Genomic DNA, 57671 nt, shown 5'->3' on the forward strand with positions numbered 1-57671 from the left:
AAGTGGCTAAACGCGGCGGACTGTAAATCCGCTCCCTCAGGGTTCGGCAGTTCGAATCTGCCCCCCTCCACCATTTTTGGGCTATAGCCAAGCGGTAAGGCAACGGACTTTGACTCCGTCATGCGTTGGTTCGAATCCAGCTAGCCCAGTCTCAGACACCTTTTGCATAAAGGTGTCTTTTTTTTATCAGCAGTTTGTTTCGATTTTTGATTGTTCATCAGATATACTATTTTTAAGCTGCTGTTAAGGCAGTATATTCTGTATTTTCCATCTACACCCTGCCTGAAATTTGGTAAAATAAATGTAATAAAAAAATGAAACCTTTTAAAACAATCAACGTATAGATACAGACCGGTGAAGGGCAGAGGTAAGATAAAACATGGAAAACCTGATTAAAAAAAGAATCAAGCAAGTCAAAAAAGGCGATCAAAATGCGTTTGCAGAAATCGTTGACCTTTATAAAGATAAGATTTACCAGCTTTGCTACCGCATGCTCGGCAATGTGCACGAAGCGGAAGATATTGCGCAGGAAGCTTTTATCAGAGCGTATGTCAATATCGACAGTTTCGATATCAACAGAAAGTTTTCAACGTGGCTTTACAGAATTGCGACCAACCTGACCATTGACCGCATCCGCAAGAAAAAGCCTGATTACTATCTGGACGCAGAAGTAGCGGGAGCAGAAGGGCTGACGATGTATTCGCAGATCGCCGCGGACGGGGTTCTCCCTGAAGACGCCGTATTGTCATTGGAGCTGTCGGACACAATTCAGAAAAAGATTTTAAAGCTGCCGGACAAGTACAGAACAGTTATTGTATTAAAGTATATTGACGAACTCTCTTTAATTGAAATCGGGGAGATTCTGAATATCCCTGTCGGCACCGTCAAGACAAGGATACACAGAGGCAGAGAGGCTCTTAGAAAACAATTGAGGGATCTTTAAGTGGGGTGATGAAATGAGCTGTCCTGAACAGATTGTGCAGCTTATGCATAAGCATCTTGATGGAGATATCCTTCCTGAAGATGAAAACGTATTAAAACAACATTTGCAGTCATGCGGGAATTGCAAACGGCATTTTCATGAAATGGAGAAATCCGTAGCACTCGTCCGAAGCACATCGCATGTCACGGCCCCTGCTGATTTTACTGCCAAAGTTATGGCGAATCTTCCAAAAGAGAAAAAACGCGCTTCTGTAAAACGATGGATCAAAACTCATCCGATGATTGCAGCCGCAGCGGTTTTTGTGATTTTAATGGGCGGCGGTTTTTTCAACAGCTGGCATAATGACCACAATTTCAGTGTGTCCAAACAGCCGAACCTTATCGTGCAGAATCACACGGTCACCGTCCCTGAAGGCGAGACCGTAAAGGGCGATGTCACAGTAAAAAACGGCAAGCTGTTCATTGAAGGAAAAGTCGACGGCAATGTGACCGTCGTCAACGGAGAAAAATACATGGCCTCAGCCGGACAAGTCACCGGGCAGATTGAAGAGATTAACCAATTGTTTGACTGGGTCTGGTACGAACTGAAATCGGCGGGCCAGGGCGTCGTGAGCGCTTTGGACCCGAATGAAGATGAGTAAAGCGTATAATCGCTTTACTCTTTTTTTATGCATCGCCGTGCCGGTCCATTTCACTTGAGAAATCAAAATGTGGTATAATGAGCACGCTATATGATGTACATATTGCTCATGCAGCACAATTCATAACGGAAAAAACGAAATGACTGAATTCTTGGAGGACGAGGAAATGGCTTTTGAGGACATCCCATTTTTGCAATACCTCGGCAATGCCGTTGATATTCTCCTTGTTTGGTATGTGATATATAAATTAATCATGGTCATACGCGGAACGAAGGCGGTTCAGCTTTTAAAAGGAATCGTCGTCATCGTATTGGTCCGGATGGCCAGTTCATATTTGGGACTCAGCACGCTTCAGTGGCTGATGGACCAAGCGATAACATGGGGATTTTTAGCGATCATCATTATATTCCAGCCTGAGCTGAGACGGGCGCTTGAACAGCTCGGACGGGGCCGGTTCTTTTCCAGGAGCGGAACCCCCGTGGAGGAAGCGCAGCATAAGACAATTGAAGCGATTACAAAATCGATCAGCTACATGGCGAAACGCCGCATCGGCGCACTCATCGCCATTGAGCGCGATACGGGAATGGGCGATTATATTGAGACGGGCATCCCGCTTAATGCGCAGGTCAGCTCGGAGCTTTTGATTAATATCTTCATCCCGAATACACCGCTGCATGATGGAGCGGTCATTATGAAAAATAACGAGATTGCGGCGGCGGCCTGTTATCTGCCGCTTTCTGAAAGCCCGTTTATTTCAAAGGAGCTGGGGACGCGTCACAGAGCGGCTGTCGGCATCAGTGAAGTGACGGACAGCTTAACCATTATTGTATCTGAAGAGACGGGCGCCATCAGTGTGGCCAAAAACGGAGACCTTCACAGAGAATTGACGGAAGAAGCACTGAAAGAAATGCTTGAAGCCGAGTTTAAGAAGAACGCCAGAGATACTTCTTCTAACCGCTGGTACTGGAGGGGCAAGAAAAATGGATAAATTCTTAAACAACCGCTGGGCTGTAAAGATCATTGCATTGCTCTTGGCGCTGCTGCTTTACGTTGCGGTTAACAACAACCAGGCGCCGACTCCGAAAAAGCCGGGGGAATCCTTTTTTCCGACATCAACGACTGACGAGGCTACGCTTACTGATATTCCTGTAAAAGCATACTATGATGAAGCGAACTATGTCGTCACCGGTGTGCCCCAGACCGTAAATGTCACGATTAAAGGCTCGACAAGCGCGGTGAAAAAGGCGAGACAGACGAAGAATTTTGAGATATACGCCGATATGAATAAGCTGAAGACCGGGACTCATAAGGTCGAATTGAAGGCGAAAAACGTATCGGACGGACTGACGGTCTCCATTAACCCGTCAGTCACGACGGTTACGATTCAGGAAAAAACGGCTGAGAGTTTTCCCGTGGAAGTTGAATACTACAATAAAAGCAAAATGAAAAAGGGATATACCCCCCAGCAGCCGATTATCAGCCCGAAAAACGTGCAGATTACAGGGTCGAAAAATGTGATTGATAACATTTCGCTTGTCAAAGCATCCGTGAACCTTGAAAATGCAAATGAGACCATTGAAAAGGAAGTGAAGGTGACCGTCTATGACAAAGACGGCAACGCACTTCCTGTTGATGTTGAACCGTCAGTCATTAAAGTGACGGTTCCCGTAGCCAGTCCGAGCAAAAAGCTTCCTTTCAAAATCGAAAGGAAGGGAAGTCTTCCGGACGGGGTGAGCGTTGCGAGCATTGACTCGAATCCGAGTGAGGTGACGGTTTACGGCCCGCAGGATGTGCTGGATTCACTGGAATTTATTGACGGCGTATCTCTTGATTTAGGCAAAATTGATAAAGATACCGATATCAATGCCGATATCCCGCTTCCTAAGGGCGTCACTAAGGTATCACCGGAAAAAATCACGCTTCATGTTAAAGTGGACAGTGAAGACAAAAAGGATTTTGACAATGTCGCAATCAAGACGGTCGGACTGGGAGGCTCACAGCAGATTGAGTTTCTCGATCCTGAATCGCAGGCGATAAATATTACGGCCAAAGGCTCTCCCGCCAACATTAAGGCGCTGAAAAAGTCGGACATTGAACTGTATGCCAATGTCTCGGACTTGGATGACGGAGAGCACTCTGTAAAGCTTGAAGTAAACGGCCCGCAAAACGTCACATGGTCCCTGTCAAAAGACACGGTTAAGATCAAGCTGACTTCTAAGAAAAACACAAGTTCAAATAAAAATGACGGCGGCTCCGCTGATTCCGGCAATAATAACGGCACAAGCGGAGACGCAGACAAAGACAAGAGCAAGAACCGGGAAGACGACACTGACAGCGATCAGAATAAAAGTCAAAACCAGGATCAAAATCAAGACCAGGATGAAGACGGATCAAGCGCTGATTCTTCTTCAACAGAATGAAAAAGGAGCGATACAAAATGGGCAAGTATTTTGGAACAGATGGTGTAAGAGGTGTTGCCAACAGCGAGCTTACGCCAGAGCTGGCCTTTAAAGTGGGGCGTTTTGGCGGTTATGTCCTGACCAAAGATAAGCAGCGCCCGAAAGTGCTGATCGGCCGTGATACACGTATCTCCGGACATATGCTGGAGGGAGCCCTTGTCGCCGGACTTTTATCGATCGGAGCTGAAGTGATGCGCCTCGGCGTTATTTCTACGCCGGGGGTATCCTATTTAACGAAAGCCATGGATGCTGAGGCGGGCGTCATGATCTCCGCTTCTCACAACCCCGTACAGGATAACGGAATTAAATTTTTCGGAGGGGACGGCTTTAAGCTTTCTGATGAGCAGGAGGCCGAGATTGAACGTCTCATGGATGAACCGGAAGATAAGCTGCCGAGACCGACAGGCGCGGACCTCGGGCTTGTGAACGATTATTTTGAAGGCGTTCAAAAGTATCTGCAATTTTTAAAGCAGACGGCGGACGAAGATTTTACGGGCATTCATGTAGCGCTTGACTGCGCCCATGGTGCGACATCTTCCATTGCGACGCACCTTTTTGCCGATCTCGATGCTGACGTATCTACAATGGGGACGTCTCCGAACGGATTAAACATTAATGATGGCGTCGGCTCTACACACCCGGAAGCGCTGAGTGCTTTCGTCAAAGAAAAAAACGCCGATATCGGCCTTGCGTTTGACGGAGACGGCGACCGCCTCATTGCCGTTGATGAAAAAGGAAACATCGTCGACGGCGATCAGATCATGTACATATGCGCGAAGTATTTGAAATCAGAAGGCCGTCTGAAGGATGATACCGTCGTATCGACCGTGATGAGCAACCTCGGTTTCTACAAAGCGCTTGAAAAAGAAGAAATCAAAAGCGTTCAAACGGCAGTTGGCGACCGCTATGTCGTAGAAGCGATGAAAAAAGACGGCTATAATGTCGGCGGCGAGCAGTCAGGGCACCTTATTTTCCTTGATTACAACACTACCGGCGACGGTCTCTTGTCCGCGATCATGCTTGTGAATACGCTGAAGGCGTCCGGCAAAACCCTTTCAGAACTTGCGGATGAAATGAAAAAATTCCCGCAGCTCTTAGTGAACGTGAAAGTGACGGATAAATATAAGGTAGAAGAAAACGCTAAGGTGAAGGCCGTTATTTCTGAAGTGGAAAAAGAAATGAACGGAGACGGCCGGATTTTAGTGCGCCCGTCAGGCACCGAACCGCTCGTTCGCGTGATGGCGGAAGCGAGAACAAAAGAGCTTTGTGACGAATATGTCACAAAAATCGTGGATGTCGTGCGGACAGAAATGGGAGCGGAGTAGCGAAGTTTATAAGCAGAGAGCGAACAAGACAAGTGCGATCAGCATAAAATGATAGTAGACATGATGCCGGGGCGGCAAAAAATAATTGACCGTCCTTGGCACATGCTGTAAAATCAAGCTTGTTCAGCCTTTGTTTTTCACTTGCAGGAAAGGCGGGATTGTTTGCATCTTTTATAATTACAGCGCCCGAACTAAGCGCCCGAAAAACGGCTTAGTTGACGAGGATGGAGGTTATCGAATTTTCGGCGGATGCCTCCCGGCTGATTCATTTAGATCACAGCCGTAAGGATTTCTTCAAACCGGAGGGGCGACTCTCCGAACAAAGAGAAATCACATGATCTTCCAAAAAAACATGTGGGAGGGGACGATTGAAAGTCCCCTTGTAATTTGACTTTCTTCGTCTCCTTTTACACCTTTAGGAGGAAGAAAATATGTGTGGAATTGTAGGTTACATCGGTCAGCTTGATGCGAAAGAGATTTTGTTAAAAGGATTAGAGAAGCTGGAGTACCGCGGCTATGACTCTGCCGGTATCGCTGTGGCGAATGAGCAGGGCGTGCATGTGTACAAAGAAAAAGGCCGCATCGCCGACCTTCGTGAAGTGGTGGATCACACGGTTGAATCTCAAGCGGGAATCGGCCATACACGCTGGGCGACTCACGGCGAACCAAGCTTCCTGAACGCTCACCCGCATCAAAGCGCACTCGGCCGCTTTACACTTGTTCATAACGGTGTGATCGAGAACTATGTTCAGCTGAAGCGCGAGTATCTTGAAAACGTTGAACTGAAAAGCGACACGGACACTGAAGTAGTCGTTCAAATGATCGAGCAATTTGTGGCGGGAGGACTCAGCACAGAAGAAGCGTTCCGTAAAACACTGACTCTGTTAAAAGGCTCTTACGCAATTGCATTATTTGACGGTGAAAACACAGACACCATTTACGTTGCAAAAAACAAAAGCCCTCTGTTAATCGGTCTTGGAGATACGTTTAACGTCGTGGCATCTGACGCGATGGCTATGCTTCAAGTAACGAATGAATACGTTGAGCTTTTGGACAAAGAAATGGTGATCGTGACAAAAGACGAAGCCGTGATTAAAAACCTTGACGGTGAAGTCATGACACGTGCGTCTTATATCGCTGAGCTTGACGCCAGTGATATCGAAAAAGGCACATACCCTCACTACATGTTAAAAGAAACGGATGAGCAGCCGCTTGTTATGCGCAAAATCATCCAAACGTATCAGGACGAAAACGGCAGACTGGCCGTGGCGGGCGATGTCGCTGACGCCGTGGCGGAAGCGGACCGCATTTATATCGTGGCTTGCGGAACGAGCTACCACGCCGGTCTTGTCGGGAAACAATATATTGAAATGTGGGCAAACGTACCGGTTGAAGTGCATGTAGCGAGTGAATTCTCTTACAACATGCCGCTTCTGTCTAAGAAGCCGCTCTTTATCTTCCTTTCCCAAAGCGGAGAAACAGCGGACAGCCGCGCCGTGCTTGTTCAAGTCAAAGCGCTGGGTCACAAAGCGCTGACGATTACAAACGTTCCGGGATCAACGCTTTCCCGTGAAGCGGATTACACATTGCTTCTGCACGCAGGCCCTGAGATCGCCGTGGCATCAACAAAAGCGTATACGGCTCAGATTGCCGTCCTCGCGATCGTTGCATCAGTTGCGGCAGAACGCAACGGCGTTGATATCGGCTTTGATTTAGTCAAAGAATTAGGTATCGCGGCAAATGCCATGGAAGCTCTCTGCGACCAGAAGGACGAAATGGAAATGATCGCGCGTGAGTACCTGACTGTTTCAAGAAACGCTTTCTTCATCGGCCGCGGCCTTGACTACTTCGTATGTGTCGAAGGCGCCCTGAAGCTGAAAGAGATTTCTTACATTCAGGCAGAAGGCTTCGCCGGCGGCGAGCTGAAGCACGGAACAATCGCCCTGATCGAAGAAGGAACACCGGTCTTTGCACTTGCGACACAAGAACACGTCAACCTGAGCATCCGCGGAAACGTGAAGGAAGTCGCAGCCCGCGGCGCCAACACTTGCATCATCTCGCTGAAAGGCTTAGAAGACGCAGACGACAGATTCATCCTGCCGGAAGTCAACCCTGCGCTTGCTCCGCTGGTATCTGTTGTGCCATTGCAGCTGATCGCTTACTACGCTGCACTGCATCGCGGGTGTGACGTTGATAAACCGCGCAACCTTGCGAAGAGTGTGACTGTGGAATAGGAATAAATAATTCACGGTAAACTTAAAATATAGTCGGAAAGTTTGACCCCTCTGGTTTTAGATAAACCAGAGGGGTTTTTAGTATGAAAATAAGAAGTGTTCGCCTGTTGATAAACTGAAGAATTTTATATTTATAAAGAAATCCCCATATATATATTGAAAAGAAGTAACGCCTATTTTATAATATAAATATATTCCAGTTTAAACCCATAAATGTAACCATTAGTAAAGAATGGTAGCGATCAATTATTGGTTTTTGAATAAGTATTTGTTTGGTGTTTTATTCCCATGTCTGATTACTTTTTAGGACATACTTCACTCTTGAACGGGCTACTCAATTAGACAATAAATCTGTTATCTGATGAGACTACATATATAGATTATAGAATACACATTTTCTTTTCCAGCATGTAAGTCACCTCCAGCAGTTTTCATCATGAATATCCCATTATATAAACCTAATCAATCGATTACACTTCCAAATTATGATTAAAAAAGACTTTAAAATCCCTTTTGTATTTACCGACTCCTGATCCATTATGAATACCTAGACTAGATATGAAAATCACAACATTTTTGCAATAATCCGGTTCAATTCTTAAAAAAGTCCTGACAACAATGATAGGAGTGGAATGATGTCAAACCTTTTAGAAATCAGAAACATCAGCAAATCTTTTGGTCATAAAGCTGTTTTAAAGGATGTTACATTCAATGTGCCTGCTGGATCAATTGTCGGTTTTATCGGTGATAACGGCGCAGGCAAGTCAACAACATTTAAAACGATATTAGGATTAATCTCTCAAGATAGAGGTAAAGTGAAAATCTTTGGTAAAGAGAATCTGGATAAACATATAAAGTTCAAAGAAGATATTGGTGTCGTATTTGATGCGATGAATCTTCCTGCGCACCTTACGATAAAGCAGCTGAACCATGTATTTAAGAAACTATTCGACGCTTGGGACCAAGACCATTTTTACCGGTTGGTTCATTCTTTCTCTTTACCTATGGACAAAAAAGTGAATACATTCTCGCGCGGCATGTCAATGAAGTTATCTGTAGCTGTTGCTTTGTCGCATAATGCAAAATTATTACTCCTGGATGAAGCAACGGGAGGGCTTGATCCTTCTTCAAGAGATGATCTGTTAAATGAATTAAAAAGCTTTGTGAGTAAAAACAACGGCGGTATTTTACTTTCATCGCACATTATGACTGATGTCGAGAAGATAGCCAGCCATATCATTATGATGAAAGATGGCGAAATTTTATTAAATGAAGAGAAAGATAAGGTTCTTGAAAGCTATACCGTTATAGATGTTGATGAAGGCCAATTGGCTGAGCTTGACGAAGATATCGTTCTAGCAAAAAGGAATCATGGATCTTATTGGAGTGTGCTTGTATCGGATCAACAGAAGTTGCCGAATGGCGTAACGGCCAACACCATTTCCATAGAAGAAATCAGCGTCTTTTTAACGAGGAGTGAAAACATTGAGAGGTCTATTACTGACTAACTACTACTTGGTTTATCGGAGTTTCTTTGCATACACAGGGTTGGCCATATTGGTATCAGCAGTCATTTTTTATTTTGGGGATGCTTCAATGCATCGTTTTGTTGCTATGCTGATTATATTGTTTGTCGTTATGCCCGCACTTGAGGTTATAAAGTATGAGAGCAAGTCTGGCTATGACAGGTATGTCCTGACTTTACCGGTCAGCAGAACAAATATTGTTCAAAGTCACTATTTCTTTTATCTTTTGATTGTTGTGATCGGAGCCGTAATATCTTATGGTATTTTCGTTGTATACAGCCTGGGTTCTGATGAACCAATTGACGGCATATTTAATATTGTCTCTTTTGGAACGTTCATCGTTCTCTTTGCCGGTGCAATCGTTTATCCTCTTCTCTACATGATAGGTCCGGAAAAATCCGATGCTATCGTGATTGGAGGGGCAATGGGGGGACTTTTTGCTACCTTTGGATTGCAAAGTGTCGTTGGGTATGTAGCAGAACAAGTACCGCTGTCATTTTTGCACATAAATCCTTCTTTATATGTCCCGATTATATATCTCATGATCGGCGTTATCTTATATATCATTTCATTTTTCATTGCCTCAGCTATATATCATAAAAAAGAATTTTAGCAGCGTGTGTATTGATTTTATGCTGATCAAGTTATAACAGGATAAGGTGTTGTCTTTGCATATAAAGAACTTTGTGACCTTGAGGGTTAATATTTAGCATATAAAAATGGGGGGGCTTTTATGGAAGGCAACATGCTATATCATCAATATCTGAAGGCAAATTCCGAGTATTTCGGGAAACAAGAGATGACACTGAATACATATGAAGTGAATGACATCCCTGATACCTATACTGTTATCTCAGATAGCAACTCAGTATGGAAATATTATCATGTTAAGGGTGTATCGTTACCAGAGCAGGGGTGGAAAATTCATTTAACTTCATTGTTAGAGGACGCACAAAGTGTATTGGATAGGGTTGCCCGCTTTTGTATGGGTAAGAAAATTGAATTTAAACACCTAAAGGATATGCATAGTTTTATTAACATGAATTCAAAAAATGCAAATCGAGCTTCTTCCGGCAAATTTATAACGGTGTACCCGGCTAATGAAGAAATCTTTGTTGAATTGTTGCAAGACTTATCTGAAATAACAAAGGATTTCAAAAAAGGCCCCTATATACTCAGTGATAAGAGGTGGAAAAATACTAATGTATTTTACAGATATGGCGGATTTAAGCTTATTTTTAATGAACATGGTGAGCACTGTATTAGGGATGAAAGTGGTAATTTAATTAAGGATCAAAGAACACCCTTTTATCAGACCCCTGATTTTGTAAAAGACTTTGATGATTATCTTAATACGATCAATCATTCTGACGACTCAGAACAACAGGGGGAAAGCCATTTAGCGAAGTATGATATCATTACTGCACTGAGCTACAGTAACGCAGGGGGGGTATATCTTGCGACTCGAAAGAAAGATAACTTGAAAGTTATTCTTAAAGAAGCCAGACCAAATGCTGGTTTAGATGGAGGACCCAGAGATGCGTTAGAAAGGCAAAAAATTGAATATGATACTTTAAAAAAGCTTAAGAACATACATGGCGTGGTCAATCTAATTGAGTACTTCCAAGAATGGGAACATTACTTTTTAGTAGAGGAATTCATTGAAGGAAGAGATTTGAGACAATGGATTGCACAAGAGTATCCATTCTTTAGAGATGAAGATGGCGATAGTATATGTAATCATGCTAAGAATATAAAAAAAATATTGTTACAACTCTTTGCTCTGATAGATCAAATGCATAATAACGGAGTTGCTATGGGTGATTTGCAGCCAGCAAATGTGATGGTAACTGAAGATTTAACCGTTAAGATAATAGATTTTGAGACTGCAATGCCCGTAGAGTCTGAAGAAAAACCTAGTATGGCAACAATCGGGTTTGTTTCTCAAGAAATGAAGGCAGGTGGTTCTAGAGACTGGTTTGGGTTAAAGAGATTAGTAAGATATTTAGCACTGCCAGTGCTCTCATCAGACGATATGGATGGGTATCTGCAAGATAACCATTTATACTGGATAAAGATGAATTATGGAGAATCATTTTATCATTTCATTTTAGAGTTGCAAAAAAAATGTGATGATAAAATAAAAGGTTATCACAAATATCTTCCCAGAGAGATTAACCTTTATAACAAGAAAAGGGATATCAACTTATATTCCATGATTAATAAGTTGATAAAGGGTCTAGAAAACAATTTAATAGATGATGACAGGCTCGTAAACGGTGATATTCGTCAGTTTGAAATGAACGGAGGAAAATTCAACTTTCTCACTGGGGGGAGTGGCGCTGCCTATATTCTTACCAGATGTAACTCGAAGTCTGAGAATGTAGATAATTGGATTCAAAGTTTTTTGGTGGATAACCTATCGACTGGCGATGATAATGGTTTATTAACTGGAAAAACAGGAATGCTGGCTCTGCTTTATGAGAAGGGGTACAAGGAAACTGTTTTAAATGAATTGAATGTTCTGAGAAGTAATGTAAATGAAACAACCAACATTTCTTTACGATCAGGTCTTTCAGGAATAGGCCTGTTCTTAATCAGTTTATATTTTGAGACGGAAAGTAAAGAATACTTGGAGTTTGCGAAAGAGATAGAAAAATTGATTGACCTAAATAAGGTTAAAGACGAGTCATTAAAAGTTAATGACTGGATGGCGGTAGGTATAGGTTTAATTGATGGGTTATCTGGCGTATCTCTGTTTTATTCAGCGCTTTATTCAGCAACCAATAATAAAAGATATTTAGAGGAAGCTGAGTTATTTTTAAAGAAAGACTTGGAAAAGACAAAAAAAGATGATGTAACCGGTGTATTACAGACTTTGGATGATAGAAACCGATTATTGCCATATCTCTCTGGAGGGTCTATTGGAGTTGCTGCGTCAATTTGGTTTTTAAACCATGTAAGTGGACAAGATCTATTTAAAGAAGAATTTAGAGCCATTTTAAATCTATCAAAGATACGCTGCACAATCAGTGGAGGTTTATTTGATGGCGCAGGTAGCTTCCTTTTAATCCCTTCTATGGTTGATAATAGAAAATTACGGAAGGGAATTCTTATGGAAGTAATGGATCTGCTTAATATCTTTTTAATTGAGAAAAATGATTATTATGTTTATCCGGGGCAATTTTCTTATAGATTATCTGATGATGTTTATACAGGCAGCTCAGGTATAGTGTTAGCACTAATGGGAATTGTTAAAAGCAATCCACTTTATTGGTTACCATTGGTCAACACAGATAAATTTTTAGCGGAAACAAAAATGAAAGATATTCCAGTTGGAATAAATTAATAATATTATCCCCAATAGATGATAAATGAATGTCTGTTAACACTCGAAAGGAGGTGAGAAAGATGAATGATGTTTTGGAATTGCAAAAGTTAGAGAAAGAGACAGATGGTAAAGGTATAGCTGTGGATGCGACAATTACAACGACATGGACAGTAACAACAACTAGCGGTTTTGTTTCTTCAGTAAGTAATCATTGTTAAAACAATCTTGCTTCATTGAATATTAATGAAGTATAAATGATGAACACTGTATTGGACTGTCGGAGAAGCCTCAAGTTTATCATTTCTTGGGTGCTTGTACTTAAAATCAGCACCCAAGAGTTCTTAATTATCATTAACAAATCATGAAAAAACTATAGAAGGTGACAACAATTAAAAAGTTATTAGAATTGGCAAAAAACCCTGAACCATTTGAAGAAGGTACACAAGAGGTATGGCTTGATCCAGATAGAGCTGAACTTGTTTTGAAATCACATTTTGATGAGAATATACCCGGAGGCAGCAAAGGGAGCTCATTTGTTGATGAGACTGTGGATTTTATTACAAAAATAGCACCAGTAGAATGTAATAATAAAATTATTGACTTAGGATGTGGCCCGGGGCTCTATTCTCAAAATTTAGCATTAAAAGGCTATAACGTGACTGGTGTAGATTATAATAAAAAATCAATCGATTATGCTATTAGTGAAGCGGATAAAATGAATTTGCAAATAGATTATAAGATTGAAGATATTACGAATCTCGAAATCGAAAGTGAATTTGATGTAGCTCTGCTCATTTATCAAATCTATGGTGTTTTTAGTCCGACCAACAGAAGAAAAATACTTAACAACATCTATCGCGGTTTAAAACCTGGAGGATTAGTTCTATTAGATGTCTTATCAGAGAAGAGTTATGAAAAATTTGAAGAGAATTTAATGTGGTTCCTATCAAAAAAGGACAGTCTGATATCGGATAAGGAACATTTGACCTTATACGCTGCAATTAAATATCCTGATAATGTTACTTTGGCAAAAAATGTTTTGGTTTTTGATGATGGGAAATTAGTGAATTATAATTATTGGAACCAGCATTTTAGCATTGAAAATTTAGAAAAAGAAGTGAATGAAGCAGGGTTTAACCTTGAAAAAGTCTATGCAGATGTCAATGGCGAGGAATATAAAAATAACGGAGAGTTTTTTGCAGCCGTCTTAAAGAAAAAATAAGGACTAAACGTATCTATAAATAGCCGAGTTGAGTACTTAAAATAAATATTCCATTTAGGATTCAGTGTTAGCCATAATAGATGAAAGGTGTACTCCTTATGGCTCTAACACTGAGTGTTAAAATTGATAGGCCTTTAAGCCATATTGAAATCGTACATTGTGTTTGTTAGCGAGAACCAGATAAAGATTCAGAAAAAAGCTGACGAATGATGCCGTCAGCTTTTCTTTATGTGTTTTCTTAAAACTCCTCATACTCCGCCGGATCTTGGCCGTTTATGCGTCCGTCGGGGCGGGTAAGCGAGTCGATGATGTTCATGTCGTTTTCATCAAGGGAGAAATCAAAAACAGAGATGTTTTCAAGCTGGCGCTCGGGCGATGCTGATTTTGGAATCGGGATGGCGCCCAGCTGGATATGCCAGCGCAAAATGACTTGAGAAATGGTTTTGCCGTATTTGTCCGCAATCCGTCCGAGTTTTTGATCGTTTAATACTTCGCCGGCGCGGGATAACGGGCTCCATGATTCTGTCACGATGCCCTGTTCTTCGTGCCATTGGCGCTGCTGCTGCTGATTAAAAGCGGGATGCAGTTCAATTTGGTTGATGCCTGGCTTTACACCGGTTTCCCGTTCGAGCCGTTCGATATGCTCAGGCAGGAAATTGCAGACGCCGATGGATCGGATCAGGCCCCATTTTTTCGCATCAATCAGTGCCTGCCATGCTTCCGTGTAGCGGTCTTGTTTCGGATTCGGCCAATGGACGAGATACAGGTCATAGTAGTCCAGACCGGCGCGGTATAAAGATTCTTGGATGGTTTGTACAGCTTTGTCATAGTCATGGTAGCGCCCGGGCAGCTTGGACGTCACGTATAGCTGTTCTCTCGGAACAGAGCTTCTCTTGATGGCTTCTCCGACCGTCCCTTCATTTTCATAGTTATAAGCGGTATCAATCAGACGGTAGCCGATATCAATGGCGCTGGTAATGGCATGAACGCCATTGTTTCCATTAAGAGCGTATGTACCGAAGCCGATCGCGGGAATGCTTGTCCCATCCAGCAGTTTCTTTTGCGGAATTGTCCCAGTCATCATTAAATCCCTCCTTGTTTTCTACTTTACCATTATTCTTACAAATGAAACATAATAATGGAAGGAAATGAAGTGATCCGCACATGAAAAAAGCTGACGGAGAACCGCCGGCTTTAAATTTGAAACATCCATGCTACAACGGGGCCGAAGACCGACCCTAACACGGCGCAGAGCGTCATGGAAACAGAACTCATGGAGACCGTTAATTCTCCGTACTCCATTGCTTTTGAGGTGCCGAGTGCATGGGAGGCGCTCCCGAATGCAATTCCTTTCCCGAGTGAGCTGCGGATGCGGATCCACTTGAGAAGCAGCGGTCCTAAGATAACGCCGGAAAACCCTGCGATCATGACGAATACGACTGTCATGGAAGGGACACCGCCGATACCGGACGCAATCTGTATGGCGACAGGCGTCGTAATTGATTTTGGGATAATTGACAAAATCAAACTCCGGCTGATGCCGAACAGCTCTGCAAATAGCAGGCCGCTGACCATTCCGGAGAATAAACCGGCCAACACGCCGCCTATGATCGGAAACATATACTTGATTAACACCCGGCGCTGCTTATAAAGCGGGTATGCCAAAGCCACCACGGCGGGTCCGAGCAGTGAATTGATCCATTGTCCGCCGATCATATAGTCTTTATACGAAATATGAAAAACAAGCAGCACGGCGATAATGAAAATCGTAGTCGTCAAAACCGGTATGAGAAAGGGATATGGAAAGCGCACATATAATCTCACCATAGCCAGATAGGCGGCGGCCGTGAACAAAATTATAACGATTGCGATACATGCTTGCTGCACTTCTTTTTCTCCTTTCTCTGATTGGCTTTATGCTCTAACAGCTGGCTCGCGTACCCTGCGGCGATCATTGTGACGATGGTGCTCAGCACGATGATCAGAAACAGAGCAGCCCCGCTGGCGGAAAACAGTGACGGGTAATTGATGACGCCCGTCATGGCCGGAATGAATAAGAGCGGAAGAAAAGACAGCAAAAATCCGGCTCCGTCTTCAATCATTTTGACGGGAATGATCTTAACCGATAAACATATGATCAGCAGGATCAAACCGATGATGCTTCCGGGAATAGGCAGGTGAAAGAACTGCTGAACGGCTCCCCCGATAAAGGAAAATGCGAATAAAATAATGATTTGCAAGATGATGCGTATGACTTTCACGACAATGCTGTTCTTTGGAGAAGAGCAGCTTCCCCCTTTCTTGATGTTTCTATAAGTTTCTTTACTTTTGGCACATATATTTGTACTATACAAATATATGTATGCAAAATCTTTCTATATGTTTTCTGAGTAAATGTGCATATGTTTGTATTATACAACTAATGTTGCTGTTGTCAATGTAAGGAGTGAGGCTGTTTGTCAAAACAAGATCCGATTGAATTAATTGAATATGAGCTCACCACTTTTATCAGGAGAGCTGTTTATCTTGATAACTCCGACCGTAAAATCGGACATCTGGAAAGGGCTGCGTATTTGTTATTACGGCAGCTGGATGAATTCGGGCCTGCGCGTGTGAAGGAATTGGCCGAATCATTTAAGCTGGATATTTCCACATTGTCACGCCAGGCAGCGGCCTTGGAGTCGAAAGAGCTGATCCAGCGTTTTTCCGATCCTTCTGACGGGCGGGTCAGTCTGTTTGCGATTACGAAGCTTGGCAAACAGAGGTTAAAAGCTGATAAAAAGATGCGTCTTGAGCGGTATCATCGTATGCTTGACGATTGGTCCGGCGATGAAAAAGAAATGTTCGGCCGGCTTTTGCTGCGGCTGAATGAGGCATTTATCGATTAATGCATGATTTTTGCCGGGTTAAGCAGGATTATGGCGTATACAAGGGAGAATGGAAGAGAGTAAGGCTTTACGCCATTCTGCTTAGCAAAAATAATATTGAATAGGGGGCGGAAAACGTTTCTCCTGGGAAATAATGTTTCTCGGAGGCTGCGGCATTTATTATCTCAATATTCATAATTCAATGAAAATGAAAGCGCTTTATTTTTACTCCGTTGGTTCAGAGTGTAAGGTGTTTGCCTGAAAAAAACAATTGTATTTTCCACGAAAATTTATTATGATGGAATAAGGAAATTGGAGATTATATAACGATAGGAAGATAGAATATTTCTAATATTGCGGGAAATGAAGATTGAGTTAGGTTCAACAGGTGCACCTTCTGCTTCATTATTTCACATATATCAGAGCTGTTAAGAGGAGGAAGCGAAGTGGCAAACAAAGAATTAAAGAGAGGCTTAGGCGCGCGTCATATACAGATGATTGCGCTGGGCGGCACGATCGGTGTCGGTTTATTCATGGGGTCATCCAGCACGATCGGATGGACCGGGCCGTCTGTCCTGCTGGCTTATGCGATCTCAGGTATCTTTATCTTTTTTATCATGCGTGCGATGGGCGAAATGCTCTATGTAGAGCCGAGTACAGGGTCGTTTGCGACATTCGGCCATAAGTATATACATCCGTTAGCCGGCTATATGACGGCGTGGAGCAACTGGTTTCAATGGGTGATCGTCGGGATGTCTGAAATTATCGCCGTCGGTTCGTATATGAAATATTGGTTTCCTGAACTGCCGGCATGGATTCCCGGCATTATCGCCATGGCCATTCTCGGTGCGGCGAATTTAATTTCGGTAAAATCTTTCGGTGAGTTTGAATTTTGGTTTGCCATGATCAAAATCGTCACCATTATTCTGATGATTGTTGCCGGAATCGGGATTATTTTCTTCGGTTTCGGTAACGGAGGGCATGCGATCGGATTATCTAATTTATGGTCGCACGGCGGTTTCTTTACAAATGGTTTTTCAGGATTTTTCTTTGCTTTGTCTTTGGTTGTTGCGGCCTATCAAGGGGTCGAGCTGATCGGAATTACGGCAGGGGAAGCGAAGGACCCGCAAAAAACGCTGCGAAGCGCGATTCAGAGCATTATCTGGCGGATTTTAATTTTCTACATCGGTGCGATTTTCGTAATCGTTACCGTATATCCGTGGAATGAGCTTCACTCACTCGGCAGTCCGTTTGTTTCGACATTTGCGAAAGTCGGGATTACGGCGGCGGCCGGTCTGATTAACTTTGTTGTGATTACCGCTGCGATGTCCGGATGCAACAGCGGGATATTCAGTGCGGGACGTATGCTTTATACGTTAGGCGTGAACGGACAGGCGCCGAAATTCTTTAAGAAAGTTTCTTCGAGCGGTGTGCCGATATTCGGTACGCTTGCGGTATTAATCGGACTTGTGATCGGTGTCGTGCTGAACTACATCGCGCCTCCGAAAATTTTTGTTTATGTGTACAGCGCGAGTGTGCTGCCGGGAATGATTCCGTGGTTCGTCATTTTAATCAGCCATCTCGGTTTCAGAAGAGCGAAGGGCGCTGAGCTTGATAAGCATCCGTTTAAGATGCCTTTTGCGCCGTTTACAAACTATTTGACGATCGCTTTCTTACTCATGGTATTGATCGGCATGTGGTTTAACAAAGATACGCGGATTTCTTTGGTTGTCGGGGTGATTTTCCTGGCGATTGTGACGGTCAGCTATTATGCGTTCGGTATCGGCAAGCGCATGCCTGGTGAAAAATCGAAAATAGAAGACGCTGTATAATTCAAAAAGACACCTCTCTTACAGGGGTGTCTTTTTCGGCTTGTCCGCGAGTGGTATACTGGTTAAAAAAAGCAGAACCGGGGGAAACATCGATGAGTCATTACCGTACGTTATTATTTGATATAGACAATACGCTGCTGGATTTTACCGCTTCAGAAACCGATGCTCTTCAAAAATTGTTTCAAGGTTCAAAGCTGGAGCTGACGGCAGAGGTGGAAGCCCGTTATAAAGCGTTAAATCAAGGGCTGTGGAAGGCGTTTGAAGAGGGGGAAATGACCCGCGATGAAGTGGTGAATACACGGTTTGCCCTTTTGTTTAAAGAATACGGCCTCGAAGCCGACGGCGTGCTGATGAATCAGACGTACCGCCAATACTTAGAAGAAGGGCACCAGATGATAGACGGAGCTTATGAGCTGATTGAACGGCTGAGTCCTTTATTTGATTTATACATCGTGACGAACGGCGTCTCAAGATCACAATATAAGCGGCTGGGCGACTCCGGTCTGTATCCGTTTTTTAAAGATGTGTTTGTATCTGAGGACACGGGTTTTCAAAAGCCGATGAAGGAATACTTTGATTACGTGTTTGCGAGAATTCCCGGTTTTTCTGCCGGGCACGGGCTTATTATCGGCGATTCATTGAGCGCGGACATAAAAGGCGGTCAGATGGCGGGAATGGATACGTGCTGGTTTAATCCCGGAAAGAAAGCAAATGAGTCCGGGATCATCCCGACATATGAAATTCATTCGCTTGATGAGCTGTATGATGTGCTGAACGTGGAGCGAAAAGCCGCCGCTCATCTGTAAGGAGAATACGATGAAGATTGCACATACGAAGTTACTGATCAGGGGTTTTGCATTACTATCAATCTTTCATGCGATTCTTCAGCTTCCTCCCGGCCGGGGGGAGCTGAAGGTTTTTTTGTCTGTGCTCGTGATGATGCTGACGGCTAATGACTGCCTGCGGCCGCTATATATGAAGAGAAGGCCTGCTGTATATCAAGGCTCTTTTCTCCTGAGCAACGTTATCGCGGGAGTTCTTTTGTACAATGTCTATAGTGTGGGGACACAGGCCGTAATGGTGCTTTTATTGGCGGAGGTGCTTATTACTGATCAGCAGATTCCGGCTGTTTTGTTAACGGTGAATGCCGCCGCATTTGCCGCAGCTTTATACGCCTCCGGAGCGGGTGTCAGTGATATCGTGCTCCCTTACTTCATCATGTTTGCGGTGATTTATTTATATCGGAAAAACCTGCAGGAGAAGTCGAAGGTAGAATTGCTGAACCGAGAGCTGAAAACCGCTAATGACACACTGAAGGAATATTCAGACCGGATTGAGGAACTGGCCGTTACGAAAGAAAGAACAAGAATTGCGCAGGAGCTGCATGATTCGCTCGGTCATTATCTGGCTGCTCTGAAAATGAATTTAGAATTTGCCGGGAAGAAAGCCGGGCATCAGCCGGACAAAGTGAAGCAGATCATTCATAAGGCGCATGATCTTACGAAAGAATCCATTTTAAAGCTTCGCCAGGCGGTTACGCTGCTGCAGGGCTCTTTGTCCGGGCGGGCGTTTGAGCAAGAGCTCCGTGACATTTTCAGTCATTTTCAAGAGGCGGGAGGCATTCGCTTCGAGCTGGAGACGGACGCGGCCATAGAAACGGAACAGCCGGATGTGAAGCATTGTCTTTATCAATCCGTTCAGGAAACGATTACGAATGCGATAAAGCATGGACATGCTTCATATGTTTCTGTCCGGATTCAAAAAAACCGAAACATGATATTGGCGCATATTCATAATAACGGCTCAGCCTGCGGAACGATCATAAAATCAAATGGTCTGAAAGGAATTGAGAAAAGAGCGGCCGCACTTGGCGGAGAGGCTGTTTTCTCTTCCGGGAAGGAAACGGGTTTTGACGTGAAAATAAGGATTCCATGCAAGGAGGAATAATCAAGTGAATGTCATGATTGCAGACGACCAGTCCATTGTGAGAGAGGGGCTGAAAATGATTCTGAGTCTTCACGAAGGAATTCAAATATCGGGAGAGGCTTCTTGCGGCGAAGAGGTTCTCCGGCTGCTTTCTCAAACCGAAACCGATGTGATTTTGATGGATATCAGAATGCCCGGTATGGACGGAATCGAAACGACAAAAGCGGTAAAAGCGCGATATCCTTCCGTAAAAGTCATCATTCTGACAACGTTTGAAGATGATCACTATATTTTTGCCGGGCTGAAAAGCGGAGCCGACGGCTATCTCTTGAAGGATGCTGATTCAGATGAAATTACCGCCTCACTTCAAGCCGTTTATGAAGGGCAGATGATGCTGAATCCCAAAATCACGGTTTCCGTCGTAAAAGCGCTGAACAACATGGAGATCCCTGCGGTGCAGAAAGAGCCGCGGTCAAAGCTGACGGAGATTCTCACGCCGCGAGAGCTTGATGTGGCGAAACACATTATGGAAGGCAAAAGCAATAAACGCATTGCCGCAGACTTATTTCTGACTGAAGGCACTGTGAAAAACTATGTATCCAGAATCCTCGATAAACTTGAAGTGTCAAACAGAACCGAGCTTACCTTATATTTGCAAAAATTGCTATAACCCCGCTTCACCCTCCTCTCTCCCTTTTTATCACTAAACATATGACGAAAGTAATACCCATATCGAGTACGAAAGTGAATAGAAAACAAGGATCGCCAAGAGTAGAATAAGTGCAGACATGACACAAGGAGTGCTGCACGAATGCTCGAATTAACGGATTTGACAAAAAAGTACGGCGATTTTACCGCTGTCAATCATATATCACTGGGCGTCGAAAAAGGAGAGATATTCGGTCTGCTGGGACCAAACGGCGCCGGTAAATCAACAACGGTGTCGATGATCAGCACCGTGCTCCCGCCGACGGGCGGAACAATCTGCATTGACGGAATCTCATTACAGGAGCAGCCTGCGGACATAAAAAAAGTGATGGGAGTCGTCCCGCAGGAAATCGCTTTATATCAAGCGTTAAGCGCAAAGGATAATTTGGCTTTTTTCGGAAGTCTGTACGGACTTTCCGGTAAGGAACTTTGTAAACGGGTTGATGAAGTGCTGGACATCATCGAATTACAGGAACAGCGAAATCAAAGAATATCTGAGTTTTCGGGCGGCATGAAAAGACGGGTGAATATCGGTGCCGCGCTAATGAATGAACCGAAACTATTCATTTTAGATGAACCGACCGTCGGAATTGATCCGCAATCCAGACACCACATTCTTGAAACCGTGAAGACGTTAAATCAAGAAAAAGGGATGACCGTCATCTACACGAGCCATTACATGGAAGAGGTCGAATACCTCTGTGAAAAAGCGGCGATCATGGATCACGGCTCAATCATTGCCTGCGGGACGAAAGACGAATTGAAGCAGTCAGCCAAAGCCTCTGATACCCTGACCGTGAATGCAGAGGGGCTGAATGATGATGCCGTTAAAAAAATCCGCCGCATTCCCGGTGTTGCCGAGGCTGCTGTCAGCCGGCAGACCATTACGATGCTCGTCTCTGCGGCAGATCGCAATATCCTTGATATTGCGGATGATATCAGGAAAACCGGTATCACCATTAAGGGCATTCATTTCGAGGAAGCCAATCTGGAAAGCATTTTCCTCCGGCTCACCGGCAAAACGCTGCGGGATTCATAGGGGGCGTCATGAAAATATTATTCAGGCTGATCTTATTAGATTTTCGGTTATTGGCCGGCGCAAAGTCTTTCTATATAAAACTGCTTCTGTTTCCGGCGCTGATGATTTTCATTTTAGGAACGGTTTTTCACGGCGATTCAAAAGTGAAGCCATTTCAGACTGCGTTTTATAATGCGGATCACGCGGAGAGTTCTTTGGGTGACCAATTAAAGAATGACGTGCTGAACCAAAATGATCTCATCCGTGTAAAAGATATAGGCAGTTATCAAGAAGGGAAACAGCTTGTCGAAAGCGGCAAAGTCTCCGTTTTTGTATACGTGCCGAAAGGCTTTGCAAAAGCGGCGGAACACAATGAAAAAACAAGTATCAAAGTCATCTCGGACCAACAAGGCTCTGTAAACGGAGACATTGTGGAAATGATGGCCGATTCGTTTGTCACCAGAGTAAAAGCGGAATTCAGCGAAGAAAAAGCGGGGCTGAAGCAGTCGGGACATCTGTCAAAGGGAGATGTCAGCAAAATCATCAGCGGCCTTTCGGGTGAACGTGGACAGACTGTCACCATTCCGAAGCAGTCCGCAGGCAATCACGCGGCTCCGATTGATGCGATGCAGTATTATTCAATCGCAATGGTCGTCATGTTCTCCATTATGACCGCGTTTGCGCTCATTCACGGGATAGTGGAAGAGAGACAGCAGTACACGTTATTCAGAATCAAATCAATGCCTGTTTTACGTATCCAATACGTGGCGGGTAAGCTTTTGGGAATCATGTTTGCCATCCTGATGCAAATGGCTGCCGTCATCATCGCAAGCAGCATCTTATATCAGGTAAAATGGGGCAATTTGTTTGAAGTATTGCTGGTGACGATCGTTTATTCATTTGCGATCGGCAGTATTGTGCTCCTTTGGGGGGTTACTGCAAAAAACCACGAGACCGTCTCAAGCATGGCGGCTCCTATTCTGTATGGCTTCAGTTTTTTAGGCGGAAGTTTTATCGCAAAAGACGGCTTGCCTGACAGTTTGAAAATCGTGCAGGAGCTGATACCGAACGGCAAAGCGATCAACAGCTATGTCAGTGTCGCGCAGCATGCCGGTCTGAGCGGTATTGCGGCGGATTTGGCAGAGCTTGCCGCCATCGGCGCCGTGTTTTTATGTTTGACCGTCTGGGTGTTTAAACGGAAGGAGGCTGTTTCATGATGCAGCTGTTATTCATGATCAGACATCAGCTGAAACTGATGCTGCAAAATCGGGCTGCCATCTTTGCGACGATTTCCGCTCCGCTCCTTCTCACATATTTCTTTTCCTTTTCTGCGGATGGCAGTCAGCAGAAGGAAGTATATGTAGCTGATGAGGATCAGAGCGCCTATTCAGCGCAATTTATGAAAATGATTCAGACAGCCGGCCATATAAAAGTCACGAAGGTCACGGAGGACGTACTAAAAACAAAGGTTAATCATCAGGATATATCCTTTGGATTGCTGATCGGCTCTCATTTTGAAGAGACATTATTTTCAGGAGATGAATTGAACGTTTCATTTATTCAGAATGAAGAAAAGGGTGATGCTGTTTTGACAGAGCAGCTGATTGCGCAGCAGGCGGGCGCGCTGAAAAAAATAGTCCGCGATGCAAAAGTGATATCCCGCACGCTGCACACCGACGGAAAGCAGGCGGCAGCTGATCTCTTGAAGGATATTCAGGGTCATTCCGCCGTCAATGTTGACCGCCATCACGTTTATGAAGGCGGACAGGCAGCCGACAGACTTATCGGATTTTTAGTGATGTTTATCTGGTTCGTTGCAGTCCAAAGCCTGCGATCATTTATAGATGAACAAGAAAATCATACATATGACAGATTGCTGAGCACGCCCGTTTCCTATACGGCATATGCAATCTCTAAGTTTGCGGCGGCGTATCTTTTCGGACTTCTCCATATTATCGTGATTCTCGCTGCCGGAACATTCATGCTGCACATCCGTTTTGCTGATCATGTTTTTGCTGCTGGAGCGGTGCTTGCGGCCTGCTCGTTTGCGCTGACTGCTGTAACGATGGCCGTGATACCGTTCATGAAGAGCCAAAAGCAATTCACGTCGCTTGCTTCCGTTTTTATAGCTGTCACGGGTTTATTGGGAGGGGCTTTCTTCACATTAGACACGGCTCCGGAGTACATGCGGATGCTGTCATTGTTTACCCCTGAAAAATGGGCGATCGGCGCATTTCAAAACAATGGCGGAGACAGCATGCAGATAGTGCCGCTGAGCCTGTTTCTTGCCGCCGGTGCAGCGTCATTGGTCTTATCACTCTATTTGATAAACCGCAATATGAAAAAACACAGTTAGGAGGATGGCTGCTTTGTATATGGCAGAAATCATCGGAATCATAGAAGTGCTCGCTGGAGCCGCAATGAACGTATGGATCGGCTGGCTCGGAAAAACCTTTTTCGGTAAGGATGACAGAAGTTCAAGAGTCGTGTTAAGAGTCTGCGGCATCTTTCTCATAATCAATGGCGTTTCCAGAGCGTTTCATATTTAGTTCACAAAATATTCCGGACTCTTTTATAAAATGTAATCTTTTTCCTTGGGAATCATGTAAAATAGTATAGGATTTTACGAAAAGAATAAGAGGAGGAAGAAACATGAAAAAGAGACTCGTTATGCTATTTGCCGCGGCCGCTGCTGCTTTGTTGCTTGTGAGCGGGTTGTGGGCTCCGTCAGCGTCTGCGGCGCCGGCTCCTGCTTTAACACAAATCCGTATTATCGGTGTGACGTCTGACGGTCAGAATTACCAATGGGAAAATATCGGTCCGAACCAAATCAGCGCATCAAAACCGATGAAGGGGACAACGGGTTATTTAGCTGTATATTTCCAAGGGTATCCGAACAATAATACGATCCAGGCGTTTAACAACGGAACGAATATTACAAATCTTACGTCAAAAGCGCTGGAAGATGAATATACGAAAAACGGCAATATCGTTACAGGCTATATTAAATATTACAGCGTTCCTCTTTCTTATGTCAGTTCAGGAACGTTCTCTTTCTCCGCAACGGGGCTGAACGGGCCGTACACGCCGTTAAGCAGCGGATTTTTCTCCATTCAGGTACAGAGTTAAAACAGCCGCCCGGTGCTTTCATGTATAGTTTTTCTCTCTTTCCGGGAAGCTATTCCTAAAGAAAAGGGAGGGCTTACATGATGGACAGGACACTCGGATATTTGCGCGAATCGCTTTCGAACCACTTGGAGCATGATGTGTGCCGGGGGATTTATAAAAAGCTTCAGGTGAAGCATTATGCAAATGAGGGCGAGTTCGTGAAAGATCTAAATGATCTGGAAATGGATGCGCTGAATCAGGTGCTTGAAAAGGAAATCAAATATGCTGAGAACGAGCAGGATGAGAAGCGCACGATGGAATTGAATGAAGTATATGAGCTCCTGTTTTAAAAAGCCTCCCGGCGGCCGGGAGGCTTTTTTATTGTTTCGGAAACAGTTTACAGAATCATCCAACCCTTTGTATAATGGATAGTTGTGAAAAACACAGACGGAGGAGAATCATGAACGAAATAAAAAAACAGACGGTTCTTGAGTTGTCATCGGTTGAAAAAGCTTTGGTTTTTCTGGTGCCGCCATTATTAGGGCTGGTCATCGGATGGTTTCTGCCGGTCATTGCGAAGTGGGCCGTAACATTGGATTGGCTGCCTTTTCACGGGCCGCTGGAAATAATCGCTTCCTTTCACGGATGGAAGGCTGCGGCTGCAACTGCCGTTATCGGCTTAATTGGGGGAGTGTGGCTGACGCAGGCAGCTTTTAAAGAAAGTCTTGTGGCAGTCGTGACGGACAGCGAGGTGTCCTTAACCATATATAATGAAGAAAGCGTATTTTCGAAAGAAAGCATTTCCGGTGTGTTTACGGATGGGAAGTATCTTGTCTTATTAGGCACTGAAGGACAGGAGCTTTTTCGGGAGAAGCTTGAGCCGGCGGTTGAAAAAGCGGCTGATGCGTTTCGCGCGCATGGGTATGTCTGGCTGGGGACGGAAGATCCTTTTAAAGAAGAATACAAACGGTGGGTGCCGGACACGCCGGATTTGGAGCCTGGGGCAAATGCTCTTTTAAAAGCGAGAGAAAAGGCGCTGAAAGAGGAGGAAAAGGCAGATGCGAAAGAGCTGAAAGCGGAAATATCCAAACTGGGCATTACTGTGCGGGAGAAAGGATCGCGCCAATATTGGCGGATCTATCAAACGCCGTCTGCATAAAAAAAGCTGCCGCCGTTTGATACGGCCGGGCAGCCCGGAAACAGATTATTTCTTCTTGTCATCATAATATTGAACCGGGTACATGGAGCCTTCGGATACCATTTTGTTATCTTCAATATCTTCGGGATGCGGGTTGCCTGCTTTGTTGACGGGGAATGATTCAATATCCTGCTTCCCGGAGAGCGATGTTTTCATATTGCGGATAAAGTTCATCACCTTTTGGCGGTTTGATTTATCTTTGAGCAGGTAGGAAGTCACTCCGACAGTCGACACGGCAAGTCCTGAAATGAGCAGTTTTTGTTTCACGATAAAAACTCCTTTCTATTTCTGGCTTGCAGTAGTTATTCCCGCTTAACGGCTGTTTAAACATCGGAAGGTTAATTTTGGCTTTCCGCTTTAATGCGATAAAGATTGACAAAACTATTTTCAGAATAATATTATAAATATATGATAGCGCTGGAGTCATATTTTAATTGAAAGGTGTTAACTTTATGAATCAATTACATCGCAGAATGGGAACGTTTGCACTCATGATGGTCGGACTTGGGTCGATGATTGGCTCCGGTTGGTTATTCGGGGCGTGGCGGGCGGCTCAGATTGCGGGACCTGCCGCAATTATTTCCTGGATTATCGGTATGATCGTTATTTTGTTTATCGCACTTTCTTACAGTGAATTGGGTTCAATGTTCCCCGAAGCCGGGGGAATGGTAAAATATACTCAATATTCTCATGGATCATTTATTGGATTTATCGCAGGATGGGCAAACTGGATTGCGATTGTTTCCGTTATTCCGGTGGAGGCGGTTGCGTCTGTTCAATATATGAGCTCATGGCCGTGGGACTGGGCAAAATGGACAAGCAATCTCGTTCACAACGGCACACTTACGGGAGAGGGGCTCGGCTTCGCATCCGTATTGCTGATTATTTACTTTTTACTGAATTATTGGACAGTTAACTTGTTTTCAAAAGCGAATTCATTGATTACCATCTTTAAAATTATTATTCCGGGGCTGACAATCGGAGCGCTGCTGTTTACCGGTTTTCACGGCGGAAACTTCACATCCGGTTCAAGCATTGCGCCGAACGGCTGGGCGAGCGTGCTGACGGCGGTGGCCACATCAGGTATCGTATTTGCGTTTAACGGGTTTCAAAGCCCGATTAACATGGCCGGAGAAGCAAAAAATCCCGGCAAATCGATTCCGATTGCGGTTGTCGGTTCGCTGTTGGTCGCAACCGTCATTTACGTCCTATTGCAAATCGCATTTATCGGTGCGGTTGAACCTTCCATGATCGTTCACGGCTGGAGTCACCTGAACTTTAACTCTCCATTTGCCGATTTGGCGATCGCATTGAATATCAACTGGCTTGTCATTATTCTTTATGCGGATGCGTTCGTATCTCCGTCGGGAACGGGTATCACTTATACCGCTACGACGTCCCGCATGATTTACGGCATGGAAAAAAATAAATATATGCCGAGCATTTTCGGAAAGCTTCATCCGCTGTACGGCGTGCCGCGCCAAGCGATGATTTTCAACCTGATCGTATCGTTTATCTTTCTGTTTTTATTCAGAGGATGGGGCGTGCTTGCTGAAATCATTTCCGTAGCGACGCTGATTTCTTATATCACGGGTCCCGTGACGGTGATGACGCTGCGGCGGACGGCGGCGGATTTGTACAGGCCTCTCCGTCTGAAAGGACTCAGCGTGGTTGCACCGCTCGGCTTCGTGTTCGCGTCTCTCGTGCTGTATTGGGCGCGCTGGCCGTTAACAGGGCAGGTGCTGTTTATCATTTTGATCGGCCTTCCGATTTATTTCTACTACCAAGCGAAAGTGAAGTGGAAAGGATTCCGCAGAAACTTTAAAGGCGGCGTCTGGATGGTTGTCTATCTGCTCAGCATGATGGTCATTTCATGGCTCGGAAGTGAAAAATTCGGCGGTCTGAACATCATTCCGTACGGATGGGATATGGGGCTGATCGCAATCGTTGCCCTTGCCTTCTATGCGTGGGCGCTGAAGAGCGGATTCAAGACTGAGTATTTGAAAGACGCCAAAGCAATCAACGACCAATTAAAAGGCGGACAGGCGGAAGCCGCTGCCGGAAAAGAATAATGATTGATACAAACCTTGCGGTACATTTCCCGCAAGGTTTTTTAATCGGGCAAAAAAACATGGGTTCGGCATTATCTCCGAACCCATGCTGGCTTTATGATTTATATTCTTTTTTAACCTTTTGGAATATATCCGCATAGTTGGTGAACACACCGGTTACGCCCCAATTCAGCAGACGGCGCATGTCCGTCTCGCTGTTCACGGTGTAAGGGTGAAGCAGTAGGCCGTGGCTGCGAATGTTTCGGACATTTTGAGCGTTCAGCGCTTTGTAATCCGGTCCGATTCCGACGGCATATGTTTTGATGTCCGTTAAATCTGCGTCAGTCATTGAGGTCATCTGTTCCGCTTCAAGCAATTGGACGGCGGGAAGTTTCGGATCGAGCTGTTTGATTTTCAGAAGGCTGTCCCTGCTGAAAGACTGAATGATAACTTGTCCAAGTTTCGCATGCTTTCCTGCCAATTTATATTTTTTCAGTGAAGCGATCAGTTTTTCTTCCATACCCGGATATGTTTCGGGCGCCTTTGTTTCAATATAATAGTTTGCATGTCTGCCGAACCGTTTTAACACGTCATCAAGTGTGGGAACGCGAAGTCCGGCGTATTGCGGTTTTGCTTTTTCCGGATAGGCCTTATTGAACCAAGAACCGGCGTCGAGCTTTTGAATCTCGGCTAATGTATGATCCTTCACCCAGCCTTGTCCGTTTGTGGTGCGGTCCAGCTTTTCATCATGCATGACGATCAGCTTGCCGTCTTTTGTCATTTGTAAATCCAGCTCAATATAGTCAGCCTTCATTTTTTGCGCAGTTTCATAAGAAAGGATCGTGTGCTCCGGGACATACCCCGAAGCACCGCGATGGGCAATGGTCAAAATTCTGTCAGGAGACAAGAGGTTTCCTTTTCCCGCCGCCGATACAGGCGTGACGATGAATGACAATAAACCGAATGAAAGCAATACCAAAGCAAACAACTTATGTTTCCGCATGTTTTCTTCCCCCTTAAAAATCAATATCTGTCTCCAGTGTAGAAAATCGTTGTAAATGCTGTACTGCAAAAATATTAATCTTTTATGTTGTTTTCTTACACATGCTCCGCCCGCTTGCCCGTATTCCACGTCATAGCCAAGAAGACGATGGACAGCACGCATGAGGAGATAAGCATGATAAAGCCGCCGTTCCAGTCAAAGCGGTCTACGACATAACCCATGATGGCGTTGGCGAAAGCAGAGCCTCCGATGTAGCCGAAGAACCCGGTTAAGCCGGCTGCCGTTCCCGCCGCTTTTTTAGGCGCAAGGTCAATGGCCTGAAGTCCGATCAGCATGACAGGCCCATAGATTAAGAATCCGATGCTGATCAGCGCGATATTATCGATGAGCGGATGACCGGCAGGGTTAAGCCAGTAGACCAATACAGCGATAAATACGCCGGCCATGAACAGCACGCCGGCCGGTGCGCGGCGGCTTTTGAAAAATCGGTCGCTGATCCAGCCGCACAAAATCGTTCCCGGAATTCCCGCATATTCATAAAGGAAATAAGACCATCTGGAGTCTTCAGGAGAGAACCCTTTCGCTTCCGTCAAATAGGTCGGCGCCCAGTCAACGACACCGTAACGCACGAAATAAACAAAGACATTGGCAAATGCGATATACCACAGAAATTTATTATTCAGCACGTATTTGAAAAGAATTTCTTTGGTCGTCATCTCTTTTTCCTGGTCTTTGAACGCATGCTTCGGATAGTCATTCCGGTATTCTTCAATCGGCGGAAGCCCGCAGGATTGCGGCGTGTCCCGAACGAGAAGAACAATCACAAATGAAATGACGATGGCGATAATCGCCGGAAAGAAAAATACGCTTTTCCAAGTAACAAACATGGCGATGCCGAGAGTCACGAGCGGGGCGAGAATACCTCCGCCTATGTTATGGGCGACATTCCATATCGACATTTTCGTTCCGCGTTCACTGATGGAAAACCAATGAGCCATCGTCCGTCCGCAAGGCGGCCAGCCCATCCCTTGAAACCATCCGTTAATAAACATAAAAATGAACATAATCGTCACGCTTGACGTGACCCATGGCATGGAAACAAATAAAATGTTGACGACACCTGACAAAAACAGACCTGTCGCAAGGAAATACCTCGGGTTGCAGCGGTCAGACACCATCCCCATAATAAATTTGCTGAAGCCGTAAGCGATTGATACGGCCGCAAGCACCAAGCCAAGTTCCCCTTTTGAAAACCCTTGTTCCTGAAAATAAGGAATAGCGAAGGCAAAGTTTTTGCGAAGCAAATAATACCCGGCATACCCGATGAAAATCCCCAAAAATACCTGCAGCCTGAGCCGTTTATAGGCCGCATCCGTCTTTGAATCATCCAATCTCTCAATATGCGGAGCCGGCTTGAACAATTGAAACATCATATCCTCCCCTTTGCTGAACGTCTATCATGATGTATGTATGACTCCTTTCCTTGAAAATGACAAAAAGAACCAGAAATCACCCTTATGAAAGGGCGGGGTTTCCTGGTTCTCCTCATCTCCATCCAAAAATCATTAACTTGTATATGATAGCGCTTTCTTAAATTATCACAGTCTGACGTGGATGTAAACGCTTTAAGGAAAGTTTTCATTTTTTTGAATAAATAACCGGAGGGAATATCAGCCGGAGCGCGAAAGATTTGAGGTACTCGATTTTGTACTCAGGCATAAGATGTGTTAGGCCGAACTAAGAAAAGCGAAGGGAGTGCATCTGTTGATTGATGAATTGGATTTTGCGTTCGGTGTTCTGCCGCTTTGTATCATCATCCTGTCAGTCGCCGGAACGTACCTGTTTAAAAACGCGTTCATTATGCCGGCTGCCGCTTTGGCCGTTTGCCTTATATGCACCTTTACCATATTGAATTTCTCGTTTATCGGGTGGGCCGTCGTGTACACGCTCGTCTCTTTCGCGTTATCGCATATTACGATGGTGGTGATCAGCCAAAATAAAAAATAGGATCGGCGGCAGCCGATCCAGCTATCAAAAGCAGAGAACACATCTCTGCTTTGTTTTATTTATGAATGTGCAGGAATTCCTTGATGACCGCGGTCTGTTCTTCTTTCGGGTAGCTTCTGTACAGATGGCTGGCTAAGCGGACGGGGTCACCGAAGAAATACCGCTCATATTGTGTCTGCCTTGTTCCAAAGGGGCTCATGGTCAAATCCCATGCGAGGCGGAACACTTTTACCCGGTCTTCAGCGTTCAATTCGGCCGCCTGCAAATATTGGTCAAGGTCTCCTCTGATGTCGGAACGGAACGCTTTTTCAGTCGGCAAAGTCACCATTCCGCTTGCCCCGATCAGCTGGATGATTTCCGTGAAGCGCGGGTAGATGTCAGGGAAAATCGCGCTGACCACACGAAGCGGAGTGACACTCGGACGCATATAACCCCATTCGTCTGTTTCCGCATCATTCTCCGACTTTTCCAAAAGGGCTTTCATCGTTTCCAGACCGGTGATGATCTCAGCCATCTTGGCCTGAATATGCTGATATTCCCCCACATCTATCGCATCGACAAGCGTTTGGGCGAGGCCCAGGAGAAACTCCGTCTTTACAATTTGTCTCGTGATAACTTGATGAAATGCGAAGGCGTTAAAAGAGCTTTTCATATTAAAATCAAAAGCCGCCTCGTAATTATTGTAAAAAAATACGCGTTCCCAAGGGACCAAAACGTGATCAAATACAACGATAGAATCCATTTCTTCATATCTTGAGCTGAGCGGATAATCAAACGATGATTTTCCGAGTACGAAAGATTCCCTGCAGATAAATTTTACTCCCTTTGTATTTGAAGGAATTGAAAAAGCGAACGCTTCATCCGATTCAAAATACATCTTAGGCAGAGAAACCACGAGCACTTCATCCGTCAGGCCGCCTTGTGTGGCTAAAATCCGCGCGCCGTGTATGATGAGGCCTTTTTCATTTTTATCGACGACTTTTGCCGAGATAGGTGTCGGCGATACGTTTACGCCCATTTGTGAACGATTCACCTGAGGGGTGATAAACGTGTGCGTAAAAGAAAGATCCTGTGCGGCAGCGCGTTCGTACAGCGCTTGAACATGTTCCGGAAAACAATGATCGCGGTCTTTCAAAAGCGCGGCAGAGGAGGCGAAGCTCATCAGCACGGTATTCATATAATCCGGGCTTCGTCCCATCATTCCGTGCGTGTGCCTGGCCCAATGTTCGAACATGTTTCTTCTTCTTTTTACGTCTTCTTTCGTTTTCGGCTGCAGGTATGAAAGCCCGGCCCGTTCTTTTTTACCGGGAAGACTGTAAGTCATTTGATCTATCATGTCCGGTTTCGTTTGCAAATCATAAAGAGAGCGCTTCGTTTCCAGAAGGCCCTTAAATGCGGGATGTTCAGAAATCTGTCCCTCGATCTTTTCACCATCAAGCCAAATCTCATTTCCAAGCTGATTTAATCGGTCAATGAACATTTTGCCATTAATGATACCCATCATGTCGCCCTTCTTTCTTTGCAGATCCACTACCTCATTATATTGAAAACGAAATTGGGTGTTCCGGTTATTTCCAAAGGGGAAGAGCCTTTTTTGATAAGGGGGGTGAAGGGATTGCATCATAAAAAAAACCCCTTAAGCAGAGGGGTTTTTAACTGATCATGTCTTTGTATCGTTGTTCGAGGACAAAGTCTATCATTCCGGTGATACGGGTGTTTTCAGATTTTTGTCTGAAACGGTCAGACACTTGGATTTTCCTTGAAAACGGAAATACAGCAAAAATCCAAACAAGGCCGGCCAGACCAAAAACCATCTGCAGAGCCATTTCAATCAAATCATTAAAGTGAGTGCTGAAAAAAAAGATATATAACGTGATGAATGTGACTGTACATACGATTTTGACAGTATGTCGGAAGGTGAGGGGCGGTTCAGTGAAACACATTTTCATTTGACTCAGTGTGAGCGAATCTTGTTTCATCAAATATGTAAGCAGTTCTTTGTCATTTTGACTTCGCGGAATCAAATCGTTTTCTATTTTTTGAACGGTGTCCTTGTATGTCTCCATATCAATCTTCATGCGAATCCTCCTTTAAAAATAACTCCAAGAATACTCATTGAGCATTCCTGGAGCAAGGAGCTGCCTGTTCAATTATAGAAATAGTGATAAAACTGTGCTGAACAAGGCTGCAGCTCCTCCTAATTCAGGTGCTAAAACGACTAAAGCACCGATCCCTACAATAACAATAATTCCTGCGCCTGCAATAGCCATGGTATTCACGACAGAATCCCAATCCGGAGAGTACACCTCTTCGGAATCCGGCAGCCTGAAGCTCTTTTGTTTTATTTTAAATGTAATGGTAGTTGTTAGTCCAGTTGTAGCACTGTCACCGACCGGAATATCAGGTGTATAAATTTTAAATTGAATATTCAGCGATCCCGCAGACGGATTGACATACACTTCTAAATAACCGTTGCGGACTGACAAGCTCAGACTGTTAAGCAGGTTTTGATAGGAATCAATTTGTGATGCTGTAAAAGAGACTTGTGAATCTCCCATCAGACCGGTAATATAAGCTCCCGGTTTGCCGTTTGTAATGGTAACTGTGTTGGGAGAACCTTCGCTTGGCACTGTTGCCAAAAGTGAAGTGGATAAAAGAATATCCATTTCAGGTGATGTATAAATGGTTTCTGTCTTGTCGAATTCAAACATGGCATTCGCAAGATTCGATATATTTTCTAAAGCAGGAATGGTTGTTAAAATGTCCGTCAGTGTACGCAGTCTTGCATCATACACAGGATCAGAAGGCGGATGGACGCTGCTTGCACCCGAGTCTTTTCCGGAGTATCCGTCTTTGTCAATGGCGACTTTTCCCGCTCCGCTTCCGATCGTTCCTTCATAAAATTGATCAAAAGCCCAGTTTTTCGGCATCGGGTATCCGAGGTTGCCGCTGAATCCGGTCGACATGTTAGCCGTAAAGCTATATTTGGTCAGACCTGCTTCTGACGTCCGGATACAAATGTTTCTCGGCCCGTATACCCCGATTTCATATTTCGGCGCAGTTGAGAACGCCTGCATTTTCATAAAAGCTGACTTGATTTCTTGGAAGTAAGGGATGATTTTATCCGTGACTTCATAATCATACGCATCAAAATCGACGGCAAAGTAAATGGTCGTTCCTGACGGAAAACCTAATCTTCGGGCGGCTGATGCAGCGCTGTACGCATCTCTCGTTCCTTGGTCTTTTACAAAATAAGAAGATTCATAGCCGCCGTCCTGATAAATCGGAAACACACTTAAGCCGGCATTGAAAATCGCGGAAAGTTCTTTTGACGTTAACGCTTTCGATGTCAGTCCGCTGCTCGTCCGCACATTCCCGGTCAGATATCTTCCCACGATCTTATAGCCATTCTCACGCAAAGTTTTAGCCGTATCTGCCGTCAAAATGGCAGCGGTGTCACAAGCTGAAGCAGCCCGCGTTGTGTCGCCTGAGCTTGATAATAAAGCTTTAATCGTCGGCATGTCCGCATAACCTGTCTGCGGCAGACACATAAATTCTTGGAAAGCTTTCACTGCCGATACAACTCCGACGCCGTATTTTCCGTCGAATTCACCGGGGTCAAATGATTTCCCATTACAGTAAAGCGCGTATTGCACAATCAAAACAAAGCCTGTCCGTGAATCGCCGGGAGTCAAGGTAGGACATAAGCTGGTCGTTCCGTTCCCGAAAAATCCATTGGCGACGCTTGTGCTCATGCCTTCTTCTTTTTGCAGAGCATAAATGAGAGCCTTGTTTGTATCGCGGGCATATAAGCCGTCACAAGGCATCAAGCCGATGTAGTCATTGTAATCCCGGTTCAGGTTCTGCTGGATTTGGCGGATTCTTTTGTCGCCTCCCGCTACTAACCGAAAAGCGCTCATATCCAGCAAGGCCTTCATAATGAGTGCCGTGACGATGCCGTCTTGCTTAGTAAGTCCGGCCGCTTTTTGAAACTCTTTTACAGCGCTTTCGGTATTTTCATAGAAAACGCCAGAAAATCCGCCCGGGTTAAATCCTTTACACCACAGCGCCCCCTGCAGAATGTAATTCATGTTTGTCGGCTTAGAATCGGGAGCCTGCTTTTTCAGCGGTTTAAACAATCTTTGTGTCGTCGGTCCGAAGTTATCGGCGGGTTCTGAAATACCAAGCTCAATTTGAAGCGCCCGTGTCAGACCGTAAATGGTATCCCAGCCTGTTTTTCCGTTTTCCGGCACCTTGTTGTACCCGTGTCTGCCTTTGTACGTCTCATTCAGCCATTGTTGTGTTTCCAGGACCATTTCGTCCATTGCAATCCCTCCATTATGTGTAGTGTGCGTTCATTCATAGGTGGCAAACGTATGACAGTTTGTCATGGGTTTATGAGTTTGTTCAAGCAGGGACAGCCCCATCATACAATCGCAGCACAAACGCCGAAAGAGAGGCATTGATAGGAAAAGATCTCTCTATGACAATTGATACAATAACAGCAAAATAGATAGCGGTTTAAAGTAACTTTATCACTTAGTCAAAAATAACAAGAATCATAAGTAGTAGTCATATAGTCATTTTCAGGGCTGTCATACCTCTTCCTGCAGTCAAAATGGTTAGTTGGACGGATTTATGATTAGCTATATTGTCATTAACATATATAGGGTAAATAGTTACAGGAAGGAAGGGTTTTCTCGATGAAAAGCAAAAAGATTTTTAAGTCGCTAATTATTATTTTTACTCTTTTAATCAGCGGAATTGGTTTTATGGGTTTTTCTTCTCCGCAAAAAGCAGAGGCTAAAGATTGGCTTCATACTTATAAAAGCGGGTATTTCACTAACTATGTGATCAATACCTATCACCCTAAATTCACTAAGACGACAAAAAAGTACAGCTTGAGAGCCGTGACTTTTAAATCCAACAGTAAAGAGAAGGGCACGTATAAAATATACGTCCAAAAGCAAGTCAACGGTAAAGGTGCCTGGAAAACAATCAAAACCGCCAATGCAAAGAAAAATGGAACGACTTATTTTGAAACACCTTCGTTGAAAAAAGGAGATTCATACAGATTTAAATTGGTCAATCAGGGTTCGAAAAAACGTGTCAATTATAGTGCAAGATGGATTGTATTCGCTTCATAATGCCGATTTTCCGGTCTATAAAGTTTTAGCTGCTGCAGCTGCGGCAGCTTTTTATTTTCTCCCTCAACCGCCAGGGAGTCTGCACCTGTCTCTTCGGGCGTACGTTTGTATTCACCGCATCATTCTGGATTATGCGGAAAGGTACATCGCTTCAATGATAAGCCAATCTCGGGTCCTTTATATTTGTTTGAAAATGTTCTGATATAAAAAAGGCGTGCCGCGGTGTAAAATGGCTATATTGATAAATATGGAGGTTGAGATGGATCAAGATTATATGACTGAGCTTGTCTCAGTCCAGCTGAAGAAAATCCGGTCGGAGAGAGGCTACACACAGGAGAAAATGGCAGATGTGATCGGTCTTTCTAAAAAGTCGCTGGTGCAGATTGAGAAAGGGCGGGCGCTTGCGGAATGGCCGCACGTTGTGGCGGTTTGCGCGCTTTTCAGATCAAGTGAAACACTGCAATCCGTATTAGGAGATGATCCGCTGGAGGTCATTGAAACGGTTGCTCACCGCACAATTGACAGGCCGAAGGGGAAGACGATGGGCGGCAAGGTGTGGTGGAAAGCCATCGAGAAAAAAGGCGAGTTCCGCTTGCAGCAGCATTTGATTTCCCATCATTACCGCATCCTTGATTCTTATGATGATCTGTGGTTCAGCAGTTTTGAAAAGGCAGAGGCTTTGGAGCGGCTTGATGAGCTGTTTTTGGAGGCGGAGGAAGCGAAGCGCTGACGCACCTCCGGTTGATGTATTTTCTGACAAGTGAGAAAATATGTATAAATTCCAGCCAAAGGAGAGATTCGAATGAAGCCTGAAGATATCGTCCGAAGCGGCCCGAATCAGTACATATGCAAGGAAGGAATCGCAAAAGAACTTCCGGGGCTGCTGGAGACATTCAGAAAACCCGTTATTGTGACCGGAATCAAATCTTATCAGGCGTTCTCCGATTACGGCGGCGGTTCTTCCTGGGATGTGATTCAGCACAAAGGATACTGTTCACCTGAGGCGGTGCGTAAGGTCTGTGAGCAGGCGGAAGACACGGATGTGATCATCGGTATCGGAGGCGGCACGATTTTGGATTTGGCAAAAGCGGCGGCAGACCGGCTTGATATTGAGGCTGTGATGGTTCCTTCCATTGCGGGGACGTGTGCGGCAAGTACGCCGTTGAGTGTCATATATGATGACAGCGGCAATTTTATCAGAGTTGATTATCACAAGCGTTCAAGCTATTTGACGCTTGTTGATCCGCTGTTTTTGCTTTCCTCTCCCATTGAATATATGAAAAGCGGGATCGGTGATACGCTGGCGAAATGGTATGAGGCCGAGGCGGTCATCAGAAATACGGAGGAGGCGCCGCCGCTGATGGCGCAGGCGGGGCTGAGACAGGCGGAATATATCCGTCATCTGTTATTGCGTTACAGTGAAGCCGCCGTCGTAAGCATGGAGAAAGGCGAGCTGTCCGTGCCGTTCATCCATACGGCGGAAACGATCATTATGCTTGCGGGAACGGTCGGCGGGTATGGCGGCCGTTTGTGCAGGATGGCAGGGGCGCATGCGGTCCACAACGGCCTCAGTTTTCTTCAGGAGACACATCAGGTGCTGCACGGCCAGAAGGTTGCTTACGGCATATTGGTGCAGCTCGCGCTTGAGAATCGGAGACCTGAGATTGAAGAGCTGCTTCCGTTTTACCGCCGGCTCGGTTTCCCCGTCAGTCTCTGTGATCTCGGCATCCTTGACAACCATGAGGAAGCAAAGCGCCGCATCGCTTCTCACGCCTGCCGGGCGGAAGAATCGTTATGCTTAATGGGGCAATATTGCGAGAAGGACGTGTCAGCGGCGATTGAATCGCTCGAATCAGCACAAAAGACAGGATAGAGCTTGTAATCTGTCTTGTCTTTATTTTTTGAATATTTCCGTTATAATGAGTGGGGTATAGAAAGGGAGGGGCCAAAGGACATGTATCAGGCGAAGAAGATGTTGTTATTAGGATCAGGCGAGCTGGGGAAAGAAGTCGTCATTGAAGCGCAGCGGCTCGGGGTTGTCACTGTAGCCGTTGACAGCTATGAGGATGCTCCCGCCATGCAGGCCGCGCACAAAAGCTGTGTGATTGATATGCTTGATAAAGCGCAGGTCAGAGAAGTCATTGAGAAAGAAAAACCGGACTTGATCGTGCCGGAAGTGGAAGCCATTGCGACGGATGAGCTGCTGAAGCTTGAGGAAGAAGGGTTTCACGTCATTCCGAATGCGCGTGCGGCAAAGCTGACGATGGACCGTGAAGGCATCAGACGGCTTGCGGCAGAGACGCTTCATCTTCCGACTGCCGGCTATGAATTCGCGAATACATATGAAGAATTTAAAGAAGCGGCGGAAACAATCGGCTTTCCGTGCGTGGTAAAGCCGCTGATGAGCTCTTCCGGAAAAGGGCAAAGCGTGTGCCGCTCGGCTTCCGGGCTGAAAAGCTGCTGGGACATGGCGATGGAAGGCGGCCGGGTGAAAAACGGCCGGGTCATCGTTGAGGAATTCATTCCGTTTGAATCAGAAATCACTCTTCTGACAGTGCGCGCGGCGAACGGTACGTCCTTTTGCGCGCCGATCGGACATGAACAAAAAGACGGTGACTATATTGAATCATGGCAGCCTCATCATATGACGGAACAGCAGATTGAAGAGGCGAAACACATTGCGAAAAGCATAACGGACGAGCTCGGCGGATACGGTTTGTTCGGGGTGGAGCTTTTCCTTACTGAAGATAAAGTATATTTCAGCGAAGTGTCTCCCCGTCCGCATGACACGGGGCTCGTTACGCTTGTGACGCAAAATTTGTCAGAGTTTGCGCTGCATGTCCGCGCGGTCTTGGGATTCCCGATTCCGGAAATCACTCAGCTGTCGCCGGGGGCAAGCCGTCCGCTGAAGGCGCCTAAAGAGCTTGCTGATTATGCGGTTGAAGGTTTGGAGAAAGCTTTGGCGGTAAAAAGCACTCAGGTCCGCGTATTCGGTAAACCCGTCACGAAAGTCGGACGCCGTATGGCGGTTGCGCTTTCTGCAGCCGAGACCGTTGAAGAGGCTAGAGAAAGAGCGGCCGAAGCACTCAGTCACTTATCAATTACATAAAATGATCTTAAAAGGCGTTTTTACCGTAATGGTAAGGCGCCTTTTTTGTTTGGACAGACTATATACTGGAAAACGGGGTTATGAGATAATGTATGAGGCCGTTTTGTGCCGGTTTTTTAATTCTTGAAACTTTTTATGTCCGCAATCGTTATATGTAATGTTCTCATTTCACGGAGAAGGAAATAACAATACATCATACGGCTTTTCATTCATCAAGAACGGACAATCCGGATCGCGGCATGGAATATTTAAGCAGGGTAATCCGGAATAGAGGAAACCATGATTGCTTACCTTAATATGAACGGCGAAAAAACAAAAATCACCAGATTAGATTGTTCAAATAACACCAAATGCTGTATAATAAAAGAATTTGAATGATAGCATCGAAAGAATTTCATTTTATGTTTCCTTAAAATGTATTCTTTATGCATACGCAGTCCGATTTGATATGGTTTTAATTGGAGGTTTGTGTAAACTGTGAATTATATACCTAGTATGATTACAATTGGAAATTTCATTTGCGGGCTCTTATCGATTCATTCCCTTTTGTATCATAATATACACTCTGCGGTGATCTTTATTTTCACCGGGATGTTTCTTGATTTCTTTGACGGTTTGGCCGCCCGTAAGCTGAACGCGGTATCGGAGATGGGAAGAGAGCTTGACTCTTTTGCTGATCTCGTGACGTTCGGCGTAGCGCCGTCCATGCTCGCTTACAGTGTTTCACTATATACGCTTCCGTTCATCGGAATTTTAATCGCGCTTTCCTACAGCATCTGCGGGATGATCCGTCTTTCCAGATTTAATATTGAACAAAGCAAGCTGCCGACGTTTATCGGGATGCCGATTCCGTTTGCGGGTATGTGTCTTGTCATTTTGAGCTTTATCAATAACGCTTTTCTTCTGGGGGCGGGAACGATCGCGCTCGGTTATTTAATGGTCAGCAATATTAAATTTCCGCACTTTAAAAAACAGGCGCCTGAAAACCTGGAGAGCAGAAGATGGAATTAGTTCAGCAATTAATATCCGATTACGGATATATCGCGATTTTTCTTATGCTGACACTCGGTATTATCGGATTGCCTATTCCGGATGAAGTCATGATGACGCTTGTGGGCTACTTCGCTCATATAAACGTGCTGAATTACGGGCTCTCCATTCTGATCAGTTTTATCGGAGCGCTCCTTGGGATGATTATCAGCTACTTCATCGGCAGAAAAGCCGGCCGGCCGTTTATTAATAAGTTCGGGAAATGGGTCGGCCTGAAGGAAAAGAGGATGGCGAAAGTAGACAGGTGGATGAAGAAGTACGGGCCGTACACCATTATTTTAGGTTATTTCATCCCCGGCATCAGACACGTGACCTGCTACTTTTCCGGAATCGGCAGAATGGAATTCAAAACCTACTTATGCTTCGCCGCCATCGGAGCGTTTTTATGGTGTTTTATTTTTATTACTATAGGAAAATTCATAGGAGTAATCAATGTTTAATACTGCCGCTAAAGTTCTTTACCGTTCATTGATTGAACTGACTAATAATCGATTGACGTCTTATCTCATTAAAAACTTCTGTGAATCGAAACTGAGCAAGCCGATGATTCCGCTGTTTTCCAAACACTATCGCATTAACTGGAATGAAACGGAACGCACGGCTTCTGACTTTGATTCACTGGCGTCATTTTTTATTCGTGATATTAATTTGAATCTCCGCCCCGTGGCAAAAGAGAAGAACGCCATCGTCAGCCCGGTGGACGGCGTCGTTCAGACGGTGGGCATGATTAATCCCAATCAAACTTTCATGGTAAAAGGGAAGGATTATTCGTTCGCTGAACTGACGGGGTTTAAAAGCGCCGATCACAAGTATAACGGCGGGTGTTTTGCCGTGCTTTACCTGAGCCCGAGACATTACCACCGCTTTCATTCTCCCGTCAGCTGCACGTATCAAAAGCTGGCCGAGCTGGGGAAACGCTCCTATCCCGTTAATACGATGGGGTTAAAGTACGGGAAAGATGTGCTCTCAAAAAATTACCGTTATGTGTACGAGCTGACCCGTGCTGATCAGCAGATGCTCATGATTCCGGTAGGTGCGATGAATATTAACTCGATCGTTCAGACAAACACCGGAAACCGGCTTGAGACGGGGGAAGAGCTGGGCTATTTTTCATTTGGATCGACCGTTATTTTAGTATTCGAGAAAGATATGTTTACCCCTTCGGATAACCTGACTGAAGGCCGTGAATTACAGGTCGGTCAGATCATCGGTTATGCGGAGTCACAGGAGGAGGCGTCCGCTTTATAAAAGCTGCTCCTCTTTTTTATATGGTGTAAGGAAGTGAACTTTATGGAAGAAAAGGATTTGGGAAAGCTGATCGAACAGTACCGGCATACAGGCGATCAGCAAATTCTTGAAGCGGTGCGGGAAGCATGCCGGCCTGTTGTTGAGGCGCTCATCTCAGAACTGGCTGAAGACAGCGCCGATCTTCTGCGGGCAAAAGGCCGTGAACGTTTTCCATTTATTATCGGCAAGTATCAGACCGCGGCCGGCCTTTCGCTTGAGACCTTTTTGCGCAATACGTATCGGTTTTATTTTCAGCAGGTTTTAAAAGGCGAAGCGTGACTGGAAGAAAGAGTACGGACGGAAATGTTCATCTTTCGCCCGTTTTCCTGTATGATATAGTATAGTGTGCGTGATCATTAATATAATTGAACAGGGTGTATAAATCATGGAAAAACAATATAGAGTTTTACTTTATTATAAATATGTAAAGATTGCTGAGCCTGAAGAGTTCACGGCTCAGCATTTGAAGTTTTGTAAGGAGCTCGGTCTGTTAGGCCGTATTTTGATTTCTGAGGAAGGCATTAACGGCACGGTGTCCGGAACAGTTGAACAGACGGATCAATACATGAATGCGCTGAAAGCTGATCCGCGTTTTGCCGACATGCCGATCAAAATTGACGAGGCTGACGGCCATGCATTCCGCAAAATGTTTGTGCGCCATAAAAAAGAGCTGGTGACGCTTCGTCTCGAAGATGATGTTGATCCGAATGTCACGACGGGCAAGCATTTGAAACCGAAAGACTTTTATGAGCAAATGCAGGATCCTGACACGATCGTGATCGACGCCAGAAACGACTATGAGTATGACCTCGGTCATTTCCGCGGAGCGGTCAGACCTGATATTGAGGCGTTCCGTGAGCTGCCGGACTGGATTGAAGAACACAAAGACATGCTTGAAGGCAAAAAAATCCTCACGTACTGCACAGGCGGCGTACGCTGTGAGAAATTTTCCGGCTGGCTGCTGAAGCAGGGCTTTGAAGATGTGTCCCAGCTTGACGGCGGTATCGTCACTTACGGTAAAGATCCTGAAGTGCAAGGGCAGCTGTGGGACGGACAGTGTTATGTGTTTGACGAAAGAATCAGCGTACCGGTCAACCGCGTAGAGCACGTTATCATCGGAAAAGATTATTTCACGGGCGAGCCGTGCGAGCGTTATGTGAACTGCGCAAATCCGGCATGTAATAAAAAAATGATCTGCACACCTGAGAATGAATACAAATACATGCGCAGCTGCAGTCACGAATGCCGTACGAACGAACGCAACATGTATGTGAAAGAGCACGAAATGACTCAGGAAGAAATCAATGAACGCCTTGCTTTGATTGAAAAAGAGGATCATGCGGCGATTGATTAATAGAAAAGACCACCAATGAGGTGGTCTTTTTTGTGTTTACATACTTTCTGTCCGTGCGGTCTGGTCTGCCGTGACGGGTCCTTTATATGTGAAAGCTTTTTCCCATTTGGATACGACGATGCAGGCGACCGCATGGCCGGGCACGTTGACACCGGTTCGCGCCATGTCCATGACGCGGTCGACACCGGCAATGATGGCGACGCCTTCCGCAGGGAGACCGACGGCATTCGCTGTCGCCAGAAGCACGACGAGTGAGCCTGACGGGACGGCGGCAATGCCTTTGCTTGTCATGACGAGCACAAGCATCATCAGAAGCTGCTGAGAAAGCGGCATCTCCACATGAAACGCCTGCGCCAGGAAAATACAGGACACCGATAAATAGAGGCTGGAGCCGTCACAGTTCAGCGATAAACCTGACGGAACCACAAAGGAGACGACCCGCTTCGGGCAGCCGTATTTCTCCATCCGATCCATCAGCTGAGGCAGAATGGTTTCTGTGCTTGTCGTGGAGAAAGCGATCAAAAACAGATCCCAAATCATTTTCAGCACTTCAAAGTACTTGATTTTAAAGATAAGCCCCACGATCGGAAACAGAACGAAAAGTATCAGGAACAGCCCGAGGAACACAGTGCCGATCAGCTTCAGCATCGGGAGCAAAAGCGCGATTCCGAATTGTCCGACTGAGGCGGCCATCAGGGCGAGAACGCCGATCGGAGCGGTGACCATCACCATCTGCGTCAGCTTGAACATAATATTTGCCGTGGATTCAAAGAAACTCATGACAGGTGCGGAGGCTTTGCCGATGCCGGCTGCGGCAACACCGAATAGGATTGCGAAAAAAATGACGGCGAGAAGATCATTTTTCGCCATAACGTCAATGATGTTAACGGGGATAATATCAAGAAGCATTTGTTTCAGGTCGACTACTTTTTCCGTATAGCCGGAAAGCTCGTGAATGTCTTTTTTAGCAAGATGAGAGAGGTTAAGTCCGACTCCCGGCTTCAGCACGTTTGCCAATAACAGACCGAGCGCCAGAACAAGCGTCGTAATCACTTCAAACCAAATAATCGTTTTGATGCCGAGACTGCCCATTTTTTTCATACTGCCGCTGCCGGCGGCTCCGATAACAATGGTCGAAAACACGATCGGCACGACAATCATTTTAATCAGGCGGATAAATCCGTCTCCGACGGGCCGCAGCGCCATCCCGAAATCCGGGAAGAAATGGCCGATCAATGCTCCGATGGCTAAAGCGATCAAAATCTGGAATGCGATAAATTTTTTCAAGCGAATCCCCCTTTTACTTGCGCATTTCTTACGTAATTCGTGAAGCAGGCGGCAACCACCTTCCTGTCCGCCATAAATTTGTCACATTATTGACTGTGCGAAAGGAAGGATTGCTTTACATTATGTAAGCGCAATCATTGAATATGACAGAAAGTCCGCATTGGAAAAAAAGAAGGAGCATAAAAATAAAGAAAGATTTCTGCTGAAAATATTAAAAATTTTGATAATTATCCTCTTATAAGTGGTATATTTGATATGATATGGTCAACTGCATTCTCATATATCTGTGCATACAAGATTCGGGACAGAAAAAACATGCAGCCCAGAAAAGACTGAAAATTTAAACAATTAGAAGAAAGGTGTGCTTTTGTTGAATCAACTGATTGAAAGACGTAAGGTCACAGCTAGAAAAGAAAAACCGGATTCCGCTTCATTGGGATTTGGCAAGTACTTCACAGATTACATGTTTGTCATGGATTACGAAGAGGAGAGAGGGTGGCATGATCCGAGAATCACACCTTATGAACCGGTCCATCTGGATCCTTCCGCATCGGTTTTCCATTACGGGCAGGCCGTATTTGAAGGGCTGAAGGCTTACAGGTCAGAAGACGGACGGGTGTTGATGTTCCGTCCTGACCAAAATATAAAACGGCTGAATAAATCGTTACGGCGGATGAGCATGCCGCCTCTTGACGAGAAGCTGGCGCTGGAAGCATTGATACAATTGGTGGAGCTGGAGCAGGAATGGATACCGATAGAAAAAGGAACCTCTTTATATATCCGTCCGTTTGTGATTGCGACTGAGCCTTCTTTAGGCGTCCGGCCTTCAAAGCGTTACAAGTTCATGGTTGTTCTGACGCCGGTCGGTTCGTATTACGGCGATCAGCTGAAACCGATCCGCATTTATGTGGAGGATGAGTATGTGCGCGCCGTCACCGGCGGAGTGGGCGACGTCAAAACGTCCGGAAATTATGCGGCCAGCTTACAGGCTCAGCGGAAAGCCGAAGAACTGGGGTATGATCAGGTGCTTTGGCTCGACGGGGTGGAAAAGAAATATGCCGAAGAGGTAGGCAGTATGAATATCTTTTTCATCATAAACGGAGAGGCCGTAACGCCGGCGTTAAACGGAAGCATTCTCGGGGGCATCACACGCGCATCTGTGATAGAGCTGTTAAAAAGCTGGGGCATCCGTGTCAGAGAAGAACAGGTCGCCATTGATGACATCTATGAGGCTGCAATGAGAGGCGAGGTGTCAGAAGTATTCGGTACGGGAACCGCGGCCGTCATCTCGCCGGTCGGCGCGCTGCACATTCACGGCGAAACGATTGAGCTGAATAACGGATTGATCGGTGAAGTGTCAGAAAAGCTCTATGAAACGATTGCCGGCATCCAAGTCGGGAAGGTGCGGGATTCGTTCAGATGGGTGGTTGAAGTATAAATGAAAAAAGAACCCTTGCGCCGCAGGGTTCTTTTTTTGGTTATTGGGATTTTACGGCTTGCACGCGGGCTCTGCTTTTCCGGTTTTTCAAGTAATAAGCGGTGTAGCAAACGGCCATAAATACAATTCCGCAATAAAGGGCAATGGCCTGGTTTTGATCAAAAGCGATGCCGATACAGGAGGCGAGGCATAGGAGAAAGGCCGCTATCGGTACGGCCGGATATCCCGGCGTCCTGTATTTCAAGTCTGAAAGCTGGTGCCCTTCTTTAAGAAACCGTCTTCTGAACAAAAATTGCGATGCGGCGATGCTCATCCACACAGCCACTACCGCAAATCCTGAGACGGAGACGAGAACAAGATAGACTGTATCCGCTGCAAATACGCTTGACAACAACGACAGAATGCCGCCGATCATACTGAAGATCAGAGCGTTAAAAGGAATGCCTTTAGAGGTCAGCCTGGCAAAGGCGGGATGAAGCTCCCCTTCTTTAGACAGGGACCACAGCATACGTGATGACGCGTACAGCCCTGAATTGGCCGCGGACAGAAGCGCCGTTAAAATGACGAAATTCATCAGATCGGCCGCATAAGGCACGCCGACTCTGTCAAATACCGTGACAAACGGGCTTTCAATCACACCGGCTTCCTTGATGGAGATCATCCCTGACAGCACAAAAATCGTTCCGATAAAGAAAAGCGCCAGCCGCCAGACTGTGGTCTTAATGGCGCGCGGAACGGTTTTTTCCGGATCGGCGCTTTCCCCGGCGGCGATTCCGATCAATTCCGTCCCTGAGAAAGCAAAGTTTACTGAAAGCATCGTCATCAGTATCGGGAAAAAGCCATTTGGAAAAAGGCTGCCGCCATCCGTAAAGTTCGACAGCATAGGTGCGGCCTCACCGCTTTTCATCGGGACGAGGCCGAACATCGCCGCTCCGCCCAATAAAATAAACAGTAAGATGGCTAAGACTTTAATGCTTGAGAACCAAAACTCCGATTCAGCAAAAAATTTCACGGAGAAGGCGTTTAATAAAAAGATGAAAAGAGCGAATACCGCACTCCACATCCAAACTGAAGTATGCGGGAACCAGCGCTGCATGAAGAGCCCGGCCGCCGTGAATTCAGAGCCCAGCGCCACCGCCCACGTCAGCCAGTACAGCCATGCGACCGTAAAGCCCGTCGCGGGCCCGATATAGGTCTTCGCATAGGTGTGGAATGCGCCCGTCACCGGCATGGCCACTGACAGTTCACCGAGGCAAAGCATGACAAGATAGACGATGCCCGCGCCCAAAAGGTAAGCGAAAATGGTGCCCGCCGGACCCGCCTGATGAATGGTATACCCAGAGCTTAAAAACAGCCCCGTTCCGATCACACCTCCGAGTGATAGCATAAAGAGGTGTCTGCTTTTCATACTTCTCTGAAAATTCGTCTCGTTCTTGTTGTTCATTGTTTTCCAACTTTCTGCGAGGGCCGTTCTAATAAAAAATCTCATGCCGGCGAACGGCACGAGATTCCGGCGAACCGGCTTTTTGAATAGAATATACAAACTATTCCGATTAGTCAAGTTGTTTTTAAGGTCTTGGCCCAATCGGCAATGGCTTGGATGTCCTCAGGTTTCGTCCGGCAGCAGCCTCCGATCAGGCTCACGCCGTTTTCGTACCAGCTTTGCGCGCTTTTTCCGAAATGGTTTTCGCACGCTGCGCCTTTCCAGGTTTTTGTCACCGGGTCATATTGTTCACCGGAGTTCGGATAGGCGATAATCGGTTTGGATGCTGCCCGTTTGATTTCTTCTATCAGCGGCGGAATATGTTCGATCGGTGTGCAGTTGATGCCGATCGCTGCGATTTGGCTGCAGGAGTCAAGCAGGGCCGCGCATTCGGAAATAGGCGTGCCTTCGCTGATATGCCGTCCGTCTTTAGCGCTGAAGCTGATCCATGCATAAGTGCCGGGGAATTCCTCCAGCAGCCTTGTGATCGCTTTTGCTTCTGACAGGCACGGAATGGTCTCACAGGCCAAAAGATCGGCGCCGGATTCTATGAGGGCTTTCATCCGGGGGCGGTGAAAGCTGATCAGCTCATCTTCCGTCAGTCCGTAATGCCCGCGGTATTCAGAGCCGTCAGCGAGGCTCGCGCCGTAAGGTCCGATAGAAGCGGCGACCAAAGGTTTGGGCCGGTGTAAACGGTTTTCTTCATAAGCCCAAAATTCATCGCGTGCTTGTGCGGCAAGTTCAACAGATGTCTGAATGAGACGTATCGCCTCGGTTTCCGGGATGCCGCGCGCTGCAAATACTTCAATTGTCGATTGATAACTGGCGGTGATCGCGCAATCAGCGCCGGCGGCAAAATATTCTGCATGCACCTGTTTGATCAGTTCGGGTCTCTCCAAAAGAATTTTGGCCGACCACAGATCGTCATGTAAATCACAGCCCATCCGCTCAAGCTCGGTTGCCATCGCGCCGTCTATGATCATAACCGGGTATTCATTTAATATTTGTGTAATGGGATTCATAGGCCTTCCTTTCTGACTTTACTGAAAATATATAAAAAGGGTAATGGACGCTATTCTCTTTGTCAATGAACCGGCGGAAAAAAGGTGTTCAGGACGCTGCCCGAACACCTTTTGTTTAGGAAATATGTTTGCCTTTCGCGCTTTTCGCGATGTCTGAATACTCCCAGCATTCGATCCCGTCGTCATCAGGGAGCACATCTCTGTAAAAGACGGGGTCCTTTCCGGCTTTCTTTTGCCGGGCATAATCGCTCAAAGCGGCAAATGCTTTTTTCGACAGAAGGAAAATTGCGATTAAGTTCACGACCACCATTAAGCCCATGAACAAGTCAGCCATATCCCACACAAGCTGGACTTTGGAAATACAGCCGAACAGTACCATTCCGAGCACGCAGATGCGGTAAATGAACAGCCACTTTTTGTTCTGGCTTAAAAATCCGATATTGGTTTCTCCGTAATAATAGTTGCCCATCAGAGCGCTGAAGCCGAACAAAAGCATTAAGACGGCAAGGAAACCTGACGCCCACGCGCCGACATGGTCGCTCAAGGCGGCCTGAGAAAGCGCGATGCCGCTCAGTCCCGGCTGGTGATAAGCGTCTGAAAATAAAATGATAAGCGCCGTGCTTGTACAAATGACGAGCGTATCCGTCAGGACGCCGAATGCCTGAATGAGCCCCTGTTTCACCGGGTGGCTCGTCGTAGCTGTCGCCGCCGCGTTCGGAGCGCTTCCCATACCCGCTTCATTTGAGAAAATCCCGCGTCTTACACCTTGCATCAAGGCCGCACCTAAAGCGCCGCCCGCTGCCTGATCAATGCCGAACGCATTTTTTACGATTAGCGACAGAACGCCGGGCAATTGGGTGATGTTCGTCAGAATGACAAAGAAAGCGACACCGATATATAAAACGGCCAAGACGACTACGATGTATTCCGCCATTTTCGCAATTCGTTTGACGCCGCCGAAGATGACGCCGCCGAAAACCAAGATTAAAATAATGCCCAATGTAAGCCGGCTGGTGCCGAACGCGTTTTGAAAGGCGACGCTGATCGTATTGGATTGAACGGAATTAAAAACAACCCCGAATGACAGTGTGATTAATACGGCGAACAGCGCGCCCATCCAGCGTTTCTTCAGGCCTTTTTCCATGTAATAGGCCGGGCCGCCGCGGAACCCGTTTTGATCTTTTACTTTATAAATTTGGGCCAGCGTGCTTTCAACAAAGCTTGAAGCCGAACCGATGACTGCGATAATCCACATCCAGAAAATAGCGCCCGGACCGCCGAGTGCGATCGCAATGGCGATTCCGGTAATATTCCCGGTTCCGACACGCGCCGCCATACTGATGCAAAATGCCTGAAACGGGGAAATGCTGTTTTTTGTCCGGGCGGCCGCGCCTTCCTTCAAAACCCGGATCATTTCCTTCAGCATGCGGACTTGCAGACCCTTTGATCTGAACGTAAAAAACAGTCCCAGAGAAAGAAGCAGTACGATTAACAGTTTTGACCATAAAAAATCATTTGCCGAGCCGATTACATTTTCAAGGAATTCCTGCATCCAATCACCTCTTGGTTCATTTGATTAAAAAATACTGAGCTCCCACTCCTGTGCAATATGTTTCAGCAGCATGCCGCCGGTCAGGCTGTTGCCGTATTCATCAATGGCCGGACCGTAAATGCCGATGCCGCAGCCGTTATGAAAAGGCTGCTCTCTTCTGGCGCTTGGGGGAACCAATGCCATGATGCCGCCGGATACCCCGCTTTTGGCCGGGACGCCGACGAAAGCCGCATATTTGCCTGACGCATTGTACATCCCGCACGTCAGCATCAGGGCTTTGGCGAGTTTCGCGACATCTTTCGGAATGACCTGTTCCCGTCGGATCGGATGGTAGCCGTCATGAGCAAGTATCAATCCGATTAAAGCGATGTCCTCGGTTGTACTCTCCATGGCGCACTGCTTTAAATACACTTCAAGCGTTTCTTCCACATCCGCCTCAAGAAAGTTCGTTTCTTTTAAATAGTAGGCGAGCGCTCGGTTCCGATGTGCGGTCTGCCATTCAGAACGGAAGACCTCCTCGTGAATGTGAGGCCGTTTCCCTATTAATTTTTCAAAAACGGAAAAGAGATATTCTAATTTATCATGCGCCGTTTCACCCGGAAGCAGCGAGGCGACGGTAATGGCGCCGGCATTGATCATCGGATTGAAGGGCTTCCCGGGTTTATGGATTTCAAGCCGGATGATAGAATTAAACGCATCACCCGTCGGCTCCACGTCCACACGATCGAGCACATAAGGAATGCCTCTGGACATGCAGGCGGCAATAAAGCTGATGACTTTTGAGATGCTCTGCAATGTGAACGGGACATTCCATTCACCGGCATGAATCATTGAGCCATCCGGCTCTAATATGCAAATGCCCAGCTGAGAGTCGTTGATTTCTCCGAGGGCGGGTATATAATTTGCGCTTTTTCCATTGACGGAAAACGGTCGGTAATGCTCGACCCAATCTTGTAAAAGTGAAGCCAGTTCCTCTTTTTCAAGGCGCTCTCTGACCATATCTTTCATAACATTCCTCCTCTATTGCAAGCCTGTCCGAAGCGGAAACCGGTCTTGGAAAACGTTTTCAAAAATAGCGTGTTCCATGTTAATGTATAATGACATCTACAGAATCATACAAAATACGACAAAATCATTCTTAAAATAAGCCGATAGATTTATAAATCAGCCGGAGTGTCCCGCCATTCGGGTCTAAAGAAATTTGCGGACTGTATCGGTCTTGTTCAAAATAGACAGAAGAAGGAAGTGATTATGATCAGGCTCGACTATTTACTGAAAAAAGACGGCTATCTTTTCGCCCTTATGCTGATCACGGTGCCGCTGGCGGGGGAACTGAAATTTTACCCCCTGAATGAGGTATATCGGATCAGCTTCGGCGCCCCGGCTTTTTTCTTTTTTCTTCTGCTGCTTCGGCATGTGCCGGCGGTATTGTCAGGGCTGTTGACAGGTGCAGCCGTTGTGGCATTCCGAATCGGCCTGGCTTGCTGGGGAGGAGAGCATGCCGGATTTACGGCGGCTTTTTTCAGCCAATATCCCAGTTTCTTTTTTTACTTTACATATGCCTGCTTGTTTTATGTGCTGAAGGTCAGGCTTTTTTGGGATCGGCCGCTCATGATCGGGTTTCTCGGTTTTCTCATTGAAATGGCGTCCGATGCCGTTGAAATGACGGTTCAGTTTTCCGGCGGCAAGCAGATTATGATGCCGGACAAGCTGGCGGATATTGCGGTTATCGCTGTTTCTCACACATTTATTGTGCTGAGTTTTTTCAACGTGATGAAGCTGCACGAATCTCAGGTCAGGGAAAAACAAACGAGAAAGCAGCATGAGCACATGCTGATGATTGTGTCTAACTTATATGAAGAAACGATTCATCTGAAAAAAACGCTGAAAACGACGGAGCATGTGACGAAAGAATCCTATCAGCTGTATCGGGAAATGAGCGGGAACGACCGGGAGCTCGGAAGCCGAATGCTGCGCCTTGCGGGAGAAATTCATGAAGTGAAAAAAGACAATCAGCGAATATTCGCCGGCCTGTCGAAGCTGATTTCAAATGAGAGATTCCGGGATTACATGAATGCCGCCGATCTGGTCAGCCTCGTTATCCGCATCAATGAAAAATACGCCGAATCTTTAGGCAAAGACATTCAATTCAAAAGCGTGATTGAAGGAGAACACCCCGATTATCACGTCTTTACCGTCCTGTCGATCTTAAATAACCTGACCGCCAATGCCGTCGAAGCCATGGGTGACAGGGGTGAGATCCGCCTCGCGCTGCGCAGGGCGGAGGGGGGGATGGCCGAATTTGAGGCGGAAGATGACGGTCCCGGCATTCCGGAAAAAATCGGAGAGGTCGTTTATGATCCCGGTTTTACGTCCAAATACGATGAATTCGGCACACCTTCAACGGGCATCGGGCTTTCATACGTGAAGGAAATTGTAACCGAACTTGACGGAGACATTTCCTTTCATAACAAGCCAAAAGGCGTCATATTTACGATTAAGCTGCCGGTGAAGCATTTGATTGCAGAAAGGATGAACTCATAATATGCGTTTTTTTATAGCTGATGATGACCGGGCGATCCGTTCCATTTTAAAACAGATGATTGAGGACGAGGACTTAGGCGAAGTCGTCGGTGAGGCAGAGGACGGAAGCCAGATTGAAGGGCATTATCTCCATTTCAAACAAGTCGATATTTTATTAATTGATCTGCTGATGCCGGGCCGGGACGGGATTGAGACGATCCGGCATCTTCAGGGGTCGTACAACGGAAAAGCGGTGATGATATCGCAGGTGGAGGCAAAGGAAATGGTGGGAGAAGCTTATTCTCTCGGCATCGAATACTTTATCCACAAACCGATCAACAAAATCGAGATCGTCACCGTTTTGCGAAAAGTAAAAGAGCGGATTGAACTGGAAACGTCGATTGGCGACATCCAACACTCGTTAAGCCGTCTTATTCAGCGGAATGAGCCGAAAAAAAGCGGGCCAGGGAGTGTGCGCGAGAAATCAATCAAAGAAACAGGAAAATTTCTTTTATCGGAATTAGGCATCGTGGGAGAAAGCGGGGCGCATGACCTCATGGCCGTCCTTCACTATTTATTTGAGGATGAACAGGCGGAAAGAAACATCCCGTCTTTAAAGCAGATGTTTACAAACGCCGCCATCCGGAAGCTGGGGCCTGCGGCGGCACAAGCCGAGGTTAACAGAGAAATCAAAGCCTCGGAACAGCGGATCAGAAGGGCCGTCATTCATTCGTTAAACCATTTCGCCTCATTGGGCACAACTGATTTTTCAAACCCAAAATTTGAATATTACGCCTCGAAATTCTTTGATTTCCCCGCTGTCAGCAAGAGAATGAAAGAAATGCAGGCCAAGGAAACCGTGCCGCTTTCTCCGGTTAAAGTGAATATGAAAAAATTCATTCACGTCTTTTTCTTGGAGGCGAAAGATTTACGCGAAGGATCAAAATTTGTCAGCGGAGGCAGCCGGTAAGCTGATTAATAGGGTTTACGTATATAAGGTTTTTGTGTAAAATAATGCTAACTAAGAAGGAACGGAGGGATCCTGATGGCTGATCAAATTCCGGTTTTCGCACTAATGAAATAGTGTCAAAGTCTCTGCCTTGAGCGCGGAGGAAACCGGGATTGTCTGCCTGAATAAGGAACCTGACAGTAATAGTGAGGGGGCGGCGATTATGCCGCCCTCTTTTTGGCGTCTTCACACATCTCTTTCTCCTCCGCCTAAAGGCGAAGCTCTGTGTCAGTAAATAAGGGAAATGGGGAAACGAAATGACAAAACAAAGGGAAATAGAATCCGTTCTGAACATCGCAAAGGAAAATGGCTTACGGTTAAAATATGAAGGGGCGGACATAAATGAAACGGGTATGGACTTCCAAGTCGTATTTGCTGAAGATGACAGCGGCATGACATGGGTGCTCCGAAAGCCGCGCCGTCCCGATGTTATCGAAAGAGCGGCTGCAGAAAGCGATGTTCTCGCGTTTCTCCGCAGCCATGCCGCGGTATCAGTCCCCGATTGGCGGATTCATACACCGGAACTGATCGCTTATCCGAAACTGGACGGAATACCGGCTGCCGCAATTGATCTGGATAAGAAACAGTATGTCTGGAATATGGAACACGAGCCGCCTTCAGACGGTTTTGTCGGCTCGCTTGCCGCGGCATTAGCCGGGCTGCACGGGGCAGACCCGGATGCGGCCTCCAGATCCGGAATTGAAATCATAAAACCGGATGACGTCAGGCAAAGGGCGGCGGAATCAATGGATCATATAAAAAAAGAAATCGGGGTTTCAGAACAGCTTTGGAAAAGATGGCAAACGTGGATAAATGACAGCTCGTACTGGCCTGATTTTTCCGCGCTGATCCATGGCGACTTGCATCCTCCGCATATTTTGATCGGCGAAAATCAGCGTGTGACGGGTCTCCTCGATTGGACGGAGGCAAAGGTTGCCGATCCGGCCAAGGATTTTGTCCTTTATCAAGTGATATTAGGAGAAAAAGAAACAAAACGGCTGATGAAGAGCTACGAAGCTGAGGGCGGGCGCGTCTGGCCGAAAATGCAGGAGCATGTGACAGAATGGCAGGCCGCTTACCCTGTGGAAACGGCGAAGTTCGCGCTTCAGACGGGGCAAGAGGAGCATATGCAAATGGCGCGGGACATGCTCGGCCTGTCCGATCCGAAAGGTTATTGACTTCCGCCGGATGACAGCGTATGATACATTTTAAAATCATAGAACGGATGAACAATGCTGAGGAAGAGTAAGTACGCATCAGCGCGCGGGGTTCAGAGAGTCGGTGGCCGCTGTGAACCGATCCCCGTCCGGTGCCGAATGGGCTTCTGAATTGCTGCGCTGAAATGACAGTAGGCGGTGCCGGGATTCTTTCCCCGTTATCAAGAAAGGAGTATTGAAACCCTGAGTTTCTGTACTTTTTGAGAGAATGGCTTTTCAGCCGTTAATAAAGGTGGCACCGCGAAAACCTCGTCCTTTGATGGACGGGGTTTTTTTGCGTTGTTAAGGAGGTGATGGCCATGGAAAGTGACTGGAGACGGACAGACAATCAAAAAAGGAGGGATATTCATGGTGATCGCAACCGACGATCTTGAGCTCACGTGCCCGCATTGTGAAGGAACCGGCGAGGAGAAAGAAGGGACGCCCTGTCCGAAGTGCGGCGCGAAGGGCGTCATATTGACCGCTCAAGGAAACACGCTGCTGCATTTTATCAGAAAGCATATGGATCAGTGAAATCAAACGAATTTGTAAAGAAACAGCACAAAACAAAAAAGCTTGTAGAAAAAACATCGTTTTCTCTACAAGCTGCTTTTTCATTCTTCAAAATAAGGATTCACATGGATGAGCACTTCTTCAACATCTGAAAAGTGTCTTTTGATTTCATTTCGGATTTCCCGGGCTATATCGTGTCCCTGCTTAATCGTCAAATCATGATCCAAAGATAACCGGACATCAAGCAATTTATAGTGGCCGTGTTCTCTCGCTCGGATTTTATCGAGCCGTTTGACTTGAGGACAATGCAAAATAACCGCTTTATATTCCTCTATCAGTTCGGGATCGACACTTTTTTCCATGAGAACGTCAACAGACGGCCTGATTAATTCCATTGAAATCTTAAAAATGAGGTACGCCACGATGACACTGGCAATTGCATCGGCGTACAACAGATAGGACCATCCGCGTGTGTTCCCGATAATCGCCAATAGGACGCCGATAAAAGCGGCAAGAGAGGCAACGATATCGCCTTTATGATCGTATGCAATCGCTATAATCGCTTTACTGTTCCATTTTTCCCCTTGTTTGATCGAATAACGATATAAGATCTGCTTAGCCACGTAGGATATCAGAGCCGCAAACAATGCGCTGTATTGCGGGATGCTTGGACCTTCAACAAAGGACGAAATCGCTTCTATCAGAATATACACGGAAACGAGCACTAATATGATTCCTACAATCGCTTCGCTGATGACCTCAGCTTTGCCATGCCCGAAAGGATGGTCTTGATCGGGCGGCTTATTAGAAATACCGATGACGGCCAGGACAGCAATTGAAGCCACGACATCCGCTGCAGAATGTATACCGTCGGCAAAAACTGCTTCACTATCGCCTATCAGTCCAAAAAAGATCTTTCCTGCCATTAAGATCAGATTGGCTATCAATGCAATCAAAGCAACTTTTTTGCTTATTTGTTCTCTTTCACTTGTCATTTTTTCCTCCTATAAAACTGCACAAAAAAATAGGAGCGCTTTTGATTCGCTCTCCGTATCCTTTCTTGTGTAATCACTTTGCTTATCATATCAATTCAGTTTCGAGTGGGTCTATAGCAAGGTTGTTTCCTGTTTACTAATAAATAAGGTGACAGAAAAAAAGTTGGAGCAGGGCTAAATAGTACATAAACAAAATTGCGCTGAATTTAAAAATGAACTGTTGACATTTGAGTATTTATCTTTTATTATTATCTTGAATTCAAGATATTTTAATTCGAGATAATTTAATTAGAGTGCAGGATAAGAACCTGCCGATCGTTTCGTTTTTTGATCATATGCTATTTGATTTTTTATACCATAATATCTCGAATTCGAGATAAAGGGGAGTGCGAGAGAAATGGCTGAATTTGTACAGCTGGTGAATGAAAGAAGATCTGCAAGCAACTTTCTTCCAGAACATCCAATCACAAGAGATGAGCTCAACGAAATGTTTGAATTGGTTGCGTTGGCTCCATCAGCTTTTAATTTGCAGCATACAAAATATGTGACGGTTCTTGACCCGGAGGTAAAAGAAAAGCTGAAGCAGGCCGCAAACGGACAATATAAAGTGTTCAGCTCATCAGCGGTTCTTTTGGTTTTAGGGGATAAGCAGGCATATCAGCAAGCGGCTGACATCTATGAAGGATTGAAGGTGCTGGGGGTATTAAATAAACAAGAGTATGATCACATGGTTCAAAACACCGTTTCGTTTTATGAAAACAGGGGAGAACCGTTTAAGAGAGATGAGGCGATAAGAAATGCTTCACTTTCTGCGATGATGTTTATGCTGAGTGCTAAGGAAAAAGGCTGGGACACCTGTCCGATGATAGGGTTTGATACTGAAGCCGTGAAACAGATTTTGAATATAGATGATCAATTTGAGGTTGTCATGATGATTACAATCGGGAAAGAAAAAATAGAAAGCAGAAGGCCGCGCGGCTACCGAAAGCCTGTGAATGAGTTTGTGGAGTATATTTAAATATTTGTAAAGGAGCGGATAAAAATGGCTAAAAAAACGATGGGAATCCATCATATTACAGCAATTGTCGGTCACCCTCAAGAGAATGCTGATTTCTACGCTGGAGTGCTGGGGCTGCGATTGGTCAAGCAAACGGTCAATTTTGATGATCCGGGTACGTATCACCTTTATTTTGGGGATGAAGGCGGGAAGCCGGGAACAATCATCACATTCTTTCCGTGGGCGGACGCCCGTCAAGGCATCATTGGAGACGGACAGGTTGGCGTGACATCTTACGTCGTGCCGAGAGG

Annotated in this window: 56 protein-coding genes, 1 tRNA gene and 1 other annotated feature (1 of these 58 running past the window's edge); of the genes, 42 read left to right on the forward strand and 15 right to left on the reverse strand. The window is 45.8% G+C overall.

Going from position 1 to position 57671, the window contains the following annotated elements; translation table 11 throughout:
* The first annotated feature begins 77 nt into the window (after positions 1-77).
* From G9F48_RS17655 to G9F48_RS17710, 12 genes are all read left to right on the forward strand, one after another.
* Positions 78-149: transfer RNA gene (locus tag G9F48_RS17655), tRNA-Gln, on the forward strand.
* A gap of 230 nt (positions 150-379) precedes the next feature.
* Positions 380-943 carry an RNA polymerase sigma factor SigW gene (gene sigW, locus G9F48_RS17660; protein ID WP_003156766.1) on the forward strand — a complete coding sequence of 188 codons (564 nt, stop codon included), beginning with the start codon at positions 380-382 and terminating at the stop codon, positions 941-943.
* A gap of 13 nt (positions 944-956) precedes the next feature.
* The gene (gene rsiW, locus G9F48_RS17665) at positions 957-1583 is read left to right on the forward strand and encodes an anti-sigma-W factor RsiW (protein WP_065180897.1); all 627 of its coding nucleotides are present in this window, start codon (positions 957-959) and stop codon (positions 1581-1583) included.
* 166 nt (positions 1584-1749) lie between these two features.
* Complete coding sequence (cdaA, locus tag G9F48_RS17670) at positions 1750-2571, forward strand: diadenylate cyclase CdaA (RefSeq protein ID WP_003156763.1); 822 nt, start codon at positions 1750-1752, stop codon at positions 2569-2571.
* Positions 2564-4003 carry a CdaR family protein gene (locus G9F48_RS17675; RefSeq protein WP_165409888.1) on the forward strand — a complete coding sequence of 480 codons (1440 nt, stop codon included), beginning with the start codon at positions 2564-2566 and terminating at the stop codon, positions 4001-4003. Before cdaA ends, G9F48_RS17675 begins: the two co-directional genes overlap by 8 nt.
* Before the next feature lie 17 nt (positions 4004-4020).
* Positions 4021-5367 (forward strand): phosphoglucosamine mutase, encoded by a 1347-nt coding sequence (glmM, locus tag G9F48_RS17680; protein WP_007408011.1) that lies wholly within the window; start codon positions 4021-4023, stop codon positions 5365-5367.
* A 431-nt stretch (positions 5368-5798) separates the two neighbouring features.
* Positions 5799-7601, forward strand: a complete 1803-nt coding sequence (glmS, locus tag G9F48_RS17685) for a glutamine--fructose-6-phosphate transaminase (isomerizing) (RefSeq protein WP_007609074.1) — start codon at positions 5799-5801, stop codon at positions 7599-7601.
* A gap of 635 nt (positions 7602-8236) precedes the next feature.
* Positions 8237-9109, forward strand: a complete 873-nt coding sequence (locus G9F48_RS17690) for an ABC transporter ATP-binding protein (RefSeq protein ID WP_165409889.1) — start codon at positions 8237-8239, stop codon at positions 9107-9109.
* On the forward strand, positions 9087-9740 hold the full coding sequence (locus G9F48_RS17695; RefSeq protein ID WP_071392185.1) for an ABC-2 transporter permease: 654 nt from the start codon (positions 9087-9089) through the stop codon (positions 9738-9740). The genes G9F48_RS17690 and G9F48_RS17695 overlap by 23 nt, the downstream gene beginning before the upstream one ends.
* 120 nt (positions 9741-9860) lie before the next feature.
* Entirely contained in the window at positions 9861-12476 is a 2616-nt protein-coding gene (lanKC, locus tag G9F48_RS17700; protein ID WP_165409890.1) for a class III lanthionine synthetase LanKC, read from the forward strand.
* 62 nt (positions 12477-12538) lie between these two features.
* On the forward strand, positions 12539-12676 hold the full coding sequence (locus G9F48_RS17705; protein WP_020955245.1) for a class III lanthipeptide: 138 nt from the start codon (positions 12539-12541) through the stop codon (positions 12674-12676).
* A gap of 161 nt (positions 12677-12837) precedes the next feature.
* Positions 12838-13680 carry a class I SAM-dependent methyltransferase gene (locus G9F48_RS17710; protein ID WP_020955246.1) on the forward strand — a complete coding sequence of 281 codons (843 nt, stop codon included), beginning with the start codon at positions 12838-12840 and terminating at the stop codon, positions 13678-13680.
* A 238-nt stretch (positions 13681-13918) separates the two neighbouring features.
* On the opposite strand, the gene G9F48_RS17715 is transcribed toward G9F48_RS17710, so the two are convergent.
* The 3 genes from G9F48_RS17715 to G9F48_RS17725 all read right to left on the reverse strand — a co-directional run bounded on the left by G9F48_RS17715 (position 13919) and on the right by G9F48_RS17725 (position 15941).
* The gene (locus tag G9F48_RS17715) at positions 13919-14764 is read right to left on the reverse strand and encodes an aldo/keto reductase (protein WP_185153158.1); all 846 of its coding nucleotides are present in this window, start codon (positions 14762-14764) and stop codon (positions 13919-13921) included.
* 110 nt (positions 14765-14874) lie between these two features.
* Positions 14875-15567: an LrgB family protein gene (locus G9F48_RS17720; RefSeq protein WP_032872658.1), complete on the reverse strand. Its 693-nt coding sequence runs from the start codon at positions 15565-15567 to the stop codon at positions 14875-14877.
* Positions 15537-15941 (reverse strand): CidA/LrgA family holin-like protein, encoded by a 405-nt coding sequence (locus tag G9F48_RS17725; protein ID WP_003156751.1) that lies wholly within the window; start codon positions 15939-15941, stop codon positions 15537-15539. The genes G9F48_RS17720 and G9F48_RS17725 overlap by 31 nt, the downstream gene beginning before the upstream one ends.
* Positions 15942-16136: 195 nt before the next feature.
* Here G9F48_RS17725 and G9F48_RS17730 point away from each other — a divergent pair, with 195 nt between their 5' ends.
* From G9F48_RS17730 to G9F48_RS17785, 12 genes are all read left to right on the forward strand, one after another.
* The gene (locus G9F48_RS17730; RefSeq protein WP_003156749.1) at positions 16137-16568 is read left to right on the forward strand and encodes a MarR family winged helix-turn-helix transcriptional regulator; all 432 of its coding nucleotides are present in this window, start codon (positions 16137-16139) and stop codon (positions 16566-16568) included.
* A 425-nt stretch (positions 16569-16993) separates the two neighbouring features.
* Positions 16994-18379 (forward strand): amino acid permease, encoded by a 1386-nt coding sequence (locus tag G9F48_RS17735; RefSeq protein WP_102421941.1) that lies wholly within the window; start codon positions 16994-16996, stop codon positions 18377-18379.
* 92 nt (positions 18380-18471) lie between these two features.
* Positions 18472-19185, forward strand: coding sequence for a YjjG family noncanonical pyrimidine nucleotidase (locus G9F48_RS17740; RefSeq protein ID WP_165409891.1), 714 nt, complete (start codon positions 18472-18474; stop codon positions 19183-19185).
* A 10-nt stretch (positions 19186-19195) separates the two neighbouring features.
* Positions 19196-20326, forward strand: a complete 1131-nt coding sequence (locus G9F48_RS17745; protein ID WP_165409892.1) for a sensor histidine kinase — start codon at positions 19196-19198, stop codon at positions 20324-20326.
* Between the two features lie 4 nt (positions 20327-20330).
* Complete coding sequence (locus G9F48_RS17750; RefSeq protein ID WP_165409893.1) at positions 20331-20975, forward strand: response regulator; 645 nt, start codon at positions 20331-20333, stop codon at positions 20973-20975.
* A 141-nt stretch (positions 20976-21116) separates the two neighbouring features.
* Positions 21117-22052 carry an ABC transporter ATP-binding protein gene (locus G9F48_RS17755; protein ID WP_165409894.1) on the forward strand — a complete coding sequence of 312 codons (936 nt, stop codon included), beginning with the start codon at positions 21117-21119 and terminating at the stop codon, positions 22050-22052.
* An 8-nt stretch (positions 22053-22060) separates the two neighbouring features.
* Positions 22061-23248, forward strand: a complete 1188-nt coding sequence (locus G9F48_RS17760; RefSeq protein ID WP_165409895.1) for an ABC transporter permease — start codon at positions 22061-22063, stop codon at positions 23246-23248.
* Positions 23245-24387 (forward strand): ABC transporter permease, encoded by a 1143-nt coding sequence (locus G9F48_RS17765; protein ID WP_165409896.1) that lies wholly within the window; start codon positions 23245-23247, stop codon positions 24385-24387. Before G9F48_RS17760 ends, G9F48_RS17765 begins: the two co-directional genes overlap by 4 nt.
* A gap of 13 nt (positions 24388-24400) precedes the next feature.
* Positions 24401-24580, forward strand: a complete 180-nt coding sequence (locus G9F48_RS17770; protein ID WP_165409935.1) for a hypothetical protein — start codon at positions 24401-24403, stop codon at positions 24578-24580.
* A gap of 103 nt (positions 24581-24683) precedes the next feature.
* Positions 24684-25160, forward strand: coding sequence for a DUF4879 domain-containing protein (locus tag G9F48_RS17775; protein WP_014304250.1), 477 nt, complete (start codon positions 24684-24686; stop codon positions 25158-25160).
* An 80-nt stretch (positions 25161-25240) separates the two neighbouring features.
* A complete protein-coding gene (locus G9F48_RS17780) occupies positions 25241-25489 on the forward strand; it encodes a sigma-G-dependent sporulation-specific acid-soluble spore protein CsgA (protein ID WP_007408989.1) in 249 nt (82 codons plus the stop codon).
* Between the two features lie 110 nt (positions 25490-25599).
* Positions 25600-26298, forward strand: a complete 699-nt coding sequence (locus G9F48_RS17785; RefSeq protein ID WP_165409897.1) for a YqeB family protein — start codon at positions 25600-25602, stop codon at positions 26296-26298.
* A 45-nt stretch (positions 26299-26343) separates the two neighbouring features.
* Here G9F48_RS17785 and G9F48_RS17790 read toward each other — a convergent pair whose 3' ends face one another.
* On the reverse strand, positions 26344-26604 hold the full coding sequence (locus tag G9F48_RS17790) for a hypothetical protein (protein WP_003156732.1): 261 nt from the start codon (positions 26602-26604) through the stop codon (positions 26344-26346).
* A 185-nt stretch (positions 26605-26789) separates the two neighbouring features.
* On the opposite strand from G9F48_RS17790, the gene G9F48_RS17795 reads away from it, so the two are divergent.
* Positions 26790-28409 (forward strand): APC family permease, encoded by a 1620-nt coding sequence (locus tag G9F48_RS17795; RefSeq protein ID WP_063174899.1) that lies wholly within the window; start codon positions 26790-26792, stop codon positions 28407-28409.
* A gap of 94 nt (positions 28410-28503) precedes the next feature.
* Here the strand turns inward: G9F48_RS17795 and G9F48_RS17800 are convergent, their stop codons facing one another.
* Together G9F48_RS17800 and glpT are read right to left on the reverse strand one after the other, a co-directional pair.
* On the reverse strand, positions 28504-29391 hold the full coding sequence (locus tag G9F48_RS17800; protein WP_063174902.1) for a glycerophosphodiester phosphodiesterase: 888 nt from the start codon (positions 29389-29391) through the stop codon (positions 28504-28506).
* Between the two features lie 95 nt (positions 29392-29486).
* A complete protein-coding gene (glpT, locus tag G9F48_RS17805) occupies positions 29487-30821 on the reverse strand; it encodes a glycerol-3-phosphate transporter (protein WP_003156725.1) in 1335 nt (444 codons plus the stop codon).
* Positions 30822-31155: 334 nt separating this feature from the next.
* Here glpT and G9F48_RS17810 point away from each other — a divergent pair, with 334 nt between their 5' ends.
* Positions 31156-31398: a DUF2651 family protein gene (locus tag G9F48_RS17810; RefSeq protein ID WP_003156724.1), complete on the forward strand. Its 243-nt coding sequence runs from the start codon at positions 31156-31158 to the stop codon at positions 31396-31398.
* Between the two features lie 55 nt (positions 31399-31453).
* Here the strand turns inward: G9F48_RS17810 and hpaB are convergent, their stop codons facing one another.
* The 3 genes from hpaB to G9F48_RS17825 all read right to left on the reverse strand — a co-directional run bounded on the left by hpaB (position 31454) and on the right by G9F48_RS17825 (position 35723).
* Positions 31454-32899 carry a 4-hydroxyphenylacetate 3-monooxygenase, oxygenase component gene (gene hpaB / locus G9F48_RS17815; protein ID WP_146276035.1) on the reverse strand — a complete coding sequence of 482 codons (1446 nt, stop codon included), beginning with the start codon at positions 32897-32899 and terminating at the stop codon, positions 31454-31456.
* A gap of 151 nt (positions 32900-33050) precedes the next feature.
* Positions 33051-33476 (reverse strand): hypothetical protein, encoded by a 426-nt coding sequence (locus G9F48_RS17820; RefSeq protein ID WP_165409898.1) that lies wholly within the window; start codon positions 33474-33476, stop codon positions 33051-33053.
* A gap of 72 nt (positions 33477-33548) precedes the next feature.
* A complete protein-coding gene (locus G9F48_RS17825; protein WP_063174905.1) occupies positions 33549-35723 on the reverse strand; it encodes a glycoside hydrolase domain-containing protein in 2175 nt (724 codons plus the stop codon).
* 378 nt (positions 35724-36101) lie between these two features.
* Here G9F48_RS17825 and G9F48_RS17830 point away from each other — a divergent pair, with 378 nt between their 5' ends.
* From G9F48_RS17830 to trhO, 9 genes are all read left to right on the forward strand, one after another.
* Positions 36102-36545, forward strand: a complete 444-nt coding sequence (locus tag G9F48_RS17830; protein ID WP_165409899.1) for a Ser-Thr-rich GPI-anchored membrane family protein — start codon at positions 36102-36104, stop codon at positions 36543-36545.
* A 259-nt stretch (positions 36546-36804) separates the two neighbouring features.
* Positions 36805-37275, forward strand: coding sequence for a helix-turn-helix transcriptional regulator (locus tag G9F48_RS17835; protein WP_003156718.1), 471 nt, complete (start codon positions 36805-36807; stop codon positions 37273-37275).
* A 72-nt stretch (positions 37276-37347) separates the two neighbouring features.
* Complete coding sequence (locus G9F48_RS17840; RefSeq protein WP_165409900.1) at positions 37348-38418, forward strand: iron-containing alcohol dehydrogenase family protein; 1071 nt, start codon at positions 37348-37350, stop codon at positions 38416-38418.
* 81 nt (positions 38419-38499) lie between these two features.
* Positions 38500-39654, forward strand: coding sequence for a phosphoribosylglycinamide formyltransferase 2 (purT, locus tag G9F48_RS17845; protein ID WP_165409901.1), 1155 nt, complete (start codon positions 38500-38502; stop codon positions 39652-39654).
* 477 nt (positions 39655-40131) lie between these two features.
* Positions 40132-40665 (forward strand): CDP-diacylglycerol--serine O-phosphatidyltransferase, encoded by a 534-nt coding sequence (gene pssA, locus G9F48_RS17850; protein ID WP_003156712.1) that lies wholly within the window; start codon positions 40132-40134, stop codon positions 40663-40665.
* Entirely contained in the window at positions 40656-41144 is a 489-nt protein-coding gene (locus tag G9F48_RS17855) for a DedA family protein (RefSeq protein WP_025650172.1), read from the forward strand. Before pssA ends, G9F48_RS17855 begins: the two co-directional genes overlap by 10 nt.
* Positions 41137-41952, forward strand: coding sequence for a phosphatidylserine decarboxylase (locus G9F48_RS17860; protein WP_015239079.1), 816 nt, complete (start codon positions 41137-41139; stop codon positions 41950-41952). The genes G9F48_RS17855 and G9F48_RS17860 overlap by 8 nt, the downstream gene beginning before the upstream one ends.
* A 42-nt stretch (positions 41953-41994) precedes the next feature.
* Complete coding sequence (locus tag G9F48_RS17865) at positions 41995-42270, forward strand: hypothetical protein (protein ID WP_165409902.1); 276 nt, start codon at positions 41995-41997, stop codon at positions 42268-42270.
* Positions 42271-42376: 106 nt separating this feature from the next.
* Positions 42377-43345: an oxygen-dependent tRNA uridine(34) hydroxylase TrhO gene (gene trhO, locus G9F48_RS17870; protein WP_165409903.1), complete on the forward strand. Its 969-nt coding sequence runs from the start codon at positions 42377-42379 to the stop codon at positions 43343-43345.
* 36 nt (positions 43346-43381) lie between these two features.
* Here the strand turns inward: trhO and gltP are convergent, their stop codons facing one another.
* On the reverse strand, positions 43382-44632 hold the full coding sequence (gltP, locus tag G9F48_RS17875; RefSeq protein WP_014304261.1) for a glutamate-aspartate/proton symporter GltP: 1251 nt from the start codon (positions 44630-44632) through the stop codon (positions 43382-43384).
* 370 nt (positions 44633-45002) lie between these two features.
* Between gltP and G9F48_RS17880 the strand changes: the two genes are divergently transcribed.
* Positions 45003-46070, forward strand: coding sequence for a branched-chain amino acid aminotransferase (locus tag G9F48_RS17880; protein WP_025853807.1), 1068 nt, complete (start codon positions 45003-45005; stop codon positions 46068-46070).
* Positions 46071-46110: 40 nt separating this feature from the next.
* Here the strand turns inward: G9F48_RS17880 and G9F48_RS17885 are convergent, their stop codons facing one another.
* The 4 genes from G9F48_RS17885 to G9F48_RS17900 form a co-directional block, all read right to left on the reverse strand.
* Complete coding sequence (locus G9F48_RS17885; RefSeq protein WP_165409904.1) at positions 46111-47514, reverse strand: amino acid permease; 1404 nt, start codon at positions 47512-47514, stop codon at positions 46111-46113.
* A 113-nt stretch (positions 47515-47627) separates the two neighbouring features.
* The gene (gene mmuM / locus G9F48_RS17890; protein ID WP_165409905.1) at positions 47628-48575 is read right to left on the reverse strand and encodes a homocysteine S-methyltransferase; all 948 of its coding nucleotides are present in this window, start codon (positions 48573-48575) and stop codon (positions 47628-47630) included.
* Positions 48576-48690: 115 nt separating this feature from the next.
* Entirely contained in the window at positions 48691-50127 is a 1437-nt protein-coding gene (locus tag G9F48_RS17895) for an alanine/glycine:cation symporter family protein (RefSeq protein ID WP_003156699.1), read from the reverse strand.
* Positions 50128-50151: 24 nt separating this feature from the next.
* On the reverse strand, positions 50152-51135 hold the full coding sequence (locus tag G9F48_RS17900) for a glutaminase (protein ID WP_165409906.1): 984 nt from the start codon (positions 51133-51135) through the stop codon (positions 50152-50154).
* A gap of 243 nt (positions 51136-51378) precedes the next feature.
* Here G9F48_RS17900 and G9F48_RS17905 point away from each other — a divergent pair, with 243 nt between their 5' ends.
* The 4 genes from G9F48_RS17905 to G9F48_RS17920 all read left to right on the forward strand — a co-directional run bounded on the left by G9F48_RS17905 (position 51379) and on the right by G9F48_RS17920 (position 55389).
* Positions 51379-52671, forward strand: coding sequence for a sensor histidine kinase (locus G9F48_RS17905; RefSeq protein ID WP_274596867.1), 1293 nt, complete (start codon positions 51379-51381; stop codon positions 52669-52671).
* A gap of 1 nt (position 52672) precedes the next feature.
* The gene (locus tag G9F48_RS17910) at positions 52673-53620 is read left to right on the forward strand and encodes a DNA-binding domain-containing protein (RefSeq protein WP_017419335.1); all 948 of its coding nucleotides are present in this window, start codon (positions 52673-52675) and stop codon (positions 53618-53620) included.
* A gap of 296 nt (positions 53621-53916) precedes the next feature.
* Positions 53917-54837 carry a macrolide 2'-phosphotransferase gene (locus G9F48_RS17915; RefSeq protein ID WP_156735976.1) on the forward strand — a complete coding sequence of 307 codons (921 nt, stop codon included), beginning with the start codon at positions 53917-53919 and terminating at the stop codon, positions 54835-54837.
* A 48-nt stretch (positions 54838-54885) separates the two neighbouring features.
* Positions 54886-55136 (forward strand) — a binding site (T-box leader).
* Positions 55137-55224: 88 nt separating this feature from the next.
* Positions 55225-55389: a tryptophan RNA-binding attenuator protein inhibitory protein gene (locus G9F48_RS17920; RefSeq protein ID WP_015388747.1), complete on the forward strand. Its 165-nt coding sequence runs from the start codon at positions 55225-55227 to the stop codon at positions 55387-55389.
* An 80-nt stretch (positions 55390-55469) separates the two neighbouring features.
* Here the strand turns inward: G9F48_RS17920 and G9F48_RS17925 are convergent, their stop codons facing one another.
* Complete coding sequence (locus tag G9F48_RS17925; RefSeq protein ID WP_058906537.1) at positions 55470-56363, reverse strand: cation diffusion facilitator family transporter; 894 nt, start codon at positions 56361-56363, stop codon at positions 55470-55472.
* 397 nt (positions 56364-56760) lie between these two features.
* Here G9F48_RS17925 and G9F48_RS17930 point away from each other — a divergent pair, with 397 nt between their 5' ends.
* Positions 56761-57381 carry a nitroreductase family protein gene (locus G9F48_RS17930; RefSeq protein WP_156735975.1) on the forward strand — a complete coding sequence of 207 codons (621 nt, stop codon included), beginning with the start codon at positions 56761-56763 and terminating at the stop codon, positions 57379-57381.
* 24 nt (positions 57382-57405) lie between these two features.
* Positions 57406-57671, forward strand: partial view of a ring-cleaving dioxygenase gene (locus G9F48_RS17935; RefSeq protein WP_156735974.1) — the 5' portion only. It continues 673 nt past the right edge of the window; the window shows 266 of its 939 coding nt (coding positions 1-266); it begins with the start codon at positions 57406-57408; the stop codon falls past the right edge of the window.

This window comes from Bacillus sp. EKM420B (genome assembly GCF_011065565.1).
GTDB classification, from domain to species: domain Bacteria; phylum Bacillota; class Bacilli; order Bacillales; family Bacillaceae; genus Bacillus; species Bacillus velezensis.

Bases quoted from the DNA above. Each gene is read 5' to 3' on its own strand.
- G9F48_RS17740 (WP_165409891.1), top strand. From the start codon at position 18,472: ATGAGTCATTACCGTACGTTATTATTTGATATAGACAATACGCTGCTG.
- G9F48_RS17785 (WP_165409897.1), top strand. From the start codon at position 25,600: ATGAACGAAATAAAAAAACAGACGGTTCTTGAGTTGTCATCGGTTGAA.
- G9F48_RS17760 (WP_165409895.1), top strand. From the start codon at position 22,061: ATGAAAATATTATTCAGGCTGATCTTATTAGATTTTCGGTTATTGGCC.
- G9F48_RS17715 (WP_185153158.1), bottom strand. From the start codon at position 14,764: ATGATGACTGGGACAATTCCGCAAAAGAAACTGCTGGATGGGACAAGC.
- G9F48_RS17840 (WP_165409900.1), top strand. From the start codon at position 37,348: ATGAAGCCTGAAGATATCGTCCGAAGCGGCCCGAATCAGTACATATGC.
- G9F48_RS17795 (WP_063174899.1), top strand. From the start codon at position 26,790: ATGAATCAATTACATCGCAGAATGGGAACGTTTGCACTCATGATGGTC.
- G9F48_RS17925 (WP_058906537.1), bottom strand. From the start codon at position 56,363: ATGACAAGTGAAAGAGAACAAATAAGCAAAAAAGTTGCTTTGATTGCA.
- G9F48_RS17765 (WP_165409896.1), top strand. From the start codon at position 23,245: ATGATGCAGCTGTTATTCATGATCAGACATCAGCTGAAACTGATGCTG.
- G9F48_RS17855 (WP_025650172.1), top strand. From the start codon at position 40,656: ATGGAATTAGTTCAGCAATTAATATCCGATTACGGATATATCGCGATT.
- G9F48_RS17830 (WP_165409899.1), top strand. From the start codon at position 36,102: ATGAAAAGCAAAAAGATTTTTAAGTCGCTAATTATTATTTTTACTCTT.
- glmS (WP_007609074.1), top strand. From the start codon at position 5,799: ATGTGTGGAATTGTAGGTTACATCGGTCAGCTTGATGCGAAAGAGATT.
- G9F48_RS17755 (WP_165409894.1), top strand. From the start codon at position 21,117: ATGCTCGAATTAACGGATTTGACAAAAAAGTACGGCGATTTTACCGCT.
- G9F48_RS17865 (WP_165409902.1), top strand. From the start codon at position 41,995: ATGGAAGAAAAGGATTTGGGAAAGCTGATCGAACAGTACCGGCATACA.
- G9F48_RS17885 (WP_165409904.1), bottom strand. From the start codon at position 47,514: ATGAACAACAAGAACGAGACGAATTTTCAGAGAAGTATGAAAAGCAGA.
- G9F48_RS17675 (WP_165409888.1), top strand. From the start codon at position 2,564: ATGGATAAATTCTTAAACAACCGCTGGGCTGTAAAGATCATTGCATTG.
- rsiW (WP_065180897.1), top strand. From the start codon at position 957: ATGAGCTGTCCTGAACAGATTGTGCAGCTTATGCATAAGCATCTTGAT.
- G9F48_RS17780 (WP_007408989.1), top strand. From the start codon at position 25,241: ATGGACAGGACACTCGGATATTTGCGCGAATCGCTTTCGAACCACTTG.
- G9F48_RS17905 (WP_274596867.1), top strand. From the start codon at position 51,379: ATGATCAGGCTCGACTATTTACTGAAAAAAGACGGCTATCTTTTCGCC.
- G9F48_RS17930 (WP_156735975.1), top strand. From the start codon at position 56,761: ATGGCTGAATTTGTACAGCTGGTGAATGAAAGAAGATCTGCAAGCAAC.
- glpT (WP_003156725.1), bottom strand. From the start codon at position 30,821: ATGTTTCAATTGTTCAAGCCGGCTCCGCATATTGAGAGATTGGATGAT.
- G9F48_RS17835 (WP_003156718.1), top strand. From the start codon at position 36,805: ATGGATCAAGATTATATGACTGAGCTTGTCTCAGTCCAGCTGAAGAAA.
- G9F48_RS17900 (WP_165409906.1), bottom strand. From the start codon at position 51,135: ATGAAAGATATGGTCAGAGAGCGCCTTGAAAAAGAGGAACTGGCTTCA.
- G9F48_RS17705 (WP_020955245.1), top strand. From the start codon at position 12,539: ATGAATGATGTTTTGGAATTGCAAAAGTTAGAGAAAGAGACAGATGGT.
- G9F48_RS17860 (WP_015239079.1), top strand. From the start codon at position 41,137: ATGTTTAATACTGCCGCTAAAGTTCTTTACCGTTCATTGATTGAACTG.
- sigW (WP_003156766.1), top strand. From the start codon at position 380: ATGGAAAACCTGATTAAAAAAAGAATCAAGCAAGTCAAAAAAGGCGAT.
- glmM (WP_007408011.1), top strand. From the start codon at position 4,021: ATGGGCAAGTATTTTGGAACAGATGGTGTAAGAGGTGTTGCCAACAGC.
- G9F48_RS17800 (WP_063174902.1), bottom strand. From the start codon at position 29,391: ATGCGGAAACATAAGTTGTTTGCTTTGGTATTGCTTTCATTCGGTTTA.
- G9F48_RS17825 (WP_063174905.1), bottom strand. From the start codon at position 35,723: ATGGACGAAATGGTCCTGGAAACACAACAATGGCTGAATGAGACGTAC.
- hpaB (WP_146276035.1), bottom strand. From the start codon at position 32,899: ATGGGTATCATTAATGGCAAAATGTTCATTGACCGATTAAATCAGCTT.
- mmuM (WP_165409905.1), bottom strand. From the start codon at position 48,575: ATGAATCCCATTACACAAATATTAAATGAATACCCGGTTATGATCATA.
- G9F48_RS17690 (WP_165409889.1), top strand. From the start codon at position 8,237: ATGTCAAACCTTTTAGAAATCAGAAACATCAGCAAATCTTTTGGTCAT.
- G9F48_RS17775 (WP_014304250.1), top strand. From the start codon at position 24,684: ATGAAAAAGAGACTCGTTATGCTATTTGCCGCGGCCGCTGCTGCTTTG.
- G9F48_RS17910 (WP_017419335.1), top strand. From the start codon at position 52,673: ATGCGTTTTTTTATAGCTGATGATGACCGGGCGATCCGTTCCATTTTA.
- G9F48_RS17745 (WP_165409892.1), top strand. From the start codon at position 19,196: ATGAAGATTGCACATACGAAGTTACTGATCAGGGGTTTTGCATTACTA.
- trhO (WP_165409903.1), top strand. From the start codon at position 42,377: ATGGAAAAACAATATAGAGTTTTACTTTATTATAAATATGTAAAGATT.
- G9F48_RS17895 (WP_003156699.1), bottom strand. From the start codon at position 50,127: ATGCAGGAATTCCTTGAAAATGTAATCGGCTCGGCAAATGATTTTTTA.
- G9F48_RS17920 (WP_015388747.1), top strand. From the start codon at position 55,225: ATGGTGATCGCAACCGACGATCTTGAGCTCACGTGCCCGCATTGTGAA.
- lanKC (WP_165409890.1), top strand. From the start codon at position 9,861: ATGGAAGGCAACATGCTATATCATCAATATCTGAAGGCAAATTCCGAG.
- G9F48_RS17820 (WP_165409898.1), bottom strand. From the start codon at position 33,476: ATGAAGATTGATATGGAGACATACAAGGACACCGTTCAAAAAATAGAA.
- purT (WP_165409901.1), top strand. From the start codon at position 38,500: ATGTATCAGGCGAAGAAGATGTTGTTATTAGGATCAGGCGAGCTGGGG.
- G9F48_RS17915 (WP_156735976.1), top strand. From the start codon at position 53,917: ATGACAAAACAAAGGGAAATAGAATCCGTTCTGAACATCGCAAAGGAA.
- cdaA (WP_003156763.1), top strand. From the start codon at position 1,750: ATGGCTTTTGAGGACATCCCATTTTTGCAATACCTCGGCAATGCCGTT.